Source organism: Hymenobacter glacieicola (assembly GCF_014640315.1).
Taxonomy (GTDB): Bacteria; Bacteroidota; Bacteroidia; order Cytophagales; family Hymenobacteraceae; genus Hymenobacter; species Hymenobacter glacieicola.
The window spans coordinates 172,007-228,823 of sequence record NZ_BMGS01000008.1; the positions used below are offsets into that span (position 1 = coordinate 172,007).

Genomic DNA, 56,817 nt, shown 5'->3' on the forward strand with positions numbered 1-56,817 from the left:
CATCGAGGCCCAGCACCCGGGCGGGGTAGAGGGAGGCCATGCGCAGGGCTTCGGCCAGAGGCAGGCCTACGTGCTCTACGCAGTTGCGCACGGCCTGGGGCAGGGTCAGGGCCGAGCCCGCCAGCGTACCCTGCTCGTCCACGAAATGGTTGTCTTGTCGCCGGAACCGGTAGGCTCCCTGCTGACTTTCCGTTACGGCATCCGTAATTAGGAACAGCCGTTCCGCCAGCATCTTTTTACTGATGCGCACGGCGGCAAAACTGCAGTGCACGCCATCGGCAATAATGCTGGCCTGGGCCGCCGGGTCATCGTACACCGCGCCCACCAGGCCCGGCTCGCGCCCCTGCAGCGCCGACATGGCATTAAACAGATGGGTTGCGGCCGCGAAGCCCCCGCGAAAACCTTCTGCCGCCTGCGAGTAGGTAGCGTTGGAGTGCCCCGCTGATAACACTACTCCGGCCTCGCGCAGCCGCGCTACTACGGCAGGCGTGGCCACCTCCGGGGCAAGAGTCATCATTTTCAACACCCCGCCGGCTACCTCAAGCAGGGCGTCAATCTCCGCTACGGAGGGTGCGTGAATAAACTCCTGCTGGTGGGCCCCTTTCTTGACGGGGTTGATGTACGGGCCTTCCAGGTGAATGCCCAGCAGGCCCGGCCGCTGCCGCTGAAACTCCCGACCTACTTTCAGAGCGGCCCGCATCATATCCAGGGAGTTCGTGGGCATGGTGGCCAGCACGCCCGTAGTGCCCTGCTCAAAGGCGTGCTCCGTTAGGGTTTGGAGAGCTTCCAGGCTGGGCTCCACTGAAAATAGCTGGCCGGCGGCCCCATACACCTGCAAATCCAGCAGCCCCGGCGCCACGTTCAGCCCCAGCCCATCAACCATCGGCACATCACTGGGGGCAACAACCTCGGGAACAACGGCTTCAATTCGGCCGTCGGCCACTAGTAGCGCATGATGGTGCAACAACGTAAGACCGGTATGGAGGGTGCAGTTGCGGAGCAGGTAACGCACAAGGAAGGGGAAAATAAGGCCTAAGGGGACGCTAAGTTACGGTAGCCGGCCCGCCCAGGGTGGTTGCGTCGGTTCGTATTCGTCCGTTCATTGCCGCCCAAACGTCTTGGGCTATACTCATCGGGTTCAGCCACCGAACGGTTTGCCCACCCCAGATTGAGGGCTAGCTCGTACGGCCAACCCGGTGGTAGTAGGTAGAGCAAACGGCCGCGCGCAACGACTACCCCAACCGGGCGTATGCATAAGCCTGGTTCGGGCTGCCTGCCCGCCCCCGGGTTTGCGACCAAAATACTTAAACCCCGTTGTGCCATGTCAACTGTCGAACACCGTATTTTTCGCATTTCCGGCGTGGTGCAGGGCGTTTTTTACCGCCAAAGCACCCGCACCGAAGCCCGCCGCCTGGGCCTTGTGGGCTACGCCCGTAACAACGAAGACGGGACGGTAACCATTGAGGCCGAAGGATCCGTTGCCGCCCTCGACGCGCTGGAAGCATGGTGCCGGCAGGGGCCGCCCGCCGCCCGAGTAGAGCAGGTAACAGTCAGTTCCGGACCCGTGCAAGGTTATCCGGAGTTTGCCATTCAACGCTTATAGCTATGAAATACTGGGGGTTTCTGTTGCTGGCCATCCTGGCCGAAACGGCGGCTACCACGGCGCTGAAAGCCTCGGCTCAGTTCACAAAGCTGGGGCCGAGCGTGGTAGTGGTGGTAGGCTATGGAGCCGCTTTCTATTTTCTGAGCCTGACGCTGAAAAGCATTCCAGTAGGCGTTGCCTACGCCGTGTGGTCGGGTATTGGCATCCTCTTGATTACCCTGGCCGGAGCCGTATTCTACAAGCAGATTCCGGATGCGCCCGCCCTGCTTGGACTTGCGCTGATCTTGGCCGGCGTTATCATAATCAACCTTTTCTCCAAAACCTCGGCGCACTAGCTCTATTGCTCCCTACCACATCGGGCGCCTAGCAGTTCAGCATTACTTATTACTCGGTACTGGCTAACAGCACAAAGGCGCCGCTTGCGCCGCGCCTTGCTCATTGAATCCGGTAAGTATTCCTCTAGCTATTTGTTGGATACCACCTTTTCCAGGTTTTCCAGCCGCTGCCGCACCTCCCGCACCTCCGCCTCCTGATTGCCCTGCGTGGTCTATACTTTATCGTAACGGTCGGTCTGCCGGTTCATGGCATCCAGCACGGCCGTCGTCATGTTATTACCAGCGCTTTCCATGCGCGTGAAGCCGTGGTTCATCTCCTGGCGCAAGCCGCCTGCTTCCTGGCGCAGGCCTTGGAGTTCCTGCTCCATGCTGTTTTGTCGGTTTCCATCTTGTCCAGCGTAATCAGGATGTCGGCTACTACTTCGGGTAAGTCGCGCTTGTTGCGGTTTTCGGAATCCATAGGAGGTAGATAGATAGTCAGCTAGCGGAGATACGAACCGGCTTAGCATTCGATGAGGCCCAAAAGCAAAAAGGCGCGACCCTGGGGCCGCGCCTTTTTACGTACGTGATTCAACAAATAGCTGCCGTTTTATGCGGCAAGCCATCCGCCAGCATCAACGGGTTTAGTCTACTTTCTTGGCCGAACGCAGACGCTCGTTTTCGTCGAGCAGAATCTTGCGCATGCGCACCGATTTCGGGGTTACTTCCAGGTATTCATCCTTCTGGATGTATTCCATGGCTTCCTCCAGCGAGAACTGACGCTTGGGCACAATCTTCACGTTTTCATCCGAGCCGGAAGCGCGCATGTTCGTGAGCTTCTTGCCTTTCTGGATGTTGATGGTCAGGTCGTTGGGGCGGGTATGTTCGCCGATAACCTGGCCAGCGTACACTTCCTCGCCCGGATCAACGAAGAACTCGCCACGGTCCTGCATCTTGTCGATGGTGTACGCGGTGCCGGCACCAGTATCCATCGAAATCAGCGAACCAGAAATACGGCCCGGAATTACGCCTTTGTAGGGCTCGTAAGCCGAGAAGCGGTGGTTCATGATGGCCTCACCAGCGGTAGCCGTCAGTACGTTGTTGCGCAGGCCAATCAGGCCGCGGGCCGGGATGTTGAACTCCAGGTGCTGCAGGTCGCCCTTGGGCTCCATGATGGTCAGCTCGCCCTTGCGCATGGTCACCAGCTCGATAACCTTGCCGGCAGTTTCCTCCGGTACGTCCACTACTAAGTGCTCGATAGGCTCCAGACGGTTGCCGTTCTCATCCTCGCGGAACAGCACCTGGGGCTGGCCTACCTGCAGCTCGAAGCCTTCGCGACGCATGGTCTCGATGAGGACCGACAAGTGCAGAATGCCGCGGCCGTACACCAGGAAGGTGTCTTCACGGTCGGTTTCCTTTACGCGCAGAGCCAGGTTTTTCTCGGTTTCCTTGAACAGACGGTCCCGCAGGTGGCGCGAGGTCACGAACTTGCCTTCCTTACCGAAGAAAGGCGAGTTGTTGATGGTGAACAGCATGTTCATCGTCGGCTCGTCGATGCTGATGGTCGCCAGCGCTTCGGGGTTTTCGGCGTCGGCGAGGGTGTCGCCGATGTCGAAGCCTTCGATGCCGGTTACGGCGCAGATTTCGCCCGAGCTAACCTCCGAAACCTTGTTTTTGCCCAGGCCTTCGAACACCTGCAGCTCCTTGATCTTCACTTTCTTGATGGTGCCGTCGCGCTTGATCAGGCTCATGTTCGCGCCTTCCTTCAGCGTACCGCGGTGCACGCGGCCGATGGCGATACGGCCCACGAACGAGGAGTAGTCAAGCGAGGTAACCTGCATCTGCGGGGTGCCCTCCAGCTGGGGCGCCGCCGGAATAGAGGCTACCACGGCGTCGAGCAGCGGGATGATGCTGTCGGTTTTCACTTTCCAGTCGGTGCTCATCCAGCCCTGCTTCGAGGAGCCGTACAGGGTCACGAAGTCCAGCTGGTCTTCCGAAGCACCGAGGTTGAACATGAGGTCGAACACCTGCTCGTGCACCTCATCGGGGCGGCAGTTTTCCTTATCGACCTTGTTTACTACCACGATGGGCTTCAGGCCCAGGTCAATGGCTTTGCCCAGTACGAAGCGGGTTTGGGGCATGGCCCCTTCGAAGGCGTCAACGAGCAGCAATACGCCGTCGGCCATCTTCAGTACCCGCTCCACCTCGCCACCGAAGTCGGCGTGACCAGGCGTGTCGATGATGTTGATTTTTACGTCCTTGTAACGTACGGATACGTTCTTGGAAACGATAGTAATGCCCCGCTCACGCTCCAGATCATTGTTGTCGAGGATCAGGTCGTCGAACTGCTGGTGCTCGTCGAAAAGCTTCGAGGCGTGAATGATCTTGTCCACGAGCGTAGTTTTGCCGTGGTCAACGTGCGCGATGATGGCGATATTCCGAATGTTCTGCATACAAAGGTTTTTCCGGGCGCAAAGGTACGGAATGTTTAGCGCAAAAAACTGACAGTAATTAATTGTTACTGAGAGGGGAAGAAACAGGTGGTGAGAAGATAGACAACTCCTTGGGCTGCTGAGGTTCCGCGCCGGCCCACTTCCTGAGCTCAACCAAGCCGTAAGACCGAACTGTAGGGTAGCTGCGTATGTTGTGTGGTCAGCCTGCCCAGGGGGGTAGGTGGCCTATGTACTCCTCATCCCGTTTCACGAATGCGCTCCTCCTTTCTAATCGTGCTGTTATCCATCCTGACGCTGAACTCGGCCTGTTCCCAGAAAAAAAGCCGCGACGCGAAAATGGATCTGGCCGACTCGTCCCGGCCCGTTGCTACGGCTTCTGTCGCTGGAAAGTCCTACCCCAAGCCCCGGCTCGTAACCGGCAAACCCGACGAGTTTCCGATTCGGAAAACGGATGCGCAGTGGAAAGCCCAGCTCACGCCAGCCCAATACTTTATTCTGCGCCAGCAGGGCACGGAACGGCCGTTTGTAAACAAGTATGCCAACAACCACGAGAAAGGCAACTACTACTGCGCCGCCGACCACAACCTGCTGTTCTCATCCGAAACCAAGTTTGAGTCGGGCACGGGCTGGCCGAGCTTCTGGGCCCCGGCCACCGAAAACAGCCTGAAAGTAACCGCCGATAATAGCTTGGGCATGAGCCGCGACGAGCTGGTATGCGCCAAGTGTGGCGGGCACCTGGGTCACGTTTTCGATGACGGGCCCAAGCCTACCGGCCTGCGCTACTGCATGGACTCCGACGGTATGGTGTTCGAAAAGACGAAGTAGAGAAGCTGGGTTGTGGGTAGTAGTGGTCGATTGTTGCATTTTAACAACCGGAAGCTGACTACCGACAACTAGACTGCTGCCTCTAGTATTTTTGCAAACGGCCCGCTGGCAATCCAAGCCAGCGGGCCGTTTCGTTTGTTCGTGCTTCGGAGTGCAAGCTCCACCGTACTTCTTACCACTTGCTTTATGATAACCCAAGTTCATCCTGACCCAATTGCTGATCTGCAGCAGACCCTGGCTCCGGCTCGCGAGCAGTTGGTTGCGCATGGCGTTTACCAGTCACTGCATTCCCTACCCGACTTGCGCGTGTTCATGCAGCACCACGTGTTTGCCGTGTGGGATTTTATGTCGTTGCTAAAGGCCCTGCAGCGGGAGCTTACCTGCGTGCAGGTGCCGTGGGTGCCGCGTGGCAACCCTGCTACCCGTCGCCTTATCAACGACATTGTACTGGAAGAAGAAACCGACGTGGACCCGGAGGGCAACCCTGCCAGCCACTTTGAGCTGTACCTGCGCTCCATGCGCGAGTGTGGCGCCGATACGGCCCCGATTGAGCGGCTGCTGGCAGCCCTGGCCCAGGGCGCTACCGTGGCCGCGGCCCTGGAGCAGGCCCAGGCGCCGGCTTCCGTCCGGAAGTTTGTGCTGGAAACGTTTCGCATCATTGATTCCGGCCAGCCCCACGCCGTAGCTGCGGCCTTTACCTTTGGCCGCGAGGACGTCATTCCGGATATGTTCCGCCATTTGGTGCATGATTTACGCCAGCGCTTCCCCGGCCAGCTCGATACCTTCACGTACTACCTCGACCGCCACATTCAACTGGACGAGGAAGTGCACACCCCGCTGGCCCAGCAAATGGTTCGGGAGCTGTGTGGCGATGATGCCCACCGCTGGGCGGACAGTGCAGCGGTAGCCGCGCGCTGCATGCAGGCCCGAGTGGCCCTCTGGGACGGTATTCAGGCTGAGCTGTCCGCAGTCCGGCAGTAATAGGTCAACTTCCCGGCCGTTAGTTCGTTAGCAAAGAAGCCAGCCTAGGTTAGGCTAGCTTCTTTGCTTTTCCTTATGAACCTGCCTGCTTCGACCCGCTATGTGCTGCTACCCCTGCTGACCTTGTTGATGGCTTGCACTGCCTCCCAGGAAACCACCGGCGAGGAAAGTGCCGTGCAGCGGCCGCCTACCCGGATTGTAACCGACGCTGACCGCCAGGCCGCTTACAACAGCAACGCCGGTTACGGGGGCTCCGTACCCGATGCTACCCCTGGCCGCGTAGCCATCCGGGAGCAAGCCAGCGGCATTAATTCGCGCAAGCGCCCCGAAAGCCTTAATACCAACGATAACAACACAACCCCGCCGGAAACCCGGCTGCGCCGCCTCAACGGTGCCCCGGCCGACACCCTGCGCCTGCCCCGGCAGTGAGCCGGCAATAGGTTTAGTAAAACCGCCAAACAGACAATGCCCTGCAACTCAACTGAAGCTGCAGGGCATTGTCTATTTGGCAGGGAAGCTCTATCAGCGGCTCAGTTCTAGAGGCTGGTTCCGTTGGAATTCACGTCGGAGCCGGGGGCGGAAGTAGCGTTGGGTGCGTCCTTCTTCACGGCTGGGCGCGGACGGTTAGAAGCTGGTCGTGCGGCCGCTACTTTGGTAGTAGGGCGCGCGGCCGCTACACTGGGCCGCGGACGCGGCGCAGCCGTGCGGGCTCCGGGCGTTGCTGGGGTGGCAGGGGCAGCTGGCGAGAGGGTTTCCGAGAAAGTAGAAACGCTGTCGGAAGCGGCGAGTGTGCCACCCTCATGATGACGTACGATGGTATGCAAGGCTTGCTCAAACAGCTGCTCCATGTCGACATCCAGCCGCCGAGTAGCATCCTGAACTACCTCTTTGAGCTTGGCTTTCGTTTCCTTGCGGATACGCTTTACTACCTCATCAATGCGGCTGTCAAGCTGTTTTTGGAGTTGCTTAGCAGCAATTTTGAGGGCTTTTTTCTGAGTTGCCTTCTTGCTGGGGCGCGCATCAGTAATAACCGAAGTGGCCGTCGACTTGGCGGCTTTGGCCTCTTTGCGCTGGGCTTTCTCAGTGGGCACTTTTTCCTTTTTAGCCTTTTTGGCGGGCTGTTCCTGATCGGAGTTTTTCATGGCTGCAAAAATAGGGAGAGTACTAGCTCAAATACGGTGAAACGCCACAGTAGGTAGCTTAAATATAGAAGGATTTATAGCCTAACTTGTTTACTGAAAAGAAGACTCCGCTGTTATTTCGGTGGTTGCGCCCAGATTTTAAGGCTTCATAACCGGCTTGCCTGTGTCGAGCTCTTATAGTTCTATGCCCAAGGAATGACGCTGCCACAGCATCTTTCCTCATTTTACTTGTTCCTTTGCACTCCTCTTGCCCGGTAGGCTGTACCGGGCCCTTCCTGAAAAACAGTTTTTTTGCTCGATATGCCCTCTGCTCCCCAACGCTACACCGTTACGGCCGCGCTACCCTACGCCAACGGCCCGGTACACATCGGCCACTTGGCTGGCGTGTACATTCCGGCCGATATCTACGCCCGCTACCTGCGCGCCCAACAGCGCGACGTCAAGTTTATTTGCGGTTCCGATGAGCACGGCGTGCCCATTACCATTCGGGCTCAGAAGGAAGGCGTGACGCCCCAGCAGGTGGTGGATAAGTACCACGCCATCATCCGCGACTCGTTTCAGGACTTTGGTATTTCCTTCGATATCTACTCCCGCACCTCTTCCCAAACCCACGCCGAGGTAGCCAGCGGCTTTTTCAAGAAGCTCTACGAGGAAGGTAAATTCATTGAACAGACCTCGCAGCAATACTATGATGAGAAGGCCGACCAGTTTCTGGCCGACCGCTACATCGTAGGCACCTGCCCGAACTGCGGCAACGACAACGCCTACGGCGACCAGTGCGAGAAGTGCGGCACCTCGCTCAGTCCTACGGAGCTGATTAACCCCCGCTCCATGCTTTCGGGCAACCAGCCCGTGTTGCGCGAAACCAAGCACTGGTACCTGCCCCTGGACCAGTACGAGCCTTGGCTGCGCGAGTGGATTGTGGAAGGCCACAAGCAGGACTGGAAAACCAACGTGTACGGTCAGTGTAAATCCTGGATTGACCAGGGCCTGCAGCCCCGCGCCGTTACCCGCGACCTGGACTGGGGCGTGCCCGTACCGGTGGAAGGCGCCGAGGGCAAAGTGCTCTACGTGTGGTTTGACGCGCCCATTGGCTACATCTCGGCCACCAAAGACCTGCTACCCGACACCTGGGAAACCTACTGGAAAGACCAAGGCACGCAGCTGGTGCACTTCATCGGTAAGGACAACATTGTATTCCACTGCATCATCTTCCCGGCGATGCTCAAGGCGCACGGCGACTACATCCTGCCGACCAACGTGCCCGCCAACGAATTCCTGAACCTGGAGGGCGACAAAATCAGCACGAGCCGCAACTGGGCCGTGTGGCTGCACGAGTACCTGCAGGATTTCCCCGGCCAGGCCGACGTGCTGCGCTACGTGCTCTGCGCCAACGCCCCCGAAAACAAGGACAACGACTTCACCTGGAAAGACTTCCAGGCTCGCAACAACAACGAGCTGGTAGCCAACCTGGGCAACTTCGTGAACCGGGCCGTGGTGCTCACTCATAAGTTTTTCGAGGGCAAAGTGCCCGCCGCCGTGGGCTTTACCACCGAAGACGAGGACGTGTTGCGCCAGCTCCAGGAATTCCCGCAGCGCATCGGGGAGCTAATCGACAACTACCGCTTCCGCGACGCGCTGAACGAGCTGATGAACCTCACGCGCCTGGGCAACAAGTACCTGGCCGACATGGAACCCTGGAAGCTCATCAAGTCGGACGAGGCGCGCACGGGCACGGTGCTGCACGTGGCCCTGCAGCTGGCCGCCAGCTTGGTAACGCTGCTGGAGCCCTTCCTGCCCACGGCCGCCGGACGCCTCGGTACCATGCTCAACCTCGAGAAGGGCACCTGGCAGCAAGCTGGCCGCCCCGATAACTTAGCGGCCGGGCATCAACTGGCCGAAGCCACTTTGCTGTTCACCAAAATTGAAGACGCCACCGTGGAAGCCCAGGTGCAAAAGCTGCTCGACACCAAGAAAGCCAACGAGCTGGCCGCAGCCGTATCAGCCCCCGCTAAGGACGACGTGAGCTTTGAGCAGTTCCAGACCATGGACCTGCGCATTGGTACCATTGTGGCCGCCGAGAAAGTTGCTAAAACCAAGAAGCTGCTCAAGCTCAGCGTGGACCTCGGATTCGAGGAGCCGCGCACCATTGTGTCGGGCATTGCCGAGCACTTCCTGCCCGAAGCGCTGGTAGGCCAGCAGGTACAGGTGCTGCTCAACCTGGCGCCTCGCGAAATCAAGGGCATCCAAAGCCAGGGCATGCTCTTGATGGCCGAAAACGCCGATGGCTCCCTGAGCCTGATGCAGCCCAGCAGCCACGTACGCCCCGGTTCGGGAGTAGCGTAAGCTAGCAATAGCCCAAGGTAAAACCGCCGGTCATCCTGAGCCTAGCTCAGGATGACCGGCGGTTTTACCTTGGGCTAAAATCTACTTTACATTCACCACATTCATGGCGCGCTCCAGGCCTACCGTACCGAACAGGAGCACGGCTTCGGCGGCTTTTTCCAGCCGACCTTCCAAGTCAATTTGCTCGTCGGCAGAGAACGGGCTGAGCACGTAATCTACCTGCCGGCCTTTGCTGAAGCTGGAGTCGATGCCGAAGCGCAGGCGGGCGTACTCGTCGGTGCCCAGGGTTTCCTGGATGTGCTTCAGGCCGTTCTGTCCGCCGGCAGAGCCTTTGCCTTTCAGCCGAAGCTTGCCAAAGGGGAGGGCCAGATCATCCGTCACGACCACCATCTGCTCCTTGGAAAGCTTGAGGGCACTAAGCCAATGGGCGGCCGCCTTGCCGCTCAGATTCATGTAGGTAGTGGGCTTCACCAGCACGAAGGTGTGGCCCTTGTGCTTGATTTCGGTAGTAAAAGCGTGCCGGCCCAGCGTCCACGGCGCGGCCTCGTGCTTGCGGGCCAGGTAGTCGCCTACCATAAACCCCACGTTGTGGCGGGTGTCGGCGTATTCAGGCCCGATGTTGCCCAGGCACAGCACAAGAAACTTGCTCACAGTTTGTCGCGGATTAAAGGTCGGATTAACACAGGATGCAGCCGAAAGATAGGCGGCTAAGGTTACTCAAGGCCCTACCAGTAGGGTAGAGAACTACTCATAAAAAAAGCCGCCCTGCAAGCAGGACGGCTTTTTCGGTAGGCGGTATTACTCAGCACGAAATCCGTGTAAGCCGAGAAATCCCTCTGAATCCGTGACTTATTTGTCAGCCTGCAGGGTGCCTTTCAGCGCACGCGGGATGGTTACGGTAGCAATGGGAGCCAGCGGGTTGGTCAGGATAGAGTAGCCCTTGGGCTCTACCTTGTTTACCTTGATGGATTTGCCCAGGCCCAGGTCCGAAATGTCAACCTCCACGTAGTCGGGCAGGTTTTCCGGCGAAGCTTTCACGCGAATCTTGCGCAGCTTGCTCACTAGCTTACCACCGGCCAGTACGCCCGGCGATACGCCCACGTACTTCACGGGAACGTCCATCTTCACTTCTTTGCCTTCCTGCAGCTCCAGGAAGTCAACGTGCAGCAGCATTTCGTTCACGGGGTGAAACTGCGAGTCCTGCACGATAGCGCGACGGATGTCGCCTTCGATATTCAGCTCCACGATGTGCACCTCAGGGGTATACAGCAACTCGCGGAACAGGATGGCCGGGGCCGAAAAATGCACTTGGTCACCAGCGCCGTACAGTACGCACGGTACGTAGGACTCCAGGCGCAGGGCCTTGGCATCCTTCTTACCGAGATTCGCTCTTTTAAACCCTACAATCTCGAGGCTTTTCATAAACGTGTTCTTTTGAAGAAAAAACGCTTACCCACAGCAGGTAAACGGGCCGCAAAGATATGATGTTATCATAGATTTTCTACCTGCCTTGCACCAATAAAAGTAAAGGCGCGGACCAGCAACTGTAATTGACTTACCAATTATACCATATCACCAAGCCAATTATTGACCAATAGAAGGCGCCACAAATCACGGCAAGAATAAGTAGCCGTCGACCCAGTTCCCGAAGGGAAGTGACTGCGCTCAGCCAACGTAAGGCTAGGAACCCTGCTACTGCTAGAATACCCAGGATGAAGGGGTAAAAGATGATAAGAGGCGACACACCATATAGTAATATCATATAATCAGGAATAACGAAACAGGCTCTGGCTTTTACACAAATAGCGAGCTGATGGACTCGTGCGTTACCACGTTGCGGATGGCCTGGGCAAACAGGCCGGCCACGGAAATTACCTTGATTTTGGGGTTCTCTTCCTTCAGAGGCATCGTGTCGGTAATGACCAACTCTTCCAGCACTGAATTGCGAATTCGCTCGTGGGCTGGGCCGCTGAGTACGCCGTGGGTAATAACGGCCCGTACCGACTTGGCCCCGCGCTCCATGAGCAGCTCCGCCGCCTTGCAGATGGTGCCCGCCGTATCTACGATGTCATCCACAAGCACCACGTTCATGCCGGCCACGTCGCCGATAACCTGCATGGAGGCAATTTCGTTGGCCCGCAGACGCATCTTGTCGCAGACCACAATTTCCGCCCCGAACTTCTTGGCAAACGCCCGCGTGCGTACTACCCCGCCCACGTCGGGGGAAGCGAAAATCAGGTTGTCCAGGTTTAGAGACTGGATGTAAGGTGCCGTGACCGTGGCCCCATCCAGATGATCCACCGGAATATCGAAGAAGCCCTGAATCTGGCCGGCGTGTAGGTCGCAGGTCATCATACGGTCAGCGCCCACGCTCTGAATCATGTTAGCTACCACTTTGGCGCCAATGCTCACGCGTGGCTTGTCCTTGCGGTCCTGGCGGGCGTAGCCCATGTAGGGCATCACAATATTGACTTTGTAGGCCGAGGCCCGCTTGGCCGCGTCCACCATCAGGGCTAGTTCCATCAGGTTTTCGGCGGGCGGATTGGTGCTCTGGATTAGAAACACGGCGCAGCCCCGGATGCTTTCGTTGAAGCTAGGTCCCAGCTCCGTATCGGCGAAACGCTGAATGCTCAGGTCGCCGAGGGGAGTGCCGTAGGCGGCCGCAATCTGTTCACCCAACTCTCGGGAAGCATTACCCGCAAAAATCTTTACCTGCTGTGACATGACGGAAAGGGAAGAGGGAGGAAATAGAAAAGCGAAAGGCGCTGACTCTTCCTGCATTGGAAGAATCAGCGCCTTTCGCGTTGTGGTTGTCGGTTGTCCGACCAGGGCTCGAACCTGGACTTTCTTGAATCAAAATCAAGCGTGTTGCCAGTTACACCATCGGACAATTTCCAAGCGGTAACCGGTGTGGGTGTGCCGTTTGGTTGTGCAAATGTACAGCAGCTTTTATTCAAGGCAAATTTTTGCTAGAAAATTTTTCTGCTGTTGAGCGCGAGATTAGGGTAGGAGTGGGGTTTTTAGGCTGATTTTCAGCTGTTCAGAGCCGGAAAAAAAAGTTGGCAAACCAGGGCGTAAGCCAGCCTTGGCAATGCCGGGATTAAGCTGTACTTTTGCGTCCTGAAACGTTGCACCCATCCCTATATACAAAACGCAATGGCGAATACCGGCAAAATCACCCAGGTTATCGGTCCCGTCGTGGACGTAAGCTTCGCGGGTGAAAGCTCCAAGCTTCCCAACATCCTCGACGCCCTCGAAGTGACGAAAGACAATGGCCAGGTAGTTATCCTGGAGTGTCAGCAACACCTGGGCGAAGACCGTGTGCGCACCATCGCCATGGACTCAACCGAGGGCCTGACCCGCGGCGCAGTAGTTCGTGACCTCGGCTCGCCCATCACCATGCCCACCGGCGAAGGTGTGCGCGGCCGTCTGTTTAACGTGATTGGTCATGCCATCGACGGCATTGCCCAGCCCCAGAGCGACGGTGGCCTGTCCATCCACCGCAATGCCCCGGCCTTCGAAGACCTGGCTACTTCTTCGGAAGTGCTCTTCACGGGTATCAAAGTAATTGACCTGCTCGAGCCCTATGTAAAGGGCGGCAAAATTGGTTTGTTCGGGGGTGCCGGCGTAGGCAAAACCGTACTCATCATGGAGCTGGTAAACAATATTGCCAAGGCCTACGGCGGTCTGTCGGTGTTTGCTGGCGTGGGTGAGCGTACCCGCGAAGGCAATGACCTGCTGCGCGAATTCCTGGAGTCAGACGTAATTAAGTACGGCGAAGGCTTCAAGCACTCGATGGAAGAAGGTGGCTGGGACCTCACGAAAGTGGATGCCGAAGCCCTGAAAGACTCGAAGGCTACCCTCGTGTTCGGCCAGATGAACGAGCCCCCCGGAGCTCGGGCCCGCGTAGCCCTCTCGGGCCTGACGGTAGCGGAAAGCTTCCGCGACGGCGACGGCACCGGTGCTGGTCGGGACATTCTGTTCTTTATCGACAACATTTTCCGCTTTACCCAGGCGGGTTCGGAAGTATCGGCTCTGCTGGGCCGGATGCCTTCGGCCGTAGGCTACCAGCCCACGCTGGCTACTGAAATGGGCGCCATGCAGGAGCGGATTACCTCGACCAAGCGCGGTTCTATCACCTCGGTGCAGGCTGTATATGTGCCGGCCGATGACTTGACTGACCCGGCGCCGGCTACCACGTTCGCCCACTTGGACGCTACCACCGTACTGAGCCGTAAGATTGCCGAGCTGGGCATCTACCCCGCCGTGGACCCGCTGGACTCCACCTCGCGCATTCTGTCGGTAGAAGTACTGGGCCAGGAGCACTACGGTACCGCTCAACGCGTGAAAGAGATTCTGCAGCGCTACAAGGAACTGCAGGACATCATCGCCATTCTGGGGATGGACGAACTCTCCGAAGAAGACAAGCTGACGGTAACCCGTGCCCGCCGCGTGCAGCGCTTCCTGTCGCAGCCCTTCCACGTAGCCGAGCAGTTCACCGGCCTGAAAGGCGTACTGGTTGACATCAAAGACACCATCAAAGGCTTCAACGAAATCATCGACGGCAAGTACGACCACCTGCCCGAGGCGGCTTTCAACTTGGTAGGCACCATTGAGGATGCAGTAGCCAAGGGCGAGAAGCTGATGGCCGAAGCCAAGTAATTTCTTCTAATGTGGGGAATGTGCTGATGTGAGAAATGTGGAGATGCTTCGGCACCACCCTCTCATCAGCACATTCATCACATTTCCACCTTTCTCACATTAGAAAAGATGCATTTGGAAATTATCACGCCGGACCGGAAAGTGTTTGAAGGCGAGGTTACGTCGGCCCGGTTTCCCGGTGCCGATGGCCTGTTTGAGGTTCTCAACAACCATGCCCCGCTTATCTCGGCCCTGCAGCCCGGCGACATCGTGCTGAATGGCGGCGCTACTACTTTCCGCATTGAAGGTGGGGTAGTAGAAGTGCTGCGCAATAACGTAATCGTGCTGGCCGAAGGCGCTTCGGCGTAACGCTGGCAAACTCCTCTAGAAAAAGCCTTTCCTTTGCGGGAGAGGCTTTTTCTTTTTCGCTATTTCCATCCCACCTCCATTTCTTCACGGCCCGCCCCGCCCGCTTCCTCCATGCACATCCACCCCAAAATCACCCCAATCTACCAAACCTCCGTGTTCAAGTTCGAGGATCTGAACGAGCTGGAACAGTACTTTGGGGAGCCGGGGAGCCGGTACATGTACTCGCGCAATGGTAACCCCAACTCCGATGAGCTAGCGGAGGCGGTAAACCAGTGGGAGGGTGGGGCCGGGGCCATTGCAACCGGCTCCGGAATGGCCGCTATTTTCGCTGCCATAGCCGCGTGCTGCCAGGCCGGCGACCATGTGTTATGCGCCGCAGATATTTACGGGGGCTCCTCCTCGCTGCTAAATCAGGAGTTGAGCCGCATGGGCATTGCCGTGACCTACGTGCCGTTCGAGCAGCTGTATGAGCTAGGGCAGTTTGTGCAGCCTACGACGCGGGTAGTACTGGCCGAAACCATGAGCAACCCGCTGCTGCGGGTGGCCGATTTGCAGCGGCTCGCCACCGAGTGCCATCAGCAGGGCCTAAAACTAATTGTTGACAATACGTTTGCTTCGCCAGTACTGACCCGCCCCCTGGCCCTCGGCGCCGACCTGGTAATGCACAGCGTGACCAAATACATTGCCGGCCATTCTGATGTAACAGCCGGGATAGTGGTAGCCGCTGACCCGGAGCTGGCCGCGCGACTAAAGCAAATCAGCATACTTTACGGCCTGACTCTGAGCCCGATGGAGAGCTGGTTGGCGGTACGAGGGCTGAAAACCCTGCGCTTGCGCATGCGTGAACATAGCCACAATGCCCTCGCCATTGCCCGGTTTCTGCAGCAACAGCCAGCAGTGCGAGCTGTCTACTATCCCGGGCTGGCCGACCACCCGCAGCACGCGCTGGCTCAGGCTCAGGGCGGCGGATTGTTTGGGGGTATGCTCTCCCTACTGCTGACTGATGAGGCCGCGGTAGTAAACCGCTTCATGCATCAAAGCCAGCGCTTCCCCTTCGCGCCCTCCCTGGCCGGCGTCGACTCGTCCATGTCTTACCCGCTGGGAACTTCGCATCGCTACCTCACCCCCGAGCAACAAGAGCAGCTGGGTATCAGCACGGGGCTGGTGCGGTTGTCGGTGGGCATTGAGCCCGTAGAGGAGCTGCTGGCTGATTTGGAGCAGGCGTTGAGGTAGTTAAGAGGTTATCAGAGGTCAGTTATAGATTGATTATTAGGCTAGATCATGAACGTGCTGCTCTTGGCGGGGCTGTTGTTCCTGCTGCTCCGGCGTAAGCAAACTGTTGAGGGTGTTCCTAAGCCACTTCCTGCGCTGATTTCGATTGTAGAAACCATAACCGACATCGTTAAGGTTGTAGTCCTCAATAGATTTCCAGTTATAGAAAAGATTTCCGGCCGAGTTGCCGGTGGTATTGATACCGTCAATACGGCCGTTGCCAAAGCGGTTTCCTGTATCACCCCTCCGCTGGCCTGGGCGTGGCTGCTGTGCCTGATTCTCACGCTAACTGACGTATTCACGCCCCTGGAAATGGCAAATTCCTACCTGCGCAGTGCCGCGCACGGCGGGACGTGGCTGCTGGTTTTCTTTGCGGCCCGGCGCTTTAGCTGGTCGTATACCTGGCCCGCGCGGCTGTGGCTGGCATCCGTTGCTATAACACTAATATCCGCCGTGCTGGCACTCTGGCCGCTTGGGTTGCCATTTATTTACTACATCGTCAGCTTTTTTGCGCCGGTTCAGCCCTGGCAGACTACCTACGTTTACTTTCAGCGTGGCCAGTCGGTGGTAGTAGACCAGCAGCACCGGTGGCAGCGCGCGCACCACCGGCGCGCTCTGATTGAGCCCTTCACTCCCTTCTTTCAGTGGGTTGACCGCCAGCCTTATTTGCCCTACAATCAAATGCCGGTAAAGCCTACCGGAACTGGCTGGCAAGTGGTAAACCTGACCTTCGCGGATTCAAAACTTGAAGCGGCGGAGCAAGCGCTGGTGCGGCGCAGACAGGAGGATGAGCATTGCTACCAAGAGTTGTATCGCCGAGATGATAGTCTGATCCGGATAGGCCGTCATCCTGAATTGGTTTTACCCCCCGTTTCGCAGCGGGGGGCCAATACCCTGGGGTTCCGGCTGCAAAGCGCGGTGTGGGCTACCCGTGCATGTTGCCAGGAGCCGTGCCCGATTAGTGCCGTAACGGCCTCCTGGAAAAAAGCCCAGCTGCCGAATAAGTACGATTTCACGCTCCAAGCCTCGCCCTGCATCAGCCACACCTGCCAGTCCATTTATCTGGTGGTGTGCGGGGTAGCTGGCCCCGGTACCTACCGCCTGGGCGAGTACGATGCGGCCACGCGCACTATCAATGGTTCCTTCCTGCGCTTGTCTGATGCCGGGGGAATTTATCTCAGCAAGCCCGCTCTCCAGCTAACGATTACTCGCTTCGATACCGTAGCGCGGGTGGTAGCTGGCACGTTCGAGGCCTCCGTTGTCAGCCGCGCCGAAAACGCACCCACGCTGGCCGTGCAGCAAGGACGCTTCGATGTCCATTTTGATTCGCCACCAAGCAGGTAGTAAAGCGCGGTTGTACTGTGAGTTGTGCTGGGTTACCCTGGCAATGATATGGAACTGTAAGTTGGCTGAGCTACGGAAAGTGTGCGTACGTGCCAATAGAGGTTGTTTTTTTGATATACTGAGCGCTTCTAGTTTTGTGCGTTATAAACTAGCAAATGAACTTTATATACTAAAAACAGCAGGTCTAAGTGGAGCAAGTGCTACCCTGAAATGCTGGAGAACAGAGTTAGAAAACAGCTTTTATTACCTCTGCAACCCGGCGCAAATCGGCATCCGTCATGGCTGAGCCGGAAGGCAGGCAGAGGCCGCGGTTAAACAGTTTTTCGCAGACTTCACCCCCGTAGGTGGGTGTAGCATTAAACAGCGGCTGCCGGTGCAGAGGCTTCCAAAGCGGGCGGCTTTCGATGTTATGTGTTTCCAGGTGCAGGCGCAGTTGCTCAGGCGTAACGCTGGTTTCCTCGGGGGCGAGTAGAAGGGTGGTAAGCCAGCGGTTGGAGCGGCCCCCAGCAGGTTCTGTTGGGCCGAAGCTCAAGCCCGGAATATCAACCAAGTGCTTTTGATACCAAGCAAAAATCTCGCGGCGCTTTTTCACTCGGTCCTCCAGCAGCTCCATCTGACCCCGGCCGATGCCGGCAAGCAGGTTGCTGAGGCGGTAATTGTAGCCCAGCTCCGAGTGCTGATAATGCGGGGCCGTATCCTTCGCCTGCGTGGCCCAAAAGCGGATTTTCTGCGCCCATTCGGGGTTATTCGTGACCAGAGCGCCACCGCCGCTGGTAGTCAGAATCTTGTTGCCGTTGAAGGAAAAAACGCCTACCTCCCCGAAAGTACCTAAAGGCTGCCCGTCGTAGCGGGAGCCCAGGGCTTCGGCGGCATCTTCCAGAACGGGCACCTCGAATTCGGCCGCTACGGCCAGCACCTCGCGCAACTGGGCCGGCATACCGTAGAGGTGAACCAGGATCAGGGCCTTGGGCCGGCGGTTTTGGCGGCGTAATGCTTCCAGCGCTTCCCGCAGCCGTTGGGGGCAAATATTCCACGTTTCGGCTTCGCTGTCGATGAAAACAGGGGTAGCGCCCAGGTACAGGATGGGGTTGGCCGTGGCCACGAACGTAAAAGAAGGGCAGAGCACCTCGTCGCCGGTACCCACGCCCAGCAGCCGCAGGCCCAGGTGAATGGCGGCCGTACCGGAAGTAAGGGCTACGCAGTGCTGGGCCCCGGTAAATTCACAGATGTCGCGCTCAAATCCGTCCAGGTTGGGGCCCGCCGGAGCTACCCAGTTATCCTCAATAGCTTTGTGCAGGTAGTTAAGCTCATGACGGCCGAGGTGGGGCGGGGAAAGAAATAACCGGTCGTAATCCTGACTGCGCATAAGGAAAAAGGCTAAGCGGCCACCGGCAATGTGGCCAGGACTCGCTAGCGCAAAAGAACGGTTAAAAACCGGATCGGTGGTGGTATAAAAGATGAACCGCGGCTAATCGTGCTGCTTGATCACCTGGGCTGGCACGCCCACGGCCGTGCAATTTCCGGGAACATCGCGCACGGCCACCGCCCCGGCCCCAATAATGGCGTTGTTTCCTACCCGCACCTGGTTGATAACAGTAGCGTTGGTGCCCAGATACACGCCCGTTGCCAGGTGAGCTTCGCCACCTACATTGGCGTGGGGCATCAGGGAGCAGAAGTCCTCCATCACGGCATCATGCCCCACTGTGCAGCCTAAGTTGAGCAACACGTGCCGGCCCAGCACAATGTCGCAGGTCAGGATGCAGCCCTGGCTGATGATGCACCCAGCCCCAACCTGCACCTGCTGCTCCGCTTCCAGCGCAACGCCGGGGTGAATGAGGGTCGGAAACGTGAGCGTGGGCGAGGTGAGCCGGGCTACCACCGCGGCGCGGCTGCGGCTGTTGCCCACGGCTACTACCACCTGCAGGGGCTCAGGCTCCGCGTTCAGGGCCGCAATAGTCCCGAGGTAAGGTAGGCCGTGCACCGAGGGGGTAGCGGGGGCGCGGTCATCAAAGAAGCCAATCAGCCGCCAGCGGGGCACCGCGGCGTTAATCTGCCGGGCCAGCACCAGCACCTCCCGGCCCAGGCCGCCGGCACCCACAATGGCTAAACGCGGCAACTGAGTAAGCAATGGGGTGGGGGCTGAGGCAGCAAAATTCATGCGGTAGGCGGATGGTCAGAGGAAACGGAGGAGCCCGTAAAAGCGGTAGTAGTGGCCTGGCCGGGCGCCGTGACGCCCTGGGCGCTCAGCACCCGCCGAAAAGTACGCCACAGGATGCGCATGTCAAGGCCCGGCGACAGGTGGTCGACGTACCAGACATCGTAGGCAAACTTCTGCTCCCAGCTGATGGCGTTGCGGCCGTTTACCTGGGCCCACCCCGTAATGCCCGGCCGCACGGCGTGGCGGCGCGCCTGCTCCGGCGAGTACAGCGGCAGATACTGCTCCAGCAGTGGCCGCGGGCCCACTAGGCTTAAGTCGCCGCGCAGCACGTTCCAAAGCTGGGGCAACTCATCCAGGGAGGTAGCCCGCACCCAGCGGCCCAAGCGGGGTAGGCGCGCTTCATCGGGCAGCAACTGGCCCTGGGCATCGCGCTGCCCGGTCATGGTCTGGAGCTTGTAGAAAACGAACACGCGGCCCTGCAGCCCCGGCCGGCGCTGCCGAAACAGCCAGGCTCCTTGGTTTTGCACGGCCAGGGCGGCCGCCAGCGGCAGGAGCACGGGAACGGCCAGCAGCAACAGGGGCGCGGCCAGCAGCACATCGAGCAGGCGCTTGCCACGGCGAGCGTACCAGGAGGAAGTTGCGGCGGCGGACATAGGAGCGAAAATACGGGTAAATGCCGTGGACGCTTGACTTCGCCGGCCGGGGCTTTAGCTTGCAGTCTATTCTGCCGTTTCGTATGCTCGTCTTTCCCAACGCCAAGCTCAACCTGGGCCTCTACATCACCAGTCAGCGCCCCGACGGTTTTCGCAACCTTGAATCGGTATTTGTGCCCCTGCCCTGGACCGACGCGCTGGAAGTGGTGCCAGCCCCCGCAACTACCCTGACGCTCACCGGAATTCCTATTCCCGGCGAGCCGGCGACCAACTTGTGTTTGCGGGCTTATGAACTGCTGCGGGCCGATTTCGACCTGGCTCCGGTGCACCTGCACCTGCACAAAGTGGTGCCCATCGGGGCCGGATTAGGCGGCGGCTCCGGCGACGCGGCGTTTGCGTTGCGTGCGCTCAACGACTTGTTTGCGCTGGCGCTACCCCCCGAGGACCTGGAAAGCTACGCCCGCCGCCTGGGCTCCGACTGCGCCTTTTTCATTCGAAATAAGCCGGTATTCGCCTACGAGAAGGGCGACGTTTTCGAGGAAATCAACCTGAACCTGAGTGGTACGGCCTGCAAAGTTGTGTACCCTGGCCTGCACATCAGCACCGCGGAGGCCTACTCCCGCGTGCAAGCCCGCGCGCCCCGCCACGACCTGCGCGCGGCCCTGGCCCAGCCCTTGGCAACCTGGCGCGACACCGTCGGCAATGATTTTGAAGAAGCCCTGACGCCTACCTACCCCGTGCTCGGCGAAATCAAGGCCGCCTTGTACGCGGCCGGCGCTACCTACGCCAGCCTGTCGGGTTCCGGCTCCGCGGTGTACGGGCTGTTCCCGGGCCGGGAGGTGCCTCCACACATGCAACTGCCAACCACCTACCAGGTCTGGGATGGGCGGCTGTAAGTCAAAAATAGCAGAGCGAAGAAGTACGGCCCAGGCTTACGTCCTTCACGCAGCTCTACCCTTTGAAAACATAACAAGCGTGCGTAGCTAGGGCGAGGTGGAGCTTTCCTTCACGCAGCCCTACCGCTTGAAATAAGGGAAGCCCTGGACGTATGGTAGCGTCCAGGGCTTCTCTCGTCAGGTAGGGTCTGACCACTCACGTGTTTACTTACACCACCTTCTCCCTGCTTAGCCTACCAGCACATCGGCAGCTTCTTTGGGGCGGACGCGGCGGCGGTTCCACTGGTCGAGCAGGGGGTGAATGAGCACGCTGAGCAGAATGATGAAAGTGCCCAGGTAGAACTTCGTGGAAAGCTTTTCCTGCCCGAAGCCGGGAATACGCAGGCTGTACATCAGCACGGCCAGCATGATGCCGTACACCGGCTCCAGGTTGATGGTCAGGTTCACTACGAAGGCCGAAATGCGCTTCATCAGCTCCACAGAGGTGGAGAAGGCGTACACGGTGCACACGCCGGCCAGCACCAGCAGCCACAGCCAGTCGAAGCCGGAAAGGGCTAGCTGTACGCCACGGCCTTCGGAGAAGTAGCGGCCGTACAGCGGCATAAACAGGGCAATGCTCAGGCAGGCCCCGGTCATTTCGTACAGCGTCAGGCGGAGCGGCGTGTGGCGCTTCACCAGCTTGGAGTTGAACACGCTGAACAAGGCCGAAAGCCCCGCCGAAACAATGGCCACCAGCAACCCCGCCAGTTGGTCCAGCTCGGCCTGCGACACGAGGTATAGCCCTACCATGGTCAGCAGCCCCAGGCCCACCTCGTAAAACCGCACCCGCCGCCACAGCAGCAAGGGCTCCAGCAGGGAAGTCCAGAGGGCCAGCGTGGCCATGCCCGCCAGGCACACGCTCACCGACGACATGCGGGCCGCCAGGAAAAAAGTAATCCAGTGCGTAGCCACCAGCGCCCCAATGCCCAGCAAGCGCAGGGCCTCGCCGGCCGGCATCCGGAGCGACTGTCGGCGGACCAAAACCAATCCGGCCAGTCCCGCGGCCGCCAGCAACGTGCGCCAGAACACCAGCTCAACGGGCGGCAAGGAAATAAGCTTGCCCAGAATGGCCGTAAAGCCCCAGAGCAATACTATAAAGTGCAGGCGGAGGTAGTCTTTGAGCACTGAGAAAGAGGGTAGGAGGGTAGGAGGGTGTGGGGGTAGGAGGGTAGGAGGTAAGAGGGCTGAAACAACTCTTGCCCTCTTACCCCCACACCCTCCTACCCTTCTACCGCGGTACTACCCGGTAGAGGAACAGCCCGATGAGGGTGAAAACCAAACTTGGCACCCAGGCCGCCAGCAACGGCGAGAGGGTACCCACGGCCGCCAGGTTGCGGCTCAGAATCACGAAGATGATAAACACGAAGGCCAGCACGAAGCCCAGCGCAATTTGCCCGCCCACGCCGGCCCGGCTCTTGCGGGCGCTCATAATCACCCCAATCACCGTCAGGATAAACATGGCGTAGGGGTAGGCGTACCGCTCGTACTTCTCACTGAGGTAGACCTGGGTGTCATCGGCGCCGCGGGCAATTTTCTGGTTGATGTAGCGGTTCAGCTCCGGCAGGGTCAGGGTTTCGGCCAGGCGGTAAGTGCTGGCGAAATCCTTGGGGTACAGGTTGAGGGTCGTGTCGCGGGCGGGCAGGCTCTGCAGGGTTTCCTTGTCGCCGTTGAAGGTGCGGATAACCTGGGGCGTGAGCTTCCAGGCTCGCTTGGTGGAGTCCCAGGTAATGGCTTCGGCCGTCAGGCGGCGCTTGAGCAGCGTGCCTTCAATGGTTTCCAGCGCAAATTTATAGCCCACGTTGTTCACGTTGTCGTAGCTTTCCATGAAGGCGTAGCTCTTGGGCCCAATCTTGATGTGCACGTTGCGCGCATCAAAGCGGTAGGGGTTCTTGATGTAGGCCTTCTCGAACTGCACCCGGGTTTTGTTGGCAATCGGGATAAGCCAGCCCGTCATGGCCATGGTCAGGGCACCCAAAATGGCGCTGCCCATGATGTAGGGAAGCAGAAACCGCTTGAAGCTGATGCCCGAAGCCAGCATAGCCACCACTTCCGTGCGCGAAGCCAGCTGGGCCGTCACGAACACCACCGCTATAAACACCGTGATAGGGGAGAGCAGGTTGGCGAAGTACGGAAACAGGTTCACGTAGTACTCCGTCAGAATCTGCCAGGCGCCCAGGTCGTGCTTCAGGAAATCGTCGTTCTTCTCCGTGAAGTCAATCACGCAGATAACCGACACGAGCAGCACCACCGTGAAGAAAAACGCGGTGAGAAACTTCTTGAGAATGTATTTATCGAGCAGCTTCATGGGGGAGCAGAACGTCATGTTGCGCTGGTCGAAGCATCTCCGCCGTTTCGTTGCAATTAGACGATAGTAGCCAACGAGGGAGATGCTGCAGTTGCGCTCAGCCGGACAAACGAATTACTTTCTATAAACGCGTCATCACCTGCTTCACCATTTTATCCTTCCACTCCCGGAAGGTGCCGGCCAGAATTTGCTCTCGGGCCTGCCTGACCAGCCAGAGGTAGAAAGTCAGGTTGTGGATGGAGGCAATTTGCGGGCCCAGCATTTCCTTGCTGTGGAAAAGGTGGCGCACGTAGGAGCGGGAGTAAAACGTGCTGACGTAGCCGCCGAGTTCTTCATCAATCGGCGTGAAGTCGTCGGCCCACTTTTTATTGGCAATGTTGATGATGCCTTGGGTAGTGAACAGCATGCCGTTGCGGGCGTTGCGGGTGGGCATTACGCAGTCGAACATATCCACGCCCAAGGCAATGTTCTCCAGGATGTTGGCCGGCGTACCCACGCCCATGAGGTAGCGCGGCTTGTCCTGGGGCAGAATGTCGCAGACCAGCTCGGTCATTTCGTACATCAGCTCGGCTGGCTCGCCCACGCTCAGGCCGCCAATGGCGTTGCCCTCGCGGCCTTGCTCGGCAATAAACTCCGCCGACTTGACGCGCAGATCCTTAAAGGTGCTACCCTGTACAATCGGGAACAGGGTCTGGGAGTAGCCGTAGTGGCCCTCGGTGCTGTCAAAGCGCTGAATGCAGCGCTTCAGCCAGCGGTGAGTCATGTCCAGGGAGCGGGCGGCGTAGCTGTACTCGCAGGGCCAGGGCGTGCACTCATCGAAAGCCATGATGATGTCGGCCCCAATGGTGCGCTGAATGTCCATGACACCTTCCGGCGAAAACAAATGCTGGCTACCGTCAATGTGGGAGCGGAATTTTACGCCCTCCTCCTTGATTTTGCGCGTGCCACTGAGCGAGTACACCTGGTAGCCGCCCGAGTCGGTGAGGATGGGCCGGTCCCAGCCGTTGAACTTGTGCAGGCCGCCGGCTTTGCTGAGCACGTCCAGGCCCGGGCGCAGGTAGAGGTGGTAGGTGTTGCCAAGAATGATCTGGGCCTGAATATCGTCCTTCAGGTCGCGCTGCTGCACGGCTTTCACGGTGCCGGCCGTGCCCACGGGCATGAAAATGGGCGTTTCAATGGCTCCGTGGTCGGTGTGCACTACGCCGGCGCGGGCTTTACTATGAGGGTCGTTGGCTACGAGGTCGAAGGTCATTCTGCGGGAAGAAGCTAGGAGCGAGAAGCCAGGAGGCAGAAGCCAGAAGCTAGCAGCTGGAAGCCAGAAGAGGTAGTCAGCACCTGTGGCTGATGAACTACCTCTATGCCTCGTACTTCTAGCTTCCAGCTCCTGACTCCCCGCTTCTCCCCGCAAAGGTACTCGCCCCACCCCGAATGCCTACTTTTGCAGCTCGATTCACGACCCTCGCTTTGCCTTTCCCTCTTTCCCCGGCCCTGTGGCTGTTGCTGGCCTGCGTGCTGGTGCAGCTTTTCTACGCGGCCTACTACTTTCTGCCCTTCGCCCGCCGCCCCCGGGAGCCCGCCGCTGGCCCCGATCAGGAGCCCGTGTCCGTTCTCGTGTGCGCCCGTAACGAGCTGGAAAACCTGCGCCGTTTGCTACCCCTGCTACTGCAGCAAGACTACCCCGCCGGCTTCGAGCTACTCCTCATCGACGACCGTTCCGAGGATGACACGTTTCTGTTCGTGCAGCAGCTCACGCAGTACTACCCCCACGTGCGGCTGGTTACCGTCAATAAGACACCTGACGGATTGGCACCCAAAAAATATGCCCTCACGCTGGGCATCAAAGTAGCCCGCCACGAGCGCATGTTGTTTATTGATGCGGATTGCATTCCGGCAACTAATCAGTGGCTCAGGTACATGCAGCGCGGCTTCAATGCACCGGCCGATGTCGTGCTGGGCTACTCGGCCTACGCCGAGGAAAACGGCTTTCTGAATAAGTTGATCCGGTTTGAAACCTTCCTGACGGGGGCACAGTATTTGTCGTTCGCGTGGCGCGGCCAACCCTACATGGGGGTGGGGCGCAACCTCGGCTACACCCGGCAGGTCTTTCAGCTGACCAAAGGTTTCGCTTCCCACATCCGCAGCCTCTCCGGCGACGATGACCTGCTGGTGCAGGACGCCGTGGCCCGCGGGGCCCGGGTAGTGGTAATCGCCGATCCGGGAGCCCATACCCTAAGTGAACCAGCTCAGACCTGGGGCGAGTGGTGGCGCCAGAAGCGCCGACACCTTTCTGCGGGCCGCCAATACCGACTTGCAGATCGTCTTCGGATTGGAACATTTATTGGCGTAAATTTGCTATTCTACAGCATGGCAATCGGCCTGCTGTTTTCCCGCCCCCACTGGGTACCTTTGGCTACGATATGGCTAGTCCGCACCGTAGCGATGATGGCCGTGTATCACCACCTCGGCCGTCGGCTCGAGGACAGGCTGCCGCTGGCGTGGCTACCGGTCCTCGACGCTGTGTATTTTTTTTATTATCTCGCTCTGGGAATGTCGCTGTTCCTCTACCGCACCCTCCGATGGAAGTAAACAATCAGGAAAAACAGTTCTCCGCCAAAGCCAAGCACGACTTTAAGCTGATCCGGGCCGCCGTTGAGCAGAGCGACGAAAAAGCCTACGCCGAGCTGATGCAGATCTATAAGAAGCCGGTGTACCACGTCGTGCTGAAGATGGTGCGCAACCCCGACGACGCGGAGGACCTTACTATTGAAGCCTTCGCCAAAGCGTTTCGTAATCTGCACAAGTTCAACCCGGAGTTTGCCTTTAGCACCTGGCTATTCCGCATCGCCACCAACAACTGCATCGACTTTATTCGTAAGAATAAAATCAAGACGATGTCCATTGATTCGGCCATCAAGATTGACAACGGCGACGAAATCACCATTGACTTCCGCGACCAGAACCTGAACCCGCAGGAGTCGGCCATTAAGAATCAGAAAATTGAAATCATGCAGCACGTGGTATCCCGGCTGCCCGAGAAATACCAGCGCCTGGTAACCCTGCGCTACTTTGATGAGCTGAGCTACGAGGAAATTGCTCAGGAGCTAAAAGCCCCGCTCGGCACCGTGAAAGCCCAGCTGCACCGCGCCCGGGAGCTGCTCTATGACATGGTGAAAAACAAAAAGGAAATCATCTAGCGAAAAAGGCCCCACACAAGTCGGGGCCTTTTTTTATGCGCCACCTTTGCCGCCGTCCTATCTTTGCCGGCACGATGGACATTATCAGCCACTACTTCCCTGACCTTACCGACCACCAGCGCCAGTTGTTTCAGCAGCTCGAAACCGAGTTTCGGGGCTGGAACGAGCGGCTTAATCTGGTGGCCCGCACCGATGTTGACAACCTAGCGGAGCGACATTTTCTGCATTCATTGGGCATTGCCAAGGTAGTGGAGTTTGCGCCCGGCTCGTCGGTGCTGGATGTGGGTACGGGCGGGGGCTTGCCGGGCTTGCCGCTGGCCATTCTGTTTCCGCAGGTGAAGTTTCACTTGGTCGACAGTATTGGCAAAAAAATCCGGGCCGTGCAGGAAATGGCCCACGCCCTACACCTGACCAACGTAACTGCCGAACAAACCCGGGCCGAGCAGCTGCGCCCCCAGTACGACTACGTGGTCAGTCGGGCCGTAGCCCGGCTGGCTACCTTTCATACCTGGATTGAACACCGCTACAAGCCCCGCCACGCAGCAGCCCCCAACAGCGGCCTCTACTACCTTAAAGGGGGTGACCTAGCGGAGGAAATAGCAGAAGCGGGCCTGAAAGCCAGCGTGATAGAGCTGAAAGATTTTTTCCAAGAGGAGTTTTTCGAAACAAAAAAGGTAGTGGTAGTACCCAATTAACGCCCATCTCGCCCAGGGTAACAGCCCTCTGACACGTAACAAGCCCTTTCCTCCAGCACAGAAGTAAGGGCTTGTTAGCTTATCAGGTTTGCGAGTAAAGAAGGCTTTGCGCTGCTCGCCACAACAATGCGTAAAGCGGGGCCTTACCTACGCCGGAGTTTCAGCGGTGAGAAATTCTACGGCTCGGCGTTCGGAGTAGTAGCGGCCGTCGGGGGCACCTTCGCCAAAACCCACGTGGCCGCCGTCGGCAGGCGTTTCCAGGTACACGTATGAGCTGCGGGTTGCTACCTCTCGCGGAAAGCAGGAGGGAGGCAGGAAGGGGTCGTTTTGAGCATTGACCAGCAGGGTAGGAACCCGAATGCCGGCCAGGTAGCGGCCGGAGCTGGCGTGCTCGTAGTACTCATCGGCCGACTTAAACCCGTGCATGGGAGCCGTAAACCGGTCATCGAACTGCGGGAAATCCTGCAGGGCGTCGATGTCCGTCAAGTCAACCTGACCGGGCAGCAGGGCCGCTTTCTGGCGCATTTTGGCCCGGAGGGTTTTCATAAACCGCTTAAGGTAAATGCGGTTTTCCGGGCGGGCAATGTGGTGGGAGCTGGACTTTAAATCGGTAGGCACCGAGAAAACAGCGGCCCGCTTCACCTGCGGCGGTACCCGGTCGGGGTTCTCGCCCAGGTACTTGAGCGTCACGTTGCCGCCAGCCGAAAAGCCCGTAAGAAACACCCGGCGGTAGCGGCCAGTGCCCAAGGCGTAGCGTACCACAAAATCCAGGTCGTCGGTGTCGCCGAGGTGGTAAGAACGCAGCAGGCGGTTCATCTCGCCACTGCAGCTGCGGTAATTCCAGGCCAGAGCATCCATGCCGGCCTGGTTGAGCGCGCGCACCATACCGCGCACGTAGGGCCGGCTGGCATCTCCTTCCAAGCCGTGCGACACGATGCCCAAGGCATCAGTTAACAGCTCAGTGGGCAGGCGCGACCAATCAAGGTCCAGGAAATCACCGTCTTCAGTTTCAACTCGCTCGCGCTGGTAGCACACGTCCGGCACGGAGCGCCACAAACTAGGCACGATGGTTTGTAGATGGCCATTGAACAGGTAGAACGGCGGCTGGTAGGAGGAACGCGGAACAAGAGGCATAGCGCAACAAGCTAAAAGAAGGAGGCTTGTTTTATCAGTTAAATATACAGTAAAACAAGTATGCATGCATACGTTTGTCTTGACCTCATTCCACAATTAAACGCACGTATCGTTCCGAAGGAGCAAGACGTAGTTCGCCTGTAAAGTGTCGTAACTGTTCTGCTAACGGGTTGTATATCAATAGTTGAGCTTGAAATTAAACCTTTGATAAAAGGCAGAAAAGCCAAACGATTTACTGGAGTTGCGTATAAAAGTCACTCAATCCCACATCTACTACTATGAAAACAACAAAAGCACTTTTCAGCCTTCTTGCCGCCGGCTCTTTGCTGGCCGCTACTGCCTGCAGCACCTCCAACATGGGTACATCTGCTGGCGGTACTACCTCCGGCAGCAGCATGGGTAGCAGTTCGAGTATGGATGCCACCGGAAGCGGCGGTAGTATGGGCACTAGCTCCAGTTCCGGTATGTCGTCAGGTAGCGCCGGGGCTACTGGCTCGGCCGGTACCAGCGGAACGGCAGCCATCAGCGGTACGGGCGGCAGCAATGCAACAGCCGGCACTGGTGGAGCGGCCGACATGACGGCATTCATGGCTACTTTCTCTACCATGCAAGACCCCGTATTCCTGATGACAGCAGCTAGCAGCAATCTGCTGGAAATTCAGATGGGGCAAATGGCGGCCCAGAAAGCAGCCAACGCCGACGTGAAAAAGTTCGGTCAGATGATGGTAGACCACCACACCCGCGCCACGCAGGAGCTGAAGACGGTAGCTACCCCGCTAGGGGTCACGCTGCCACAAACCATGATGCCCGTGCACCAGGCCATGGCCGACAAGCTGATGGCGAAATCTGGTAAGGACTTCGACGAGGAGTATATGGACGCTATGGAGACGGCTCATAAGATGGACGTTGCCATGTTCGAGGTAAAGAGCAATGCTGCCGAAACCCCAACGGTAAAGGCATTTGCCACCAAAACCCTACCCATGCTTCGCTCCCACGAAAAATTGGCCAGCGAGCTAGAGAAAAAAGTTGACTAGCTCTTGATTGGAAAGCAAGACAGCCTTGCGGCTTAAAGAAAGGCTCCTCACAACTGCGAGGGGCCTTTTTCATTGGTAGTAAGCCGGTAGGGTAGCAATTTGCCTCTGACACACGGTTACGTTTCACTCACTATTTGCTATTTCAAAGCAAAGCTTTACCTTTGCACTCCCCAATTGAACTGAATTCGAGCAGAAGACCATTTTCATACCCCATGGCAAATCATAAGTCGGCCCTCAAGCGCATCCGTTCCAACGAAGCTAAGCGCGTGCTGAACCGTTATCAGGCTAAATCTACCCGCACGGCTATCAAGAAGCTGCGTGGCACCACCGACGCTACGGCTGCTCAGGAGCTGCTGAAGAAAGTATCGTCGATGCTGGACCGTCTGGCTAAGAAGAACATCATTCACAAGAACAAAGCCGCCAACAACAAGTCGAAGCTGGCCAAGTTCGTGAAGTCGCTGGCTGCTTAAGTAGTCAACCGGCACTCTGCTCTATAGTAACCAAGGCCCTGAGCGTAAGTTCAGGGCCTTGGTGCGTTGAGTAAACACCAAAGCATTTCCCGTAGTAACCGGGCTTTTGCTTGGTCGGAAGGCTTGCCTCCTTGGGCATATTATATAAAAGAGGCCCGTGCAGTTGCTGCACGGGCCTTTTTAGTTGGTTAGGGGTAGCAGTTATGCTACACTTACCTTCACCATGTTGGTTTTGCCTTTTTCATTGATGGGCATGGAGGCCGTATTGATGAACACGTCGCCTTTTTGCAGATGGCCCGTGGTGGTTAGGGCATACTTAATGTCCGATACGGTGCTGTCGGTGCTTACCATTCGGTCGTAGTAGAAGCCACGCACGCCCCAAATCAGGCTCAGGGTAGTAAGCAGGGAGCGGTTATCGGTGAAGATAAAAATATTGGCCTTCGGGCGGTACTTGGCAATCTGGAAGGCCGTGTAGCCGCGGTGGGTCATGCCAGTAATGGCTTTGGCACCTGTGTTTTTGGCCAAGTGGCAAGCCGCCGATAGTACGCTGTCGACCATGAAGGTAGGCGAGTCGGGCGTAATGGGGTACCAGTGGTGGTAGAGGCTGGGCATGCGGCTCTCCACGCTCGTAATAGTGCCTACCATGGAGCGGATTACCTCAGCAGGGTACGCGCCCACAGCCGTTTCGGCGGAAAGCATTACGGCATCCGCACCGTCGATAACGGCGTTAGCCACGTCGCTGGTTTCGGCGCGGGTGGGGCGGGGAGCCGTAATCATGCTTTCCATCATCTGGGTAGCCACGATTACGGGTTTGCCGGCCTTGTTGCACTTCTCCACAATCATCTTCTGGGCCATTGGCACCTCTTCCATCTTCACCTCTACCCCCAGGTCGCCGCGGGCAACCATTACGGCGTCGGTGAGGGCAATGATTTCGTCGAGGTTACGCAGGCCTTCCGGCGTTTCAATCTTGGCGATAACGCGGGCCGATTTGCCACTTTCAGCAATCAGGCTCTTAATGAAGCGAATGTCCTCGGCTCGCCGGGCAAATGAGAGGGCAATCCAGTCGACGTCGTTTTCCAGGCCGAACTTCAAGTCCTCAATATCCTTTTCCGTCATGGACGGGGCCGATACCTCGGAATCAGGGAGGTTAATGCCTTTGCGGGGCTTTACGAGGCCACCGTAAATCACTTCCACGTCTACTTCCTTGTCCCGGTCGGTGGCCAGCACGCGCAGCTCAATCTTGCCATCATCAATCAGGATTATGTCACCGGCTTTCACGTCGCGGGCCAAACCCAGGTAAATCGTGCTTAGGCGGGTAGCGGTGGTAATTTCTTTTTCGCCGCAGACTAGTTTAATCTTGTCACCAGCCTTAATCTCTACTCCGCCGCCTTCTACCTCGCCCAGCCGAATTTTAGGTCCCTGCAAATCCTGCAGCAACCCCACGTTCATGCGCATGTCCTTGTTGAGGCGGCGCACCGTGTTGATGACCGAGAGGTGGTCCTCGTGGCTGCCGTGGGAAAAGTTAAGGCGGAATACATCCACGCCCTCCCGCATGAGCATGCCCAGCTTTTCGTAGGTGTTGGAGGCGGGGCCTACGGTGGCGATGATCTTGGTTCTATTAAAAAGCGGTCGAGATTCCATAGGACGATTTTGGTTCGGAAGTTCTTGGTTACGAGCGTAAACAGCACTCATCCTGAGCGGGCGCAGGAGCTTTCGGCAAGCTAATGGCACACGTGCTGCCACGTGACTCAGCTCCGGAACTACTCTTCGCGCTACTCAGGATGAAGGCGGGTTTGGAGCCTCAAAAGAGCAGATTTTCTTTGAATTTAAGGTCATTGGGGTCAAATTGACTAACCAATTGAACTTCCGGCAGGGCCGTTAGCTGCGCCAGCAGCTCTTCGGGTGTGAGGGCTCCCGTGCCGTTGCTTACCTGCAGCAAGTAGTCGTACTCCTTAATATCGGGGGCCAGAAAAGGCTTTTTCAGGGGAGAGGGGTCCACGGACCGGTTGCGTAGTAGGCGCAGGGTAAAGTGCTCGGTGGCGTAGAGGTAGTTGCTGATTACGAGCCGGCCCTTATTCAGCAGGTCGTAAATCAGGTCCTGCTGTTTCACCAGGCGCAGGTTGAGCGTGCGGTTCAGAATCCAGGCCAGCGTGTGCTCCCGGGTCGACGAGACGAGACCGAACAGGTCGAACTCGCAGTCGTATTCCACATCGAGCGTAAGGGTTTTCATGGGCGGCGGCAAAGGAAAGGAAACGCAAAAATAGGCACCGCAGTACCCCCACGGAACTTCCGGGGCCATAATCTTATACCGGGAAGAATCGGGGGAGGAAGTTTGACAATGTTAGCGAAGATGGTGTTATTTGTGCCGAGTTTTCCTTAAACCCCCACGGAAATGTCTGAAATTGCAGAAAAAGTAAAGGCCATCATCATTGATAAACTCGGCGTAGAAGCTTCGGAAGTTACTCCGGAGGCTAGCTTCACGAACGATCTGGGCGCTGACTCGCTGGATACCGTTGAGCTCATCATGGAGTTCGAAAAAGAATTCAACGTGTCCATCCCCGACGACCAGGCCGAGAATATCGGTACCGTGGGCCAGGCCATCAGCTACCTCGAAGAGCACGCCAAGTAGTTGTTGCGTATCGAGTATTTAGTATTGAGTAGTTAGCCGCCGCAGGAAATACCCGCCTACTCATTACTCAATACTATCTACTCCGTACACCCGCTACCAAGCGCCTTACTTTTTGCTTACCGGCCGGCCTGCCGCCGGCCGTTTTGCTTTTCTACTGATTCCTTTCTTTCGCTTCTCTGAGCCAGCCTATGTCTCTTCGGAGAGTTGTCGTGACCGGCCTGGGTGCCATTACCCCGCTGGGCAACACCGCCCCTACCTATTGGGAAGGCCTGCAAGCCGGCGTGAGTGGGGCCGCCCCCATCACCCGATTTGATGCCAGCAAGTTCAAGACCCGCTTCGCCTGCGAAGTGAAGAACTACAACCCGGATACCTACTTTCCGACCAAGGAAGGTCGGAAGATGGACATCTTCACCCAGTTTGCCCTGATTGCGGCCGATGAGGCCATCAAGGATGCCCGGCTGGATGAAGAAGGCGTTGACAAAGACCGGGTAGGCGTTATCTGGGGCTCCGGCATCGGGGGCCTGACTTCGCTGCAAGCCGAGTGCATTGCCTTCGCCAACGGCGACGGTACGCCCCGCTTCAACCCGTTCTTTATTCCGAAGATGATTGCCGACAGCGCGTCGGGCAACATCTCCATCCGCCACAAGTTCCGCGGGCCCAACTTCGTTACTACCTCAGCCTGCGCCTCGTCGTCTGACTCCATCATCTCGGCCTTCAACTACATCCGCCTGAACATGGCCGATGTAGTCGTGACCGGGGGGTCGGAAGCGGCCATTACCGAGTCGGGGGTAGGCGGCTTCAACGCCCTCAAGGCCATGAGCGAGCGGAACGACGCGCCCGAGCTGGCCTCGCGCCCCTACGACAAGGAGCGCGACGGCTTTGTGCTGGGTGAAGGCGCGGCTTCCCTGATTCTGGAAGAGTACGAGCACGCCAAGGCCCGCGGCGCCAAAATCTACGCCGAGCTAATCGGCGGCGGTATGTCGGCCGATGCCTACCACATTACGGCTCCCGACCCTGAGGGCAACGGCGTAGTGCTGGTAATGCAGAACGCCCTGCGCGACGCCGGTATTTCCCCCGCCGAGGTAGACTACATCAACACCCACGGCACCAGCACCCCGCTGGGCGACGGGGCGGAGGTGAAAGCCATCCAGAAAGTGTTTGGCGAAGATGCCTACAACCTGAACATCAGCTCTACCAAGAGTATGACGGGGCACTTGCTGGGCGGGGCCGGGGCCATTGAGGCCGTGGCGTGCATTATGGCCATGCAGCACAACATTGTGCCGCCTACCATCAACCACTTCACCGACGACCCCGAGCTGGACCCCAAGCTGAACTTCACCTTCAATAAGGCTCAGGCCCGCGAGGTGAACGTAGCCATGAGCAACACCTTCGGGTTTGGGGGCCACAACACGTCGGTCATCTTCCGTAAACTTCGCGACTAATGCCCAGGCCCGGTCAGCCCCTGCCGTTGTTCGGCTTTTTCCGCCGACTGCTGGGTCGTGACCGGGCCTTCCGGCAGGCCATTGCCACGCTTACGGGCCACACGCCCGATAACGTGCGACTGTATCAGCTGGCTTTCACCCACTCTTCAGTGGTGCGCCAGCAGGGCGAGCAGGCCCGCCATCAAAGCAATGAGCGGCTGGAGTTTCTCGGCGATGCCGTGCTGGGCACGGTGGTGGCCGAGTACCTGTTTCGCAAATTTCCCTACGAGCAGGAAGGCTTCCTGACGGAGATGCGCAGCCGCATCGTGAACCGGGAAAGCCTCAACGCCATTGCCCTGAAAATCGGCCTCGACAAGCTAGTACAGCTGGATGCCGGCCAGGGCCGGGCCGCCCGTTCTCGCTCCGTGAACGGCAACGCCCTGGAGGCGCTGGTGGGCGCCGTGTACCTGGACCAGGGCTACAAAACGGCCCGCAAGTTTGTGCTGCACCGCCTGATCAAGCCCTACGTGGACGTGAAGGCCATGACCCAAACCACCACCAACTTCAAAAGCAAGCTGATTGAGTGGGCCCAGCGCAACGGCAAAATCATGCGCTACGACCTGACCGGGGAACCCCGGCCGGGGGGAGTCATGGAATTCTCGGCCACGGTTATCGTTGATGAAAGCCCGGTGGCTACGGGCATGGGCCTCTCCAAAAAGCAGGCGGAGCAGCTCGCCGCTGAGCGGGCGCTGGAGGTGTTGGGAGTGTAGGCAGTCCGTTTACTTAAGCTAGTTCAACAACCAAGCCCTTGGCGCCCATCGTGGTGTCAGGGGCTTGGGGCGTTTTAGCGCGTGGGCTACCCCGCGCAAGCAGATGAAACTTCGTCAGTACTCAGAACAAAAGGGCAACCTGAACCAGAGAAATGGAGTTGTTTTGCAAGACTAACTTCCTTTCCTCATGCGAATAGCCGGCGCCGCCCTCAACCAAATACCTCTTGACTGGACCCATAACCTACGCACCATCCGCGAAGCCATTGAACAAGCCAAAGCGGCTGGCGTGGAGCTGCTCTGTCTGCCGGAACTCTGCCTCACGGGCTACGGCTGCGAAGATTTGTTTCTGAGTGACTGGATGCCCGAGTCGGCCCTGGCTCATCTGCAGCAGATCCGGCCCTGGACCGAGGGAATTTGCGTGGCGGTGGGCCTACCGGTACGCCTGAACCACAGCACCTACAACGCTGCCGCCGTGCTCCGCGACGGGCAGATTTTGGGCTTCGCGGCCAAGCAGTTTCTGGCCAATGATGGGGTGCACTACGAGCCGCGCTTCTTCACGCCCTGGCCCGCCGGCAAAACCACTACCGTGTCGTGGGAAGGGGAGGATTGGCCCTTGGGCGACATGATTTTCGAGCACAAGGGCGTAAAGTTTGGCTTTGAAATCTGTGAGGATGCCTGGCGGCCCGATGATGTGCGGCCGGCAGCTCGGCTGATGGGCCGCGTCGATTTGATTGTGAATCCCTCGGCCAGCCACTTTGCTATGAGCAAAACGGACCTGCGCTACAAGCTGGTACTGAATGCCTCCCGCAATTTTAACTGCACCTACCTCTATGCCAACCTGCTGGGTAACGAAGCCGGCCGCATTGTGTATGACGGCGAGATTCTGGTGGCGCGCAACGGCCACCTGCTGCTACGCAACCAGCTCATGAGCTTTAAAGAAGTGGACATGGAGTGCGTGGACGTGGACTTCACCACGGCGCAGATCCGCGCCGAGGAAATCCAGCCCCTGCCTACCCCCGACGAGTACCGCGAACTAAATCAGGCCCTGAGCCTGGCCCTGTTTGATTACCTGCGCAAGGCCCGCAGCCGGGGCTTTGTGCTCAGCCTGTCCGGCGGGGCCGACTCGGTGATGTGCGCCGTGGCCGTAGCGGAGCTAGTGCGCCTGGGTACCACCGAAATAGGCACGGCTGAATTTATGCGGCGCTCCGGCTGCTTTACCACCGAGGATATTGAGCGCCTGGCCGGCCCCGCCGTGCCCACGCCCGACCAGGCTACTCCCGGCCCAAAGGACGCGTCGAACACGGAGCCTAGCGCCCGGCAAGCGGCCATCAACAAAGAGCTGACGGGCCGCCTGCTGACTTGCGCCTACCAGGGCACCGTCAACTCCTCCGACGACACGTTCAATTCGGCCAAGGAACTAGCCGATTCCATTGGCGCGGTGTTCTACAGCTGGACCATTGACGAAGAGGTAACTGGCTACGTGGGCAAAATAGAGCGCGCCCTGGGCCGGGAGCTGACCTGGAAAACCGACGACCTGACCCTACAAAATATCCAGGCCCGGGTGCGGGCTCCTGCCATTTGGATGCTGGCCAACGTGCAGAACTGCCTGCTGATGACCTCCTCCAACCGCTCGGAAGCCAGCGTGGGCTACTGCACCATGGATGGCGACACGGCCGGCTCCATTTCGCCCATTGCCGGCGTGGACAAGGCCTTTGTGAAGGACTGGCTGCGCTGGGCCGAAACGGAGTTGAACTACCCCGCCCTGCGCCACGTGAACAGCCTGCAGCCCACCGCCGAGTTGCGCCCCCTGGAAGACAAGCAAACCGACGAGCGGGACCTGATGCCCTACCCGCTGCTTAACCGCATCGAGCGGCTGGCCTTCTATAACCGCCTGAGCCCGCAGCAGGTGCTAACGACCCTAGCGGAAGAACAGCCTGAACTGGACCTGGAGCAGTTGAAAACGTACGTGAAGCGCTTCTACAGCCTCTGGAGCCGCAACCAGTGGAAGCGCGAGCGGTTCGCCCCGGCCTTTCACCTCGATGATTACAACGTGGACCCCCGCTCCTGGCTGCGCTTCCCCATCCTGAGCGGAGGCTTTACGGAGGAGCTGGGGCAGTTCTAACGCCAGCGCTTGTCGTGCTCAGGTTTCTTGGGTTGATTTTGCCGGGAATTGTAATCAGGTATTCGTGTGAAAAGCCAGCGGGCACAGTGCCCGGGCCGTGGTGTACCTTTGCTCCGGTACATCAGCTACTCATGAAGCAACTACTCTGGGTATTATTCTACGGTTTGGTAATCTTTCTAAGCCTGAACCGGCACTCCCGATCAGCCCGGTTTACCTACCACAGCGAAATTTCAGGCGACAAAGCGGGCTACTACGTGTACCTGCCCGCCGCCTTTGTTTACCACTTCGATGCCCGTGCCTTCCCCGATTCAGTGGACAAGGCCACCAACGACGGCTTTCATCTAAACCAGGCAACTGGTAAAGTTGAAACTAAATACTCCTATGGAGTTGCCCTGCTGGAGTTCCCGTTCTGGCTGGTAGCCCGCGGCCTGACCACGGATACGAGTGGTTTTTCAAAGGCCGAGCACAAGGCCATCAACGTAGCGTCGGCTACATACTTCGTGCTGGGGCTCTGGCTGTTGAGCACGGCCCTGCGACGACAGTTTACCGGCGCGGCTACTTGGCTAACCATTACGACCCTGGTGCTGGGTACCAACCTTTGGTATTACGGCATCATCGAAACCGGCATGTCGCATGTGTATTCGTTTTTTGCTTTTGCCTTGCTGCTTTACCTACTTACTCGCCGGCCCGCGCCAGCCTAGTACGAGCCGCCCGCTTCTCTGGGCCTGGTAGCAGCTATAGCCGCTACCGTTGCCCTCATTTCGGTACTGCGGCCGTTGAATGTGGTGCTGGCTCTACCTCTGTTGCTCTGGCCGGTGAAAGCGGAGCAGGGGCGGCGGCAGCTGCGCGGTATATTTCAGGTGCGGGTGGTGGGCCTGCTGCTGGTAGCGGGGGTAGTACTCTGGCTGCCGCAGTTAGCCTACTACCACTATCTGCATGGCAGCTGGCTGACGTACAGCTACGGGCAGGAGGGCTTTCCGAACCTGCTTACCCCTAAGCTGGCCGAGTTGTGGGCCGCGCCAAAAAACGGCAGCTTTTTGTATAACCCTGTGCTGCTGCTGCTGCTGCCGGGCACGCTGGTGCTGTTTCGGACGGCTCCCCGCCAGGCTGCGCTAGCCTTCGGGACGTGGGCTGTGGCCTCTTACTTGTACGCGGCCTGGTGGGATTATGCTCTGGGCTGCGGCTACGCGGGTCGGGGCTTCGTGGAGTTGTACGTGCTTTTGGCCTGGCCCATTGCCGCCCTGATGGCGTATTTGCTGGCGCCCCCCCGGTGGGTGCAGGGCGCGGCCGCTACCTTTGTGGTGCTATGCCTGGCGTACAATATGCGCTTGTCGTTGCAGTTTGACCGGTGTTTCTACGGCACGCACGCCTGGGATTGGTCGGCGTACTATTCGCTACTGCTCAACTGATGCACTAAAACCGGGTAGTCCCGCGGCTTTCCGTACTTTCGGGCCTCTAAATCCTTTCTTTCTGCTTATGAGTTTGCTGAGCGCTATTCTGTGGACTGCCAATCCCATCCTGGCGGAAATTGGGCCGCTTACCCTGCGCTGGTACGGGCTGTTGTTTATGTCGGGCTTTGTGGTGGGTACTTTTATTCTGGGCCACGTCTACAAATCCGAGAAGGTGTCGCCGCGCTGGGTAGATGTCATTACGATTTATGTGCTGCTGGGCACGGTGTTGGGCGCTCGCCTGGGCCACGTATTCTTCTACGATTGGGCTTCCTACAAAGACCAGCCCTGGGAAATCCTGAAAATCTGGCACGGCGGCTTGGCCTCCCACGGCGCTACCATTGGTATCATCTTCGCCGTGTGGCTGTTCAGCCGCAACAACAAGTTTGATTGGCTCTGGACCCTCGACCGGATTGTGCTGGTAGTAGCCGTGGGCGGGGCCCTGATTCGCATCGGCAACCTGATGAACTCCGAAATTGTGGGCCGCCCCACCGACGTGCCCTGGGCCTTCGTGTTCCCGCGCGACGTAGAGCACCTGCAGCAAGCCCGCCCCGACCAGCCCGTGCCGGCCGGTTCGGTGCTGGTGCAGCGCACCCGGCAAGCCGACGGCGAAATAGCTTTCCAAACCCAGCCCGCCGGCACGAGCATTGCGCCCGGTACCGAGGTAGCCGTGCCGCGCCACCCCACCCAGATTTACGAGTCGTTGTTCTGCGTGGTGCTGTTTGTGCTGCTCTACGGCATGTGGAACCGCACCAAGGAACGCACCCCGCGCGGGCAACTATTCGGCTTGTTCGTGGTGCTGCTGTTCTCGTTCCGCTTTCTGGTGGAGTTTCTCAAGGAAGACCAGGTAGCCTTCGAGCAAAACATGAGCCTGAACATGGGCCAGTGGCTCAGCGTCCCGCTGATTTTTATCGGGTTGTGGGTAGTGTGGCGAGCCGGCAAAGACCCGCAGAACCCCTACGGCTACGCCCCGCGTGACTTAGAGGAAACTTCGGCCGGACCCGAAGCCGCGCTCAGCACCCGTAAATAAACGCATGGTATTCTAGGTATTGTGCCTGGTGCGCAGCACGCTCCAACGAAAAGGCCCCGTGCTCAGTTGAGCACGGGGCCTTTTCATTAGGCTAACTTTAAGTTAAAAGCGGCGGTTCACGGCGTTGAGGTCCTCGAAAGCGGCCTTCAAGCGGGTGATAAAGCTTTCCTCGCCCTTGCGCAGCCACACGCGCGGGTCGTAGTACTTTTTGTTGGGCGAATCCTCACCGGTGGGGTTGCCGATCTGGCTTTGCAGGAAGCCCTCGTTTTTCTGGTAGTAGCCCCGGATACCGTCCCAGAACGCCCACTGCAGGTCGGTGTCGATGTTCATCTTGATGGCCCCGTAGCTGATGGCCTCGCGGATTTCCTCCTGCGACGAGCCCGAGCCGCCGTGGAATACGAAGTTGATGGGCCGCTCGGCCTCCAGCGCGTACTTCTGCTTCACGAAATCCTGGGAGTTTTTCAGGATAACGGGCTGCAGCTTCACGTTGCCGGGCTTGTACACGCCGTGCACGTTGCCGAACGCGGCGGCCACCGTGAAGCGCGGGCTTACTTTGCTCAGCTCCTCGTAGGCGTAGGCCACTTCCGAAGGCTGGGTGTAGAGCTTGCTGGAATCCACGTCGGAGTTGTCCACGCCGTCTTCCTCGCCGCCGGTTACGCCCAGCTCAATTTCCAGCGTCATGCCCATCTTGGCCATGCGCGCCAGGTACTGCTTGCAGATTTCGATGTTCTCCTCAATGGGCTCCTCCGAGAGGTCCAGCATGTGGGAGGAGTACAGGGGCTGGCCGTACTGGGCGAAGTGCTTTTCGCCGGCTTCCAGCAGGCCATCAATCCAGGGCAGCAGCTTTTTGGCGGCGTGGTCGGTGTGCAGAATTACAGGTACGCCGTAGGCCTCGGCCATCAGGTGCACGTGCTGCGCCCCCGAAATGCCCCCGGCAATGCTGGCCTGCTGCTTGTCGTTGGGCAGGCCTTTGCCGGCGAAGAACTGGGCGCCCCCGTTCGAAAACTGAATAATCACCGGCGAGTTCAGGTCGCGGGCAGCTTCCAGCACGGCGTTAACCGTGTCGGTGCCCGTCACGTTGACGGCGGGCAGGGCGTAGCCATTGGCTTTGGCGTGGTCGAAGAGCTGCTGCACTTCGTCGCCGTGCAGCACGCCGGCGCGCAGGCCGGTGAGGGTGGTTTGTTCAGCCATTTGCTGGAAATTATTGACGCTGGTTGGGGAAAGGCCGCGCCGGGTTTCGAAATCTTAGTCCAAACTTAAGGAAAGAATAGGGCCCATCCACGGCCGAACCCGATGCCGGCGAAAATTCGCTACCTAAGAAACAAGTACCACACCATTCAGCCGCTTCTCCGTTGTCCTTTTTAGAAAGTGTATTTGTACAGAGCGCCCTGCTCGCTGCTGATGTACAGCGTACTGTTATCCGTGAAGGTAGCCCCTTCCGTCTGGCCGGCTCCTTTCAGGGAAATCTGCCGGGGCGTAGCTTTCAGGGCCTCGGCCAGGTTACTGCCTTCCAGCACAAACATTTCCTGCCGGGCCAGCAGCACCAGCCGGCGCCCGTCGGGGCTGAGGGCAGCGTCAGTTACTTCGCCCGGAATAGCGAGCTTGGTGAGCAGCTGCGCCGTGTAGCTGCCGGGTTGATCGGGCACGGTGTACACTTTGCTGGTCTGGCCCTGGCCCCGGTCTTTGGTGAACAGGTACACTTTGCCGGCGTGCCAGAGTGTAGCCTCACAGTCGAAGTTCTGGTCCTGCTTGGCCGGCGGGAAGTCTTGCTGATCCGGATACTTAAGCTTGATTTCCTGCACCTGCTGCACGTTGCGCGGGTTGAGGCGGTACATAACCAGGTCGCGGCGGTTGTTGTTGTTGTTGCCCACGTCGCCGATGTAGAGGTTGCCCTGGGTGTCGCGGGTAATGCTTTCCCAGTCGTCGCCCTGCACCGGTACTTCCAACTCCGCAACGGTGCGGCCGGTAGCATCAACCTTGTACAGGGTAGGGCGCGCCCCCTCGTCGCCGTGGGTATAAAAGGTGCCGGCTTGTTCGGCCAACACCAGGCCGGAGCTTTCCGGCACATCGTTCATGGAGCCCAGGCGGGTGAGGTTGGCAATATCGGCGGCTCCTTTGCCTTTCTTTCCTTTCTTTTTCCCCGATTTCTCCTGCTTGGGCTCACTGACGGATTCCTTGGTTTGGGCTTCAGAACAGCTGCTAAGCAGCAGGCCAACCAGGGCGGTGGCAAAAGATAAAGTGCGCATATGGGCAGTAACTAGCTGAAAAAAAGCTGCCGTAGCCAAGGGCCACCGCAGCAATACCTGGGCTTATACGGAAGGAAAATGGTGAAGTGATGAAATTGTGAAGTGGTGAGTGAATGAGTGAATGAGGTAGGCAATAAGAAACGCTCGTCATCCTGAGGCAGTAGCCGAAGGATCAACTCACGTCAGAACGACGCACAGCCGAACGACCATTGTACTAATGACTCGTTCTAGCGTGAGAAGGCCTTTACCTACTGCCTCGGGATAACGAGCGTTTCCTATTTCCTACCTCACTCATTCACTCATTCACCACTTCACTGTTACGGTACGGGGTCGTGGCCGTGGCCGCCCCAGGGGTGGCAGCGGCTGATGCGGCGCAGGGCCAGCCGGCCACCGCGCCAGGGGCCGTACTTGGTCACGGCCTCTACGGCGTAGGCTGAGCAGGTAGGCGTGTAGCGGCAGCTGGCCGGGGTGAGCGGCGAAATCAGGTGACGGTACACCCAGAGCAAACCCAGCAGCAACTGGCGAAACAGGTAGAACATAGTCAGCAAAGAACCATAAAAACCGCTGGAATGGTTGCGCCTGAGCCGGGTGGGGCGGCGGGGCCCTGCGTGGTATTGTGTAAATTCGCCGACCGATTCCGTTGGTCAGTTTCCTACCCCTAATCCACCTTCCTTATGCGTACCACTCACTGGGCCAAGGCCCTGCTGCTGACGCTGCTGCTGCCCCTGGCGGCCCGCGCCGACGAAGGCATGTGGCTGCCCCTCTTCGTGAAGCGCCTCAACCAGGCCGACATGCAGAAGAAAGGCCTCAAGCTCACGGCCGAAGAAATCTACGACGTCAATAACGCTTCCCTGAAAGATGCCGTGGTGCAGCTCGGCGGCTTTTGCACCGGCGAGTTCGTAAGCAGCCAGGGGTTGCTCTTGACCAACCACCACTGCGGCTACGACGCCATTCAGAGCCACAGCACGCCCCAGAACAACATTCTGCAAAACGGCTTCTTCGCCGCTACCCGCCAGGAGGAAAAGCAGAATCCGGGCCTGTTCGTGGATATTCTGGTGCGCATGGAAGACGTGACCGGCAAGGTGCTGGAAGGCATTACGTCCGCCACACCTGAGCAGGAGCGCACGGCCACCGTGCAAAAGCGCCAGCGCGAATTGGCCGACAACGCCAAGGAAAACGGTAAGTACGTGGCCTACGTGCGCGACATGTTCGGGGGCAACGAGTACTACCTCTTTATCTACCAGCGCTTCGGCGACGTGCGCCTGGTAGGGGCCCCGCCGGAAGCCGTGGGTAAGTTTGGCGGCGACACCGACAACTGGATGTGGCCCCGCCACACCGGCGACTTTAGCATGTTCCGGGTGTACGCCGATAAAAACAACCAGCCCACTGCTACCCCCCAGCCCGGCAACGTACCTTATGTGCCCAAAAAGCACCTGCCCGTGAGTTTGCAGGGCGTTAGTGAGGGCGACTTTGCCATGGTATTCGGCTTTCCCGGCCGCACCCAGCGCTTCCTGCCCGCCGCCGGCCTCCAGCTCACCCTCGACCAAACCAACCCGGCCCGCATCAAGCTGCGCGACACCCGCCTGAAGCTCTGGAAAGAGGACATGGATCAGGACGCCGCCCTACGCCTAAAGTACGCCTCCAAGTACGCCGGCATTGCTAACTACTGGAAGTACTACATCGGCCAGAATGAAGGCATGAAGCGGCTGAAAACCGTGGACGCCAAGAAAGCCGAGGAAAATGCCCTGCTGCAGTGGATTGCCCAGGACCCCGCCCGCGCCCAGCAGTACGGCGACGCGCTTAACGTCATCAACCAGTCGTACGCCGGCATCCGGGAATTCAACCTGAGCACCCAGTACGTGAACGAAGCCGCTTTCGGCACCGAAATCATTCCGTTGGCCGCCCGCCTGATGCCGCTGGCCACCGCCCTGAAAGCCGGTGACAAAGCCTCCATTGAGAAAGCCGTTGCCGATCTGAAAGGTCCTCTGGCCGAGCATTTTAAAGACTACAGCGCCCCCACCGATAAAAAGGTATTCGCGGCCCTGATGGCGCTTTATATGCAGGACGTGCCCCAAAACCAGCAGCCCGACGTGTTCCAGACCGTGCAGAAGCAGTACGGCGGCTCCATGCCGAAGTACGCCGATTACGTGTTCAGCAACTCCTTCCTGGCTTCGGAAGCCAAACTGAACGCCTTCCTGGCCGCGCCCACACTGGCCAAGCTGGAAGCTGACCCCGGCTACAAAACCTACCAGTCGGTGTACCAGAACTACGTGCAGAACATTGTGCCCAAGCTGCAGGGCCTGCAGGCGGGTCTGGGCCGCGCCAACCGCCTGTACGTGGCCGCCCTGCGCGAGAAGAACTCCCAGAAGGTGTACTCGCCCGATGCTAACTCTACCATTCGCCTGAGCTACGGCACGGTGCGCCCGTACCGCGGCCGCGACGCGGTAGCCTACGACTACAAAACCACGGCCCAGGGCATTCTGGAAAAAGAAGACCCCACCAACCCCGAGTTTGTGGTGCCTCAGAAAGAGCTGAACTTGCTTAAACTGAAGGACTACGGCCGCTTCGCCGATAAGCAGGGCAACCTGCCCGTGGCCTTCATCACCGACAACGACATTACCGGCGGTAACTCCGGCTCGCCCGTCATTAATGGCCGCGGCGAGCTAATTGGCCTAGCCTTCGACGGCAACTGGGAAGCCATGACCGGCGACTTGGCCTACGACCCCGAGCTGAAGCGCTGCATCAACGCTGACATTCGTTACGTGCTCTGGTGCGTGGAGAAGCTGGGTGGTGCCAAGCACCTCGTCGATGAAATGACCATCGTCAATAACGGCCCGAACCCCGGCGTGGGTCCGGCCGCCGCGGCTTCCACCGCCGATATGAGCGATGTGGAAAAGATGAAGGTGAAAACCGAGCAAGGCGGCAAAGTCAAAATCAAGAAAAAGAAAGACGCCGCCATGCTGTAAAGCATGCAGCTTACCTAGTAAAAAGCCCCGGTACCGTATGGTGCCGGGGCTTTTCTGTGGGCAAACTGCCGGAAATTTGGCTCGTTGCAAGAGCTACCTTACCTTTCGATAGTATACACGTGATATATCCTGCGTATGGTGAAAATATACTTTTGGGTAGCCGTTTTATTGGGTAGTAAAGGCGTGTGCGCCCAGGGCAACGGACCGGGCCTGTGGGGCGCCCGCAGTGCCGGCCTCGGGCAGATTGGGAGCGTGCTGGAAGACGACGGGTGGGCTGGCGCTAACAACGCCGCCGCCCTGGGTAGTCTGCGGCAGCCCACGGTTGGTTTCGGGGCCGAAAACCGCTACCTGCTGCCGGCCCTGAATACTGTATCGGTGGTGGCGGCCGTGCCGCTGGGCAACCGGGCGCCGGCCACCGCCGTGGCGAACGTGCCAGCTGCGGTAGCCGCCCCGGATGCGCCGCGTTACGGGGTGGTGGGCATCACGGCGCAGCGGTTTGGGGGTAGACTTTACGCGGAGCAGCGGCTCGGATTGGGCTACGGCTACCGGCTGGGCACGGTGCGGCTGGGGGCGCGGGTAGAAGTGCTGCAAACCAGCCTGGAAGGCTTGAGCAGCCGGCGGGTGGTTGCGGCCTCGTTGGGTGGGCAAGCCGATATTATTCCGCGCAAGCTCACCTTCGGCGCTACCCTCTACAACCTCAACCAGGCCCGCTTGGCTGCCTACCAGGATGAGCGGGTGCCCACCGTGCTGCGGGCCGGGCTGGCGTGGCGGGCCTCCGAGAAAGTGCTGCTGCTGGCCGAAACCGAGAAGGACGTGGAGCAGGACGCTGATTTTAAGGCGGGCCTGGAGTACCAGCCCCTATCTGTGCTGGCGTTGCGGGCCGGGCTGTCCTCCCTGACCAGCCAGCTCACGGGCGGGGTTGGGTTTCGGGCCGGACAGTTTCAGCTGGACTATGCCGCCGCTTGGCACGAGGCGCTGGGGCTAAGCCAGCAGCTGAGCGTAGCCTGGCGCCGGGAAGCCAAGCAGCCATGAGCTGGAAGTATCTGTTGGGGGTAGTGGTTGGGCTGGTGGCGGCCGTGTCGGCCCGGGCCCAGGAGTACCCGCGCCCCGCCGTGCCCGACCTCGACCGGCTAACCCAGGAACTGTTTGCCGAAATTCAGAGCGACCAGGTGCCCTACGAGGACCTCTACGAAACGCTGCTGCAGTACTACCAAACCCCGCTCAACCTCAACACCGCCTCCCGCGAGGAGCTGCGGGGCCTGCTCTTGCTTTCGGAAACCCAGATAACCAGCCTGCTGGAGCACCGGCGGCGCAACGGACCACTGCTGAGTTTGTATGAGCTGCAAAGCGTTGAGGGCTTCGACCTACGCACAATTTACCGCGCCGCGCCGTTCGTGGCGGCGGCTACCGCCAACCCCAACGCCGGCCGCGGAAACCTCTGGCAGCGCATAGCCCACGAGGAAAACAACGCCCTGTTTCTGCGCTACGAGCGGGTACTGCAAGCCAGGCCCGGGTACGCCCCGCCCGATACTACCCGCACCGGCGCGCCGGCCACGCGCTACCTGGGCTCCCCCGATAAGCTGCTGGTGCGCTACCGGGTCAGCCACGGCAAGGACTTTAGCCTGGGCTTTACGGCCGAAAAGGATGCCGGCGAGCAGTTCCGGTGGGACCCGGCTACCCGCCGCTACGGCGCCGACTTTTACTCGGCCCACCTGGTAGTGCAGGAGCGGGGCCGGCTGAAAACCCTGGCCTTGGGCGACTACCAGCTGCAGTTCGGGCAGGGCCTGCTGCTGTCCTCGGGGCTGGCGGTGGGGAAGGGGGCCGAAACCATTACCACCCTGCGCCGCAGCTCCGTGGGCGTGCGGCCCTACTCCTCGGTGCTGGAAAACACGTTTTTTCGCGGGGCCGCCGCTGCCCTCGCCCTAACTTCCACGCTGCGGGCCACGGCGTTTGGCTCGCGCAAACGCATTGATGCCTCCGTGCAGCAAGCCCCGGATTCGCTGGCCGATTTCAGCGAGTTTTCCTCGGGCCTGCTCCTGACGGGCTTCCACCGCACGCCCACGGAGCTGGCCAACCGCCAGGCCCTGGGCGAAACCGTGCTGGGCGGCAACCTCAGCTACCACAGCGCCGGCGACGACTTGCAAGCGGGCCTTACCGCCGTGCATACCCAGTTCGACAAACCCCTGCAGCGGCGCGACGAGCCTTACAACGCCTTTGAGCTGCGGGGCCGGCGCAACCTGGCCCTGGGGGCGCACTACAGCTACGTATGGCACAACGTATTGCTGTTCGGTGAAACGGCGCGCAGCAGCAGTGGGGGCCTGGGCACCGTGAACGGCGTGCTGGCCAGCCTGGCGCCGACTGTAGACGCCGCCCTGCTGTACCGCCGCTACGACCGGAATTTCCATACGCTCTACGGCAATGCCCTCAGTGAAAACTCGCGCAACATCAACGAGAATGGGGTGTACCTGGGGCTGAAAGTGCGGCCAGTGGCGCGCTGGGAGGTGTCGGCCTACTACGACCGGTTCCGGTTTCCGTGGCTGCGCTACCAGGTGGGCGCCCCCAGCGCCGGCCACGACTGGCTGGTGCGCGTCACGTTCAGTCCCACCAAAACCAGCCTGCTCTACGCCCAACTGCGCCAGCGCACCAAAGCCTACAACGCCGACACGTTGCGCCCGGCGCCCCTGCCCGTACCCACCCGCCGGCAAAGCCTGTTGGTATTTTATGATGCCAGCCCTACACCCGCCCTCAGCCTGCGCACCCGCGTGCAGGGCACCAGCTACGAGGAGGAAGGCCGCCCAATCCGCCGCGGTTACGTGCTGGCCCAGGATGTAACCGTGCAGCCCCTGCGCCGCCTGCGCTTTTCGGCCCGCTACGCCCTCTTCGATACCGACGATTACGACACGCGCCAGTACGTTTTCGAGCAGGACGTGCTGTACGCCTTTTCCGTGCCGGCCTTGTCGGGCCAGGGCACCCGCGCCTACCTACTCACCCAGTACGACTTCAACCGCCACCTTACCCTGTGGCTGCGCTTCGCCACCACTAACTACCGCCACCAGCGCACCATCGGCTCCGGCCTCGAAGAAATTCAGGGGACTACCCGCTCCGAGGTAAAAGCCCAGCTGCGCTACCGATTTTGATACGGACGGGCTTAGCTGACCAGCCTAAGTTGGGTAGAAAGTAAGTTCCTTCGATTCAACAAGGCCATCGTGCAGAGTGGTGGAGTGGCCGAAGCAGGACAGCTTCACGGCTGCTTCAACTCAATAAGACCGTCATGCGGAGGCGCAGCCGAAGCATCTCGCGGGCTGATGTTGTAATCAATCATAACCCAACGATTCGAGCGAGATGCTTCGGCTGCGCCTCTGCATGACAAGACCACTATGACGCACGCGAGATACTTCGGCTGTGCCTCTGTATGACGGGATTTTGGTTTACTGTTCATACAACCTGGCTGACAAAGGCCAGGCCCAAAAACCACAAGGCGGCTCTCAGTTCTGAGAGCCGCCTTGTGGCACTACCGTTTTTAGGCATGATTTACTGTTTCAGCAAGCGAACTACGGCCGAGCCGTCGGGCATATCCAGGTGCAAATTGTACACTCCGGGGGCCAGCGGGGTTAAGTCGAGCGGGCACTGCAGCACGGCGGCAGACTTCTTGAAGGTTTGGGTGGAGAGGCTGCGGCCGAGCCCATCCGCCACCCGCAGCGTGATGGGGCCGCGGTGGGCATTGTCGATTTTCACTTGAAACAGCCCGGCGCTGGGGTTCGGGGAAACTTCCACGCCCTGCAGCAGGGCCGCGCTAGCAATACCCGTAACGGTGGAAACCGTCTGGCACGCCTCGTTGGAGTAGCCGGAGGCCCCAAAGGCATTGATGGCGCGCACCCGGTAGCAGAACGTGCCGTTGGTCCGGACCTGGTCCGTGTAGGTCGTGACGTTGGTGCCTACCGTGGCAATGCGGGTAAAGGCCCCGCCAAACTGGGCGCGCTCAATTTCGAAGCCGGTTTCAGTACCCGAATCGTCTAGCCACACCAAATCCAGGCTGGCCATATTGTTGGCGACTACCGGGGCCAGTACGCTCAGGCCCGAGGGCGCTGCCGGAGGCTCGTTCAGGGTGTAAAGCTCCAGCTTCCAGCCCGTGAGGGTGCCCCCGTTGCCCGCCCTCGTGTCGCGGATGCTCAGCGTCCAGCTGCCAAAAGCCGGGTCGTTCAGCACGTCGCCCAGGTACCCGGTCGGTCGCACCGTGGCACCCGCCGCGGGAGGGCAGGTAAGGGCCGTGCCATCGTCGGCCAGGCTCAGGTTCAGGTTACTGGTGCCGGGGCAGACCTGGGCCAGCAGCACCGTTTGGCGGCGGGCGGGGTTGGTCAGCGTGATTTCCAGCTCACTTAGGTCCGGATGCGTGAGGGTCAGGTCCCGAATCCGAAGGTCCGACACCCGCTCCGTGTTGCCGATAACGATGGTGGAGGTGGTAGTAGCGCCGGCCGTACTGCCAATGGTGCGGGGCACCTGGGTAGCCGTTGCCGTGCGCAACGTGTGGGTGCCCGTCAGCAGCTGCCGGGTAGCCGAATAAGGCGCCGTTGCGCAGGCACTAACCCCGCGCACGCGCACATAGTAAGTAGTAGTGGGCTGCAGCAGCAGGGTTGTGAAAGTGGTGCCGGTAATGCCCGTCTGGTTAACTACCAGGCTGGTAAAGGCCGCATCGGTGGCTACCTGCACCTCGTAGGAAATGGCATTCGGCACGGCAGTCCAGGTAATGCGGGGCCGTAGCGTGGATAGCCCGCCCGCGGCGGGGGTAGTAATCGTGGGGGCCTGGGTGGCGGAGGGCCGGATGGTCAGCAATACATCCAGTACCCGCGTCACGCCCCCGCTGGTGCCCGTGAGCTGCAGCGTGTAGGTGCCGGCCGCCGTGCTGGCGTCAGCCGTGATGGTGGCCGTGGTGGCGCTGCCCACCGCTACGGGGTTGGCCGCGTACGTGACCGTAACGCCGGCCGGCAAGTTGGTGGCAGAAAGCGTTACGTTGCCGCTGAACCCCTGTAGCTGGCCCATGCTGAGCGGAATCGTAGCCGAGTTGCCCGGGCAAAAAGCCAGCGTAGCCGCGTCAGCCGTTTGCAGGAAGAAGGTCGGACCGGTGGGCGCAGTCAGCGTCAGGTTTTGGTTGGAAATATCGAAAAAGATGCCGGCGCTGGCCTGTACGCGCACCCGGGCCGTGGAAGTAGCTGCCACACCGGCGGGCACCGTTACGGCCTCAAACCCATCGTTGGGGGTGTTGGCCGCCAGCACCGTAGGGTAGGTCAGGCCCCCATCGGTAGAGAGCAGAATGTTGACCGTTGCCGCGTTAATGGGGGCTTGGTTGGTATTGGCCACGTCCCAGATAACCTGCTGCGGGGCGCCTATCAGCCAGGACGTAGCACTGTTGGGACTGCGCACCACAAAGGGCCCGGCCGTGGGCACCACCACCACCTGCAGCGAGTCATAATCGACGCCGCCGCCCCCGGCGCGGTTGTCGCGGGCAACCAGCCGGAAAATCAGGCGCCGCCCGTAGGTGGGCAGCAGTTCGCCGGGCGTTTGGGTATTGTTGAGCAGGTCGGTAAGCCGCGGAAACGTGCGGGTTGGGCTGGAGGTAGGCGTGAACGACCGGAAGATGGGGGCGTCGCCGGTTGGCGCGTTCAGGGCCCCGTTGGGCCCCAGGTTCAGCTCCTCCCACACGTAGGTAAGCGCGTCGGCGTTGGCGTCGGTGGCGGAGCCGCTCAGCACGAAAGGCGTGCGCACGGGAATGGCGTAGCTGGCCCCGGCATTTACCACCGGCGGCGTGTTGCCGGTAGCGGTGTTCACGGAGCAGTTGCCCGGGCCCGTAATGTGGGCCACAATCTGGTCGAAGCTGTGGGAGTGGAAGTAGGGGTCGGAGTTCGGCTGCAGGTTGTCGGCCCCGCAGATGCCCGCGTAAGCCATAATGGTTGAGCCCGAACCCGGCTCGTAGGCCGAGGAAGCCTCCCGGTTGCCGCTGCAGAAATCCGCCGTGCTATTGAAGGTATGGTCAGCCCCAAACTGATGCCCCATTTCGTGGGCCACGTAATCCACATCAAAGGCATCGTTAATCGGGGACGGGGAGCCGGTAACGCCGCGCGCTTTGCCATCGATACACACGGAGGGCCGCTGAGCAATGCCCCCGCCGCCCGTGCTGAACACGTGCCCGATGTCGTAGTTGCTGGGCCCGATCAGAGAGTCAGCTACCGTCTGGTTTTCTTCGAGCATGGCCTCCCCGTCCGTGTTGGAGTACGGGTCGGTGGTAGGGTTCAGAAAAATCAGCCGGTCGTTGTTGGGCACCAGTATCAGCCGCACGGCCAGCTCCCGCTCATAAATGGCATTCACCCGGTTAACCGACGCCACCATGCCAGCCAGCGCGCCCGCCCTGGTTCCGCCGTGGAACGCCGCGTACTCGCCGGTGCAGGCCAGGGCCAGCCGGTAGGTGCGCAGGGTAGTGCCGTTGGCCACTGCCGCCCGGCCCGCGGCCCGGCTCACTGAACTCAAGGCAGTTACTTCCGCCGCCGAGGGGGTAGTGCACACGAAGGGAAACGCCGCGCGGTTTATGGCCCGGCGCTCAAATACCAAGTGCGCCGCCGTCCCGCGCACGGCCGGGTCAATGTACACCGTCTTGTCGGCGGCCAGAATCAGGGCGTGAAAGCCGTCGGGGCTGATGTCCAGGCGAGCCGTGGCCGTGGGGTCGTCGATGCCCTGGGCGGCGTACGTCTGGATGGCCGGGTAGTTGGCGGCCAGCTCCGGGGCCATTACGGGCGCCTGCACTACCCGAAACCGTTGGGAGCTACCATCGGGCAGGGGCAAGGATATAACCGTAGCCGAGGTGGCTGCTACCACGCCGCGCCCAGCCGGCGCGCTCTGCAACACGCTTCGCAACGTAGTCAACTGAAAGCTCACCGACCGGAAGTGGGCCAGGGGCTGCGCCGCGGGCCGGGCCGCCGCGGACAGCGTAGGAGAATCGGACCACAGTACCCGCTGTGCCAGCGCCGTGGGAATGGTGGCGCCCAGGGCCGCCACCAGGGCGCCCCCCGTCAGGAAGGCATACCAGGGCCGGCGCGAAGTAGAGGTGTCAGGCATAGCAGACAGACGAAGGGAAGTCGAGGGAAAACGTAAACGGGAAGCTCTAAGGTAGGCAGTTTTACTGCCGAAGTCCTCCGGCGGAAAGCATATAATTCTGGGGTCGGGTTGCCCATAGAATCAACTGGAAACGCCGCTTCAGGGGCTGCAGTTTAGCAGCTGCAACCTGCGCCGGGCTGCGGCCCCTGGCACAACAAAGCGCGCCTACCCGGACGGGGGTAGGCGCGCTTTGTTGCGTTGAGTTAGAAGTCGTTACGCGTCCGTTTTCAGCAATACCAACTGGGCTTTGTCCGCCGCACTGATCTTGCGCCGAAACTCCAGGTAGGCAGGGTAGTCGGTGCGGGCAAAGCGGGTGCGCGGCAGCTGCAGCCGGCGGATGTACTGAATGGTGCCATCGGGCAGGGTTTGCAGCTGGCTGGAGTAGGTGCCGAACTGGGTGCTGAGCTGTACGGGCGCGGGCAGCTGCTCGGGACGCAGGCTGGCGGGCACGTGCAGGCGCACCGTGTCGGTTTGGGTGAGGGCGTGGTCGAGCCAGAGGTCGGTTTGCCGCTCGCCCACGCTGGCGGCCGGGGCGGAAAGCCGGCTGAGCAGGTTGGGCGTCAGGAACACGCGCTTGCCGCTGGGCGGGGCCAGAGCCGGCAGCGTAAGGGACAGACTTTCCGTCAGGCCGGGCACGGCCGCGCCGGGAGGCGTGGGCCGTAGGGCTACCTTGGTCAGGGTAAAGTTGGGCAGGGGCAGCCGGCTGCTGATGTGCTTTTTCTGCTCGGGCAGGTCCAGGCTCGGCAAGGTAGCCACGGCGTCGTATTCCAGGCCGGTGCGCAGGGTGCGCAGGGTAGCTGTGGCATTGCCCTGGGCGTCCAGGTACACGTCGGCCAGTCGCTCGCGCCGGTTTTCAGTGGCGCCGTAGCGGGGGGTAGCAATCAGGCGCCCGCCCTGGGGTAGCAGCAGCAGGGCGTGGCGGTTGCCCGTGAAGCCGCCCATGTACCCAAACGGATTGCTTTGGCTGGTGCACTCCAGCCACACGGTATCGGGCCGGGCACTCTTGACCAGGGGCACGCACAGCACCACGTGGTTGAACTGGGAACTGGGGAAGTCCGTGCGAATGTCCTGCTCATCGGAGCCGGCGCGCACCAGTGCGGCGTGGGCCGTAATGCCGGCCGCCCCCAGCAGGGCCTTGCAGTAGTTGGTCAGGGCTTTGCAGTCCCCGTAGCCATTGGCCGCCACGGAGGCCGCGGGAAACGTCTGCCAGCCGCCCAGGCCCAGTTGAATGGAGACGTAGCGGGTAGTGGTCTGCAGAAACTCGTACACCTTCCGGATGCGGGCCCGCTCATCGGTTTCGCCTTGTACCAGGGCGGCCATGCGCGCCTGCAGGGCCGGCGGCAGGGCGTCGCGGCCGGCGTTCAGCTCGTAGGTCCAGCGGCTCAGGTCGGCCCAGGAGGAAAGCTGGCCGGCGTGGCCTTCTACCTCAAACTGGGTGGGCGCCGTCAGCACGGCTGGCGTAACATCGGCTACGGAGGGCCCGTCAGGTTCTTCCTCGCGGGCGGCCAAATCGTGCACCTGCCATTCGTATACTTCCTGGCTGCCCTGGGTGTGGCGAGCCTGGGCGGCCCCGGCCGGCAGGTGCAGTTCCTGGTAGCGCAGGGCCAGGCCCGTGGGCATCAATACCCGAAACGAGGCCTGCTCTACGCTTAGCTGCTCCACGGGCTGGGGCCGCCAGGTCGAGTAAAACAAGGGGTTATCCGACACTACCTCGTACTCGAACTCCACCGTGTAGGGGTAAGAGGGTTGGCTTAAATCGGCTACCCGGCCGCGGGCGTCGGAAGCCAGGCTGAAGCCGTCGGAAAGGCTAATGTCGTGGATGTCAGCCGGGCGGAGCTGGCGCAGCAGCCGGCCCTCGGCGTCGTACACGCTACCCCGGAAGTAGCTGATGCTGTTGAGCTGGCTGTAGTACACCAGTTCCGTCGCCCAGCGCGCTCCGGCCTCATCGAGCACCGTAACGGCGCGGCGCACCGTTTCCACCGTGCGGCTCACCGACTTTACCAGCAGAGTTTCCTCGTGGCGGCGAACCACGGCGTGGGCGTTTTCGCGCAGGGCACCGGGTAGGGCAGCCACCGCATACTTTGGCGCCGGCCCGTAGGCGGCCCGCGCCGGGCCCGCTGCCACGCTCAGCCAAGCCGCGCAGCCGGCTACAAAGGGAAAAAGGTAGGTACGCATCAGACTTTCTTCTTAAGCACCAGCTTTTCGCCCTGCTTGGTCATCACGTGGGTGAAAAACTCCCGCAGGTAGGCGTATTCCTCGGCTGAGTAAACCGGCCGGGTCAGGCTCATGCGGCTCATAATCTGAATGGTGCCTTCGCCGGGCTGCACGTTGTAGAGGAAGCGGCCGCCGCCTTCGGGCAGCTGCACGGACATGCCTTTGGGGGTTTCCTCCAGCAGGTAGCCCGCCGGCAGGGTAATAGTCAGCACGATGGTTTCATCCAGGGAGGCCCCGAAATCCACGGGGAAGCGCCGACCCTCGTGCAGGAAGGGGTTTTTGTCGGTGCCGAAGTAGCGCATGGGGTTCAGGTAAATGGTGCCTGCCGGCGTTTCTCCGCCCGCGGCGGCAAACTCGTAGTCCAGCATCAGGGGCTTGTGCAGATTGTCGCGCTCCTGGAAGGTGTACTTCGGAATGCTCCAGCCCTCATGGTCGGTAATGATTTCCTCCACGTACTTTTTCTCGCCCAGCTTCCGCAGCTTTTCGCGCTGGTTCAGGGCCAAGTAGCCGCCGTGTTCCTGGTGTACCTTGCCGCTGAGGCTGCCTTTTTCATCTACCGCCAGGTTGATCTGGCGGTAGGTTACCAGCCGGTCGGCGGGCTTGAGCTCCACCCACCGCGACTCGCTGGCCTTGGGTAGCACCAGGCGGCCCACGCCGTTGAGGCAGCGGTACGGGAGCATGCCGCAGGGAGCCAGCTCCTCGGTGGCGTCCACCAGCAGCTCCTTGCCTTCGGGCAGCGCTACGTGGGCTACCACGTAGTTGAAGCGGCTCATCAGGGGTACGTTGGTTTCCATGCGGCCGTGGCTGCGGGTGCTCAGCACGACGGGGTTGGCCTGGAGGCCCGCTTCGCGCAGGGCGGCAATCAGCAGCAGGTTCACGTCGGCGGCTGAGCCCGATTTCTGCTCGTACACCCGCCGGATGTTACCCGAGGAGAAAACGCCGTTGTTGCCGTTGTGCTTTACGGCGCGACGAATCAAATCATGCACGGCCGCGGTGCGGGCGGCGGGGTCGGTGTGCTGGGCTACCAGGGGCGCGAGCTGCTGCTTCAGGAAGCTGCCGCGGCTGAGCTGGGCCCCGAAGCTGTCTTCGTTGAGCAGCTCGTAGTCAATCTTCTCCCAGGAGTTGGCCACCGACTTATAGGCTTCGTTGGGCCATTTGGTGCCGGCCAGCTCGAAGTCAATCTTGGCAATGTAGTCGTTGGTGGTAGTCATGTAGGGCTCCTCGCGCATGGCGGGCAGGTTCTTCATGGCCCAGCGGAAGTTGGTTACGCGGGGCGTAACCGTTTCCGAGCCGCCCGACTGCCGGCCGCCCTGCATGCCCGGCTCAATGGACGAGGACCAGCGGATGACGTACTGGGTGGTGCCTTCCGTGCGCTCCTGCACTTCCAGGGGCTCGTAGCCCTGCATCAGCATCTTGTAGTCGAAGTACTCCGGAATGGCGGCGCGGTACTCACTCCAGCGCACCGGAATATCCGACTGGAAGGTCCAGTCCTGAAAATTGAAGGTAAACTCCGAGGCTACCGTGTACGCAAACTCCACAATGGGGCCTTCCCGCACGTTAGGCATCGTGAATTTGCGGATAGTGATGTTGGGCGTGCTTTCTTCCCGGAACATCGACTCAGAATTGAGCTTTTCCTTGACGACCTGCCCGTTCACCAGGTTGTAGGTGAAGCCGCGCAGGGCCGTGAGCTTTTCCTCGTTGGTGCCCCGGTGGTAGAGCGGCACTTTTACCGTGGCGTAGTCGTAGCCGGCTTTTTTCAGAATTTTGATGCGGGCTACTCGCTCAAAAATCACGCGGAACCCACCCTCGCTGTAATCAAAGCGGGAGCGGCCAAAGTCGCAGAGCACCACGGCCGGAGCGGCGCTATCGGCCACGAAGTTCTGGCCGGTCAGGTCCCGTTCGTCAATTTTGCCAAACTTAATAGGGTCAGCCTGGGCGTAGGCTATGGATACGGACGCACCGGAGCAAATACCAGCCAGAAACAGCCGGCGGAGTAAAGGTTGAATCATACCAACACGGGTAGGTTAATGTGACGATTGAAGGATAGCTATTCCCAGGCCTTGGACTGCTTGTCCGGAGCTAGCACTGCGGGAGATATACTACAGTTGCAACAGGGTAGAGAAGCGGAATCGAAATATCACTATTCAGCGCTACCCAAGCAAATAGGCCGGGTAGTTTATTGGCGCTGCACCACAATCGGCTCGGCCATTTTGGCCAGCGCCCGGGCGTACAGCTCCCGCAGGGCCTGGTACTCTTCGGCCGAATAATGGGTTTTCGCCAGATGCAGGCGGCTGGTAATGGCCAGAGTCTGGGCCGTGGGCTGGCTTACGCTAAACACGAAGCGGCCCCCCTCGTTGGGTAGGGCTAGGGTAGCGGCGGCGGGTAGCTCCGTGGCGGCGTAGCCCTCGGGCAGGGTAAGCTCCACCATGTACTCCAGCCGCTGGGGGCTGGCCATATCCACCGGGTAGAGGCGGTCGGGGTGGCGGAAGGGGTTGGCGGGCAGTCCCAGTTGGGCCGTCGGGCGCACGTAGAGTGTAGCGGCCGTGGCTTCAGCCCCGGGCAGGCGGGCCGCCAGCGTAAGAGCTACGGGGCGGGTCAGGTCAGTGGCCACCACTTCCGCTTTTTCAATCTGCCAATCGGGGTGGGCCTGCTGCCACTGCTGGCGCAGGGCCGCCACAGGCTGGCGGTGCTCCGAAGCGGCGTAGCCCGCGTACTCCTGGCGCACGGTTCCCTGCAAAGTGCCCGTCGCCTCGAGCGTGAGGCGGGCGTGGGTGTAGCGCAGGTTGGGGGCCGACGGCGCCAGGGCAACCCAGCGCCCCGCCGAACCCAGCAGCCGGCCCTGGTCGTTGAGGCAGTTCTCCGGCAGCAGCTCCGGGGGTAGGGTAGGGTCAGTGGCGTCCAGTACCAGCTCCTGGTTGCCGGGCAAACGCACGTGAGCCGCTACGTAGTTAAACTGGCTT

Annotated in this window: 49 protein-coding genes and 1 tRNA gene (2 of these 50 only partly in view); 26 read left to right on the forward strand and 24 right to left on the reverse strand. The window is 59.8% G+C overall.

The window, feature by feature from the left end; translation table 11 throughout:
• Positions 1-1,012, reverse strand: the 5' portion of a protein-coding gene (nagA, locus tag IEW18_RS15605; RefSeq protein ID WP_188558799.1) for an N-acetylglucosamine-6-phosphate deacetylase. 119 nt of this gene lie to the left of the window's left edge; the window shows 1,012 of its 1,131 coding nt (coding positions 1-1,012); the start codon lies at positions 1,010-1,012; the stop codon falls past the left edge of the window.
• Between the two features lie 309 nt (positions 1,013-1,321).
• Here nagA and IEW18_RS15610 point away from each other — a divergent pair, with 309 nt between their 5' ends.
• Positions 1,322-1,603 carry an acylphosphatase gene (locus IEW18_RS15610; RefSeq protein ID WP_188558800.1) on the forward strand — a complete coding sequence of 94 codons (282 nt, stop codon included), beginning with the start codon at positions 1,322-1,324 and terminating at the stop codon, positions 1,601-1,603.
• A gap of 2 nt (positions 1,604-1,605) precedes the next feature.
• A complete protein-coding gene (locus tag IEW18_RS15615; RefSeq protein WP_188558801.1) occupies positions 1,606-1,938 on the forward strand; it encodes a DMT family transporter in 333 nt (110 codons plus the stop codon).
• Positions 1,939-2,150: 212 nt separating this feature from the next.
• On the opposite strand, the gene IEW18_RS15620 is transcribed toward IEW18_RS15615, so the two are convergent.
• Together IEW18_RS15620 and typA are read right to left on the reverse strand one after the other, a co-directional pair.
• Positions 2,151-2,306 carry a hypothetical protein gene (locus IEW18_RS15620; protein ID WP_188558802.1) on the reverse strand — a complete coding sequence of 52 codons (156 nt, stop codon included), beginning with the start codon at positions 2,304-2,306 and terminating at the stop codon, positions 2,151-2,153.
• A gap of 255 nt (positions 2,307-2,561) precedes the next feature.
• A complete protein-coding gene (typA, locus tag IEW18_RS15625; protein WP_188558803.1) occupies positions 2,562-4,370 on the reverse strand; it encodes a translational GTPase TypA in 1,809 nt (602 codons plus the stop codon).
• A 252-nt stretch (positions 4,371-4,622) separates the two neighbouring features.
• Between typA and msrB the strand changes: the two genes are divergently transcribed.
• The 3 genes from msrB (at position 4,623) to IEW18_RS15640 (ending at position 6,605) form a co-directional block, all read left to right on the forward strand.
• On the forward strand, positions 4,623-5,195 hold the full coding sequence (gene msrB / locus IEW18_RS15630) for a peptide-methionine (R)-S-oxide reductase MsrB (RefSeq protein WP_188558804.1): 573 nt from the start codon (positions 4,623-4,625) through the stop codon (positions 5,193-5,195).
• A gap of 186 nt (positions 5,196-5,381) precedes the next feature.
• Positions 5,382-6,176 (forward strand): DUF3050 domain-containing protein, encoded by a 795-nt coding sequence (locus IEW18_RS15635; protein ID WP_188558805.1) that lies wholly within the window; start codon positions 5,382-5,384, stop codon positions 6,174-6,176.
• Between the two features lie 75 nt (positions 6,177-6,251).
• The gene (locus tag IEW18_RS15640; protein ID WP_188558806.1) at positions 6,252-6,605 is read left to right on the forward strand and encodes a hypothetical protein; all 354 of its coding nucleotides are present in this window, start codon (positions 6,252-6,254) and stop codon (positions 6,603-6,605) included.
• Positions 6,606-6,712: 107 nt separating this feature from the next.
• Here the strand turns inward: IEW18_RS15640 and IEW18_RS15645 are convergent, their stop codons facing one another.
• A complete protein-coding gene (locus IEW18_RS15645; RefSeq protein ID WP_188558807.1) occupies positions 6,713-7,318 on the reverse strand; it encodes a hypothetical protein in 606 nt (201 codons plus the stop codon).
• Between the two features lie 300 nt (positions 7,319-7,618).
• On the opposite strand from IEW18_RS15645, the gene metG reads away from it, so the two are divergent.
• Entirely contained in the window at positions 7,619-9,664 is a 2,046-nt protein-coding gene (gene metG / locus IEW18_RS15650; RefSeq protein ID WP_188558808.1) for a methionine--tRNA ligase, read from the forward strand.
• 81 nt (positions 9,665-9,745) lie between these two features.
• Here metG and pth read toward each other — a convergent pair whose 3' ends face one another.
• The 4 genes from pth to IEW18_RS15670 form a co-directional block, all read right to left on the reverse strand.
• Positions 9,746-10,315: an aminoacyl-tRNA hydrolase gene (gene pth / locus IEW18_RS15655; protein ID WP_188558809.1), complete on the reverse strand. Its 570-nt coding sequence runs from the start codon at positions 10,313-10,315 to the stop codon at positions 9,746-9,748.
• A gap of 198 nt (positions 10,316-10,513) precedes the next feature.
• The gene (locus tag IEW18_RS15660; protein ID WP_188558810.1) at positions 10,514-11,086 is read right to left on the reverse strand and encodes a 50S ribosomal protein L25/general stress protein Ctc; all 573 of its coding nucleotides are present in this window, start codon (positions 11,084-11,086) and stop codon (positions 10,514-10,516) included.
• A gap of 372 nt (positions 11,087-11,458) precedes the next feature.
• Positions 11,459-12,388, reverse strand: coding sequence for a ribose-phosphate pyrophosphokinase (locus IEW18_RS15665; protein WP_188558811.1), 930 nt, complete (start codon positions 12,386-12,388; stop codon positions 11,459-11,461).
• Between the two features lie 93 nt (positions 12,389-12,481).
• Positions 12,482-12,554: transfer RNA gene (locus tag IEW18_RS15670), tRNA-Gln, on the reverse strand.
• 266 nt (positions 12,555-12,820) lie between these two features.
• On the opposite strand from IEW18_RS15670, the gene atpD reads away from it, so the two are divergent.
• The 4 genes from atpD (at position 12,821) to IEW18_RS15690 (ending at position 17,290) form a co-directional block, all read left to right on the forward strand.
• Positions 12,821-14,326, forward strand: coding sequence for a F0F1 ATP synthase subunit beta (atpD, locus tag IEW18_RS15675; protein WP_188558812.1), 1,506 nt, complete (start codon positions 12,821-12,823; stop codon positions 14,324-14,326).
• A 108-nt stretch (positions 14,327-14,434) separates the two neighbouring features.
• Positions 14,435-14,674, forward strand: a complete 240-nt coding sequence (gene atpC / locus IEW18_RS15680; protein WP_188558813.1) for an ATP synthase F1 subunit epsilon — start codon at positions 14,435-14,437, stop codon at positions 14,672-14,674.
• A gap of 111 nt (positions 14,675-14,785) precedes the next feature.
• Positions 14,786-15,907 carry a trans-sulfuration enzyme family protein gene (locus tag IEW18_RS15685; protein ID WP_188558814.1) on the forward strand — a complete coding sequence of 374 codons (1,122 nt, stop codon included), beginning with the start codon at positions 14,786-14,788 and terminating at the stop codon, positions 15,905-15,907.
• 48 nt (positions 15,908-15,955) lie between these two features.
• Positions 15,956-17,290, forward strand: a complete 1,335-nt coding sequence (locus IEW18_RS15690; protein ID WP_188558815.1) for a Riean_0653 family protein — start codon at positions 15,956-15,958, stop codon at positions 17,288-17,290.
• A gap of 226 nt (positions 17,291-17,516) precedes the next feature.
• Here IEW18_RS15690 and IEW18_RS15695 read toward each other — a convergent pair whose 3' ends face one another.
• The 3 genes from IEW18_RS15695 to IEW18_RS15705 form a co-directional block, all read right to left on the reverse strand.
• A complete protein-coding gene (locus IEW18_RS15695; protein WP_188558816.1) occupies positions 17,517-18,656 on the reverse strand; it encodes a DegT/DnrJ/EryC1/StrS family aminotransferase in 1,140 nt (379 codons plus the stop codon).
• A 102-nt stretch (positions 18,657-18,758) separates the two neighbouring features.
• On the reverse strand, positions 18,759-19,448 hold the full coding sequence (locus tag IEW18_RS15700; RefSeq protein WP_188558817.1) for an acetyltransferase: 690 nt from the start codon (positions 19,446-19,448) through the stop codon (positions 18,759-18,761).
• Positions 19,445-20,101 (reverse strand): sugar transferase, encoded by a 657-nt coding sequence (locus tag IEW18_RS15705; protein WP_188558818.1) that lies wholly within the window; start codon positions 20,099-20,101, stop codon positions 19,445-19,447. The genes IEW18_RS15700 and IEW18_RS15705 overlap by 4 nt, the downstream gene beginning before the upstream one ends.
• Before the next feature lie 83 nt (positions 20,102-20,184).
• Here IEW18_RS15705 and IEW18_RS15710 point away from each other — a divergent pair, with 83 nt between their 5' ends.
• Positions 20,185-20,997 carry a 4-(cytidine 5'-diphospho)-2-C-methyl-D-erythritol kinase gene (locus IEW18_RS15710; RefSeq protein WP_188558819.1) on the forward strand — a complete coding sequence of 271 codons (813 nt, stop codon included), beginning with the start codon at positions 20,185-20,187 and terminating at the stop codon, positions 20,995-20,997.
• Positions 20,998-21,225: 228 nt separating this feature from the next.
• Here the strand turns inward: IEW18_RS15710 and IEW18_RS15715 are convergent, their stop codons facing one another.
• From IEW18_RS15715 to tgt, 3 genes are all read right to left on the reverse strand, one after another.
• Positions 21,226-22,161: a DMT family transporter gene (locus tag IEW18_RS15715; RefSeq protein ID WP_188558820.1), complete on the reverse strand. Its 936-nt coding sequence runs from the start codon at positions 22,159-22,161 to the stop codon at positions 21,226-21,228.
• A 103-nt stretch (positions 22,162-22,264) separates the two neighbouring features.
• The gene (locus IEW18_RS15720) at positions 22,265-23,341 is read right to left on the reverse strand and encodes an LptF/LptG family permease (RefSeq protein WP_188558902.1); all 1,077 of its coding nucleotides are present in this window, start codon (positions 23,339-23,341) and stop codon (positions 22,265-22,267) included.
• 121 nt (positions 23,342-23,462) lie between these two features.
• Positions 23,463-24,593 (reverse strand): tRNA guanosine(34) transglycosylase Tgt, encoded by a 1,131-nt coding sequence (tgt, locus tag IEW18_RS15725; protein WP_188558821.1) that lies wholly within the window; start codon positions 24,591-24,593, stop codon positions 23,463-23,465.
• 212 nt (positions 24,594-24,805) lie between these two features.
• On the opposite strand from tgt, the gene IEW18_RS15730 reads away from it, so the two are divergent.
• From IEW18_RS15730 to rsmG, 3 genes are all read left to right on the forward strand, one after another.
• Positions 24,806-25,927 carry a glycosyltransferase gene (locus IEW18_RS15730; protein ID WP_188558822.1) on the forward strand — a complete coding sequence of 374 codons (1,122 nt, stop codon included), beginning with the start codon at positions 24,806-24,808 and terminating at the stop codon, positions 25,925-25,927.
• Positions 25,918-26,535, forward strand: coding sequence for an RNA polymerase sigma factor (locus tag IEW18_RS15735; RefSeq protein ID WP_188558823.1), 618 nt, complete (start codon positions 25,918-25,920; stop codon positions 26,533-26,535). Before IEW18_RS15730 ends, IEW18_RS15735 begins: the two co-directional genes overlap by 10 nt.
• Before the next feature lie 74 nt (positions 26,536-26,609).
• On the forward strand, positions 26,610-27,230 hold the full coding sequence (rsmG, locus tag IEW18_RS15740) for a 16S rRNA (guanine(527)-N(7))-methyltransferase RsmG (RefSeq protein ID WP_188558903.1): 621 nt from the start codon (positions 26,610-26,612) through the stop codon (positions 27,228-27,230).
• Between the two features lie 147 nt (positions 27,231-27,377).
• Here rsmG and IEW18_RS15745 read toward each other — a convergent pair whose 3' ends face one another.
• On the reverse strand, positions 27,378-28,364 hold the full coding sequence (locus IEW18_RS15745) for a YheT family hydrolase (RefSeq protein WP_188558824.1): 987 nt from the start codon (positions 28,362-28,364) through the stop codon (positions 27,378-27,380).
• Between the two features lie 278 nt (positions 28,365-28,642).
• Between IEW18_RS15745 and IEW18_RS15750 the strand changes: the two genes are divergently transcribed.
• Together IEW18_RS15750 and rpsT are read left to right on the forward strand one after the other, a co-directional pair.
• Entirely contained in the window at positions 28,643-29,398 is a 756-nt protein-coding gene (locus IEW18_RS15750) for a DUF4142 domain-containing protein (RefSeq protein ID WP_188558825.1), read from the forward strand.
• Between the two features lie 212 nt (positions 29,399-29,610).
• Positions 29,611-29,868 carry a 30S ribosomal protein S20 gene (gene rpsT / locus IEW18_RS15755; RefSeq protein WP_073287339.1) on the forward strand — a complete coding sequence of 86 codons (258 nt, stop codon included), beginning with the start codon at positions 29,611-29,613 and terminating at the stop codon, positions 29,866-29,868.
• A gap of 201 nt (positions 29,869-30,069) precedes the next feature.
• Here the strand turns inward: rpsT and pyk are convergent, their stop codons facing one another.
• Complete coding sequence (gene pyk, locus IEW18_RS15760) at positions 30,070-31,509, reverse strand: pyruvate kinase (protein ID WP_188558826.1); 1,440 nt, start codon at positions 31,507-31,509, stop codon at positions 30,070-30,072.
• Between the two features lie 160 nt (positions 31,510-31,669).
• Positions 31,670-32,098, reverse strand: coding sequence for an IPExxxVDY family protein (locus IEW18_RS15765; RefSeq protein WP_188558827.1), 429 nt, complete (start codon positions 32,096-32,098; stop codon positions 31,670-31,672).
• A gap of 162 nt (positions 32,099-32,260) precedes the next feature.
• Here IEW18_RS15765 and IEW18_RS15770 point away from each other — a divergent pair, with 162 nt between their 5' ends.
• The 7 genes from IEW18_RS15770 (at position 32,261) to lgt (ending at position 39,288) form a co-directional block, all read left to right on the forward strand.
• A complete protein-coding gene (locus tag IEW18_RS15770) occupies positions 32,261-32,497 on the forward strand; it encodes an acyl carrier protein (protein ID WP_019948606.1) in 237 nt (78 codons plus the stop codon).
• A gap of 188 nt (positions 32,498-32,685) precedes the next feature.
• Entirely contained in the window at positions 32,686-33,939 is a 1,254-nt protein-coding gene (gene fabF, locus IEW18_RS15775; protein ID WP_188558828.1) for a beta-ketoacyl-ACP synthase II, read from the forward strand.
• Positions 33,939-34,688, forward strand: a complete 750-nt coding sequence (gene rnc, locus IEW18_RS15780; RefSeq protein WP_188558829.1) for a ribonuclease III — start codon at positions 33,939-33,941, stop codon at positions 34,686-34,688. Before fabF ends, rnc begins: the two co-directional genes overlap by 1 nt.
• Positions 34,689-34,875: 187 nt before the next feature.
• Positions 34,876-36,810 carry an NAD(+) synthase gene (gene nadE, locus IEW18_RS15785; protein WP_188558830.1) on the forward strand — a complete coding sequence of 645 codons (1,935 nt, stop codon included), beginning with the start codon at positions 34,876-34,878 and terminating at the stop codon, positions 36,808-36,810.
• A gap of 131 nt (positions 36,811-36,941) precedes the next feature.
• A complete protein-coding gene (locus IEW18_RS15790) occupies positions 36,942-37,511 on the forward strand; it encodes a hypothetical protein (protein WP_188558831.1) in 570 nt (189 codons plus the stop codon).
• Between the two features lie 114 nt (positions 37,512-37,625).
• On the forward strand, positions 37,626-38,219 hold the full coding sequence (locus IEW18_RS15795) for a hypothetical protein (RefSeq protein ID WP_188558832.1): 594 nt from the start codon (positions 37,626-37,628) through the stop codon (positions 38,217-38,219).
• Between the two features lie 67 nt (positions 38,220-38,286).
• The gene (lgt, locus tag IEW18_RS15800) at positions 38,287-39,288 is read left to right on the forward strand and encodes a prolipoprotein diacylglyceryl transferase (protein ID WP_229728779.1); all 1,002 of its coding nucleotides are present in this window, start codon (positions 38,287-38,289) and stop codon (positions 39,286-39,288) included.
• 102 nt (positions 39,289-39,390) lie between these two features.
• On the opposite strand, the gene fbaA is transcribed toward lgt, so the two are convergent.
• From fbaA to yidD, 3 genes are all read right to left on the reverse strand, one after another.
• Complete coding sequence (gene fbaA / locus IEW18_RS15805; protein WP_188558833.1) at positions 39,391-40,479, reverse strand: class II fructose-bisphosphate aldolase; 1,089 nt, start codon at positions 40,477-40,479, stop codon at positions 39,391-39,393.
• A 170-nt stretch (positions 40,480-40,649) separates the two neighbouring features.
• Entirely contained in the window at positions 40,650-41,534 is an 885-nt protein-coding gene (locus IEW18_RS15810; RefSeq protein ID WP_188558834.1) for an SdiA-regulated/phytase-like domain-containing protein, read from the reverse strand.
• 317 nt (positions 41,535-41,851) lie between these two features.
• Complete coding sequence (yidD, locus tag IEW18_RS15815; RefSeq protein WP_188558835.1) at positions 41,852-42,073, reverse strand: membrane protein insertion efficiency factor YidD; 222 nt, start codon at positions 42,071-42,073, stop codon at positions 41,852-41,854.
• 135 nt (positions 42,074-42,208) lie between these two features.
• Between yidD and IEW18_RS15820 the strand changes: the two genes are divergently transcribed.
• From IEW18_RS15820 to IEW18_RS15830, 3 genes are all read left to right on the forward strand, one after another.
• Positions 42,209-44,500, forward strand: a complete 2,292-nt coding sequence (locus tag IEW18_RS15820; RefSeq protein WP_188558836.1) for a S46 family peptidase — start codon at positions 42,209-42,211, stop codon at positions 44,498-44,500.
• Positions 44,501-44,635: 135 nt separating this feature from the next.
• On the forward strand, positions 44,636-45,532 hold the full coding sequence (locus IEW18_RS15825) for a hypothetical protein (protein ID WP_188558837.1): 897 nt from the start codon (positions 44,636-44,638) through the stop codon (positions 45,530-45,532).
• Positions 45,529-47,637, forward strand: coding sequence for a helix-hairpin-helix domain-containing protein (locus IEW18_RS15830; RefSeq protein ID WP_188558838.1), 2,109 nt, complete (start codon positions 45,529-45,531; stop codon positions 47,635-47,637). Before IEW18_RS15825 ends, IEW18_RS15830 begins: the two co-directional genes overlap by 4 nt.
• A 394-nt stretch (positions 47,638-48,031) precedes the next feature.
• On the opposite strand, the gene IEW18_RS15835 is transcribed toward IEW18_RS15830, so the two are convergent.
• The 4 genes from IEW18_RS15835 to IEW18_RS15850 all read right to left on the reverse strand — a co-directional run.
• Complete coding sequence (locus tag IEW18_RS15835; RefSeq protein WP_188558839.1) at positions 48,032-51,604, reverse strand: reprolysin-like metallopeptidase; 3,573 nt, start codon at positions 51,602-51,604, stop codon at positions 48,032-48,034.
• 252 nt (positions 51,605-51,856) lie between these two features.
• Positions 51,857-53,818 carry a DUF3857 domain-containing protein gene (locus IEW18_RS15840; protein WP_188558840.1) on the reverse strand — a complete coding sequence of 654 codons (1,962 nt, stop codon included), beginning with the start codon at positions 53,816-53,818 and terminating at the stop codon, positions 51,857-51,859.
• Positions 53,818-55,866, reverse strand: coding sequence for a DUF3858 domain-containing protein (locus tag IEW18_RS15845; protein ID WP_188558841.1), 2,049 nt, complete (start codon positions 55,864-55,866; stop codon positions 53,818-53,820). The genes IEW18_RS15840 and IEW18_RS15845 overlap by 1 nt, the downstream gene beginning before the upstream one ends.
• A gap of 167 nt (positions 55,867-56,033) precedes the next feature.
• Positions 56,034-56,817, reverse strand: partial view of a DUF3858 domain-containing protein gene (locus IEW18_RS15850; RefSeq protein ID WP_188558842.1) — the final stretch only. The gene runs 1,253 nt beyond the window's last position; the window shows 784 of its 2,037 coding nt (coding positions 1,254-2,037); its start codon lies off the right edge, out of view; it ends in the stop codon at positions 56,034-56,036.

Bases quoted from the DNA above. Each gene is read 5' to 3' on its own strand.
- IEW18_RS15610 (WP_188558800.1), top strand. From the start codon at position 1,322: ATGTCAACTGTCGAACACCGTATTTTTCGCATTTCCGGCGTGGTGCAG.
- rsmG (WP_188558903.1), top strand. From the start codon at position 26,610: ATGGACATTATCAGCCACTACTTCCCTGACCTTACCGACCACCAGCGC.
- IEW18_RS15720 (WP_188558902.1), bottom strand. From the start codon at position 23,341: ATGAAGCTGCTCGATAAATACATTCTCAAGAAGTTTCTCACCGCGTTT.
- IEW18_RS15685 (WP_188558814.1), top strand. From the start codon at position 14,786: ATGCACATCCACCCCAAAATCACCCCAATCTACCAAACCTCCGTGTTC.
- IEW18_RS15770 (WP_019948606.1), top strand. From the start codon at position 32,261: ATGTCTGAAATTGCAGAAAAAGTAAAGGCCATCATCATTGATAAACTC.
- IEW18_RS15710 (WP_188558819.1), top strand. From the start codon at position 20,185: ATGCTCGTCTTTCCCAACGCCAAGCTCAACCTGGGCCTCTACATCACC.
- lgt (WP_229728779.1), top strand. From the start codon at position 38,287: ATGAGTTTGCTGAGCGCTATTCTGTGGACTGCCAATCCCATCCTGGCG.
- IEW18_RS15640 (WP_188558806.1), top strand. From the start codon at position 6,252: ATGAACCTGCCTGCTTCGACCCGCTATGTGCTGCTACCCCTGCTGACC.
- IEW18_RS15645 (WP_188558807.1), bottom strand. From the start codon at position 7,318: ATGAAAAACTCCGATCAGGAACAGCCCGCCAAAAAGGCTAAAAAGGAA.
- IEW18_RS15820 (WP_188558836.1), top strand. From the start codon at position 42,209: ATGCGTACCACTCACTGGGCCAAGGCCCTGCTGCTGACGCTGCTGCTG.
- yidD (WP_188558835.1), bottom strand. From the start codon at position 42,073: ATGTTCTACCTGTTTCGCCAGTTGCTGCTGGGTTTGCTCTGGGTGTAC.
- IEW18_RS15840 (WP_188558840.1), bottom strand. From the start codon at position 53,818: ATGCGTACCTACCTTTTTCCCTTTGTAGCCGGCTGCGCGGCTTGGCTG.
- metG (WP_188558808.1), top strand. From the start codon at position 7,619: ATGCCCTCTGCTCCCCAACGCTACACCGTTACGGCCGCGCTACCCTAC.
- tgt (WP_188558821.1), bottom strand. From the start codon at position 24,593: ATGACCTTCGACCTCGTAGCCAACGACCCTCATAGTAAAGCCCGCGCC.
- IEW18_RS15830 (WP_188558838.1), top strand. From the start codon at position 45,529: ATGAGCTGGAAGTATCTGTTGGGGGTAGTGGTTGGGCTGGTGGCGGCC.
- IEW18_RS15635 (WP_188558805.1), top strand. From the start codon at position 5,382: ATGATAACCCAAGTTCATCCTGACCCAATTGCTGATCTGCAGCAGACC.
- IEW18_RS15790 (WP_188558831.1), top strand. From the start codon at position 36,942: ATGAAGCAACTACTCTGGGTATTATTCTACGGTTTGGTAATCTTTCTA.
- IEW18_RS15700 (WP_188558817.1), bottom strand. From the start codon at position 19,448: ATGAATTTTGCTGCCTCAGCCCCCACCCCATTGCTTACTCAGTTGCCG.
- IEW18_RS15735 (WP_188558823.1), top strand. From the start codon at position 25,918: ATGGAAGTAAACAATCAGGAAAAACAGTTCTCCGCCAAAGCCAAGCAC.
- IEW18_RS15620 (WP_188558802.1), bottom strand. From the start codon at position 2,306: ATGGAGCAGGAACTCCAAGGCCTGCGCCAGGAAGCAGGCGGCTTGCGC.
- IEW18_RS15695 (WP_188558816.1), bottom strand. From the start codon at position 18,656: ATGCGCAGTCAGGATTACGACCGGTTATTTCTTTCCCCGCCCCACCTC.
- nadE (WP_188558830.1), top strand. From the start codon at position 34,876: ATGCGAATAGCCGGCGCCGCCCTCAACCAAATACCTCTTGACTGGACC.
- IEW18_RS15690 (WP_188558815.1), top strand. From the start codon at position 15,956: ATGAACGTGCTGCTCTTGGCGGGGCTGTTGTTCCTGCTGCTCCGGCGT.
- typA (WP_188558803.1), bottom strand. From the start codon at position 4,370: ATGCAGAACATTCGGAATATCGCCATCATCGCGCACGTTGACCACGGC.
- fbaA (WP_188558833.1), bottom strand. From the start codon at position 40,479: ATGGCTGAACAAACCACCCTCACCGGCCTGCGCGCCGGCGTGCTGCAC.
- IEW18_RS15660 (WP_188558810.1), bottom strand. From the start codon at position 11,086: ATGAAAAGCCTCGAGATTGTAGGGTTTAAAAGAGCGAATCTCGGTAAG.
- IEW18_RS15845 (WP_188558841.1), bottom strand. From the start codon at position 55,866: ATGATTCAACCTTTACTCCGCCGGCTGTTTCTGGCTGGTATTTGCTCC.
- msrB (WP_188558804.1), top strand. From the start codon at position 4,623: ATGCGCTCCTCCTTTCTAATCGTGCTGTTATCCATCCTGACGCTGAAC.
- IEW18_RS15750 (WP_188558825.1), top strand. From the start codon at position 28,643: ATGAAAACAACAAAAGCACTTTTCAGCCTTCTTGCCGCCGGCTCTTTG.
- rpsT (WP_073287339.1), top strand. From the start codon at position 29,611: ATGGCAAATCATAAGTCGGCCCTCAAGCGCATCCGTTCCAACGAAGCT.
- IEW18_RS15745 (WP_188558824.1), bottom strand. From the start codon at position 28,364: ATGCCTCTTGTTCCGCGTTCCTCCTACCAGCCGCCGTTCTACCTGTTC.
- IEW18_RS15765 (WP_188558827.1), bottom strand. From the start codon at position 32,098: ATGAAAACCCTTACGCTCGATGTGGAATACGACTGCGAGTTCGACCTG.
- IEW18_RS15825 (WP_188558837.1), top strand. From the start codon at position 44,636: ATGGTGAAAATATACTTTTGGGTAGCCGTTTTATTGGGTAGTAAAGGC.
- IEW18_RS15665 (WP_188558811.1), bottom strand. From the start codon at position 12,388: ATGTCACAGCAGGTAAAGATTTTTGCGGGTAATGCTTCCCGAGAGTTG.
- atpC (WP_188558813.1), top strand. From the start codon at position 14,435: ATGCATTTGGAAATTATCACGCCGGACCGGAAAGTGTTTGAAGGCGAG.
- IEW18_RS15705 (WP_188558818.1), bottom strand. From the start codon at position 20,101: ATGTCCGCCGCCGCAACTTCCTCCTGGTACGCTCGCCGTGGCAAGCGC.
- IEW18_RS15835 (WP_188558839.1), bottom strand. From the start codon at position 51,604: ATGCCTGACACCTCTACTTCGCGCCGGCCCTGGTATGCCTTCCTGACG.
- IEW18_RS15810 (WP_188558834.1), bottom strand. From the start codon at position 41,534: ATGCGCACTTTATCTTTTGCCACCGCCCTGGTTGGCCTGCTGCTTAGC.
- atpD (WP_188558812.1), top strand. From the start codon at position 12,821: ATGGCGAATACCGGCAAAATCACCCAGGTTATCGGTCCCGTCGTGGAC.
- IEW18_RS15615 (WP_188558801.1), top strand. From the start codon at position 1,606: ATGAAATACTGGGGGTTTCTGTTGCTGGCCATCCTGGCCGAAACGGCG.
- pyk (WP_188558826.1), bottom strand. From the start codon at position 31,509: ATGGAATCTCGACCGCTTTTTAATAGAACCAAGATCATCGCCACCGTA.
- rnc (WP_188558829.1), top strand. From the start codon at position 33,939: ATGCCCAGGCCCGGTCAGCCCCTGCCGTTGTTCGGCTTTTTCCGCCGA.
- fabF (WP_188558828.1), top strand. From the start codon at position 32,686: ATGTCTCTTCGGAGAGTTGTCGTGACCGGCCTGGGTGCCATTACCCCG.